General features: G+C 59.5%; 60 protein-coding genes (1 of these 60 cut by a window edge). 48 read left to right on the top strand and 12 right to left on the bottom strand.

The window, feature by feature from the left end; translation table 11 throughout:
• The first annotated feature begins 94 nt into the window (after window positions 1-94).
• The 3 genes from BN1800_RS12005 (at window position 95) to BN1800_RS11995 (ending at window position 2,085) form a co-directional block, all read left to right on the top strand.
• Window positions 95-475: a response regulator gene (locus BN1800_RS12005; RefSeq protein WP_086997756.1), complete on the top strand. Its 381-nt coding sequence runs from the start codon at window positions 95-97 to the stop codon at window positions 473-475.
• A 462-nt stretch (window positions 476-937) separates the two neighbouring features.
• The gene (locus BN1800_RS12000; RefSeq protein WP_027509845.1) at window positions 938-1,633 is read left to right on the top strand and encodes a helix-turn-helix transcriptional regulator; all 696 of its coding nucleotides are present in this window, start codon (window positions 938-940) and stop codon (window positions 1,631-1,633) included.
• Window positions 1,634-1,647: 14 nt separating this feature from the next.
• Complete coding sequence (locus BN1800_RS11995) at window positions 1,648-2,085, top strand: response regulator (protein ID WP_027509846.1); 438 nt, start codon at window positions 1,648-1,650, stop codon at window positions 2,083-2,085.
• A gap of 6 nt (window positions 2,086-2,091) precedes the next feature.
• On the opposite strand, the gene BN1800_RS11990 is transcribed toward BN1800_RS11995, so the two are convergent.
• The 4 genes from BN1800_RS11990 to ybaL all read right to left on the bottom strand — a co-directional run bounded on the left by BN1800_RS11990 (window position 2,092) and on the right by ybaL (window position 7,769).
• Window positions 2,092-2,799, bottom strand: a complete 708-nt coding sequence (locus BN1800_RS11990; protein ID WP_086997732.1) for a sensor histidine kinase — start codon at window positions 2,797-2,799, stop codon at window positions 2,092-2,094.
• A gap of 89 nt (window positions 2,800-2,888) precedes the next feature.
• The gene (gene secD / locus BN1800_RS11985) at window positions 2,889-5,444 is read right to left on the bottom strand and encodes a protein translocase subunit SecD (RefSeq protein ID WP_086997729.1); all 2,556 of its coding nucleotides are present in this window, start codon (window positions 5,442-5,444) and stop codon (window positions 2,889-2,891) included.
• An 87-nt stretch (window positions 5,445-5,531) separates the two neighbouring features.
• The gene (locus tag BN1800_RS11980; RefSeq protein WP_086997727.1) at window positions 5,532-5,951 is read right to left on the bottom strand and encodes a hypothetical protein; all 420 of its coding nucleotides are present in this window, start codon (window positions 5,949-5,951) and stop codon (window positions 5,532-5,534) included.
• A 15-nt stretch (window positions 5,952-5,966) separates the two neighbouring features.
• On the bottom strand, window positions 5,967-7,769 hold the full coding sequence (ybaL, locus tag BN1800_RS11975; protein ID WP_086997724.1) for a YbaL family putative K(+) efflux transporter: 1,803 nt from the start codon (window positions 7,767-7,769) through the stop codon (window positions 5,967-5,969).
• A gap of 34 nt (window positions 7,770-7,803) precedes the next feature.
• Between ybaL and BN1800_RS11970 the strand changes: the two genes are divergently transcribed.
• Complete coding sequence (locus BN1800_RS11970) at window positions 7,804-8,112, top strand: helix-turn-helix domain-containing protein (RefSeq protein ID WP_086997720.1); 309 nt, start codon at window positions 7,804-7,806, stop codon at window positions 8,110-8,112.
• On the opposite strand, the gene BN1800_RS11965 is transcribed toward BN1800_RS11970, so the two are convergent.
• Window positions 8,109-9,536 carry an ArnT family glycosyltransferase gene (locus tag BN1800_RS11965; protein WP_086997717.1) on the bottom strand — a complete coding sequence of 476 codons (1,428 nt, stop codon included), beginning with the start codon at window positions 9,534-9,536 and terminating at the stop codon, window positions 8,109-8,111. The two genes, BN1800_RS11970 and BN1800_RS11965, sit on opposite strands and share 4 nt — an antisense overlap.
• Window positions 9,537-10,178: 642 nt before the next feature.
• Between BN1800_RS11965 and BN1800_RS11960 the strand changes: the two genes are divergently transcribed.
• From BN1800_RS11960 to visR, 13 genes are all read left to right on the top strand, one after another.
• Window positions 10,179-11,810 carry a globin-coupled sensor protein gene (locus BN1800_RS11960; RefSeq protein WP_086997713.1) on the top strand — a complete coding sequence of 544 codons (1,632 nt, stop codon included), beginning with the start codon at window positions 10,179-10,181 and terminating at the stop codon, window positions 11,808-11,810.
• Window positions 11,811-11,873: 63 nt separating this feature from the next.
• Window positions 11,874-12,170, top strand: a complete 297-nt coding sequence (locus BN1800_RS11955) for an STAS domain-containing protein (protein ID WP_086997710.1) — start codon at window positions 11,874-11,876, stop codon at window positions 12,168-12,170.
• Window positions 12,167-12,532 (top strand): chemotaxis response regulator CheY1, encoded by a 366-nt coding sequence (cheY1, locus tag BN1800_RS11950; RefSeq protein WP_003570362.1) that lies wholly within the window; start codon window positions 12,167-12,169, stop codon window positions 12,530-12,532. Before BN1800_RS11955 ends, cheY1 begins: the two co-directional genes overlap by 4 nt.
• Before the next feature lie 16 nt (window positions 12,533-12,548).
• A complete protein-coding gene (locus tag BN1800_RS11945) occupies window positions 12,549-14,837 on the top strand; it encodes a chemotaxis protein CheA (RefSeq protein WP_086997707.1) in 2,289 nt (762 codons plus the stop codon).
• A 3-nt stretch (window positions 14,838-14,840) separates the two neighbouring features.
• Window positions 14,841-15,308, top strand: coding sequence for a chemotaxis protein CheW (locus BN1800_RS11940; protein WP_086997704.1), 468 nt, complete (start codon window positions 14,841-14,843; stop codon window positions 15,306-15,308).
• Entirely contained in the window at window positions 15,305-16,216 is a 912-nt protein-coding gene (gene cheR / locus BN1800_RS11935) for a protein-glutamate O-methyltransferase CheR (protein ID WP_086997700.1), read from the top strand. Before BN1800_RS11940 ends, cheR begins: the two co-directional genes overlap by 4 nt.
• Window positions 16,213-17,256 carry a protein-glutamate O-methylesterase CheB gene (gene cheB, locus BN1800_RS11930; RefSeq protein ID WP_027509858.1) on the top strand — a complete coding sequence of 348 codons (1,044 nt, stop codon included), beginning with the start codon at window positions 16,213-16,215 and terminating at the stop codon, window positions 17,254-17,256. Before cheR ends, cheB begins: the two co-directional genes overlap by 4 nt.
• The gene (locus BN1800_RS11925) at window positions 17,256-17,645 is read left to right on the top strand and encodes a response regulator (protein ID WP_022718672.1); all 390 of its coding nucleotides are present in this window, start codon (window positions 17,256-17,258) and stop codon (window positions 17,643-17,645) included. The genes cheB and BN1800_RS11925 overlap by 1 nt, the downstream gene beginning before the upstream one ends.
• Complete coding sequence (gene cheD / locus BN1800_RS11920; RefSeq protein ID WP_086997698.1) at window positions 17,642-18,196, top strand: chemoreceptor glutamine deamidase CheD; 555 nt, start codon at window positions 17,642-17,644, stop codon at window positions 18,194-18,196. Before BN1800_RS11925 ends, cheD begins: the two co-directional genes overlap by 4 nt.
• 16 nt (window positions 18,197-18,212) lie before the next feature.
• Window positions 18,213-18,602 carry a chemotaxis protein CheT gene (cheT, locus tag BN1800_RS11915; protein ID WP_027509860.1) on the top strand — a complete coding sequence of 130 codons (390 nt, stop codon included), beginning with the start codon at window positions 18,213-18,215 and terminating at the stop codon, window positions 18,600-18,602.
• A 110-nt stretch (window positions 18,603-18,712) separates the two neighbouring features.
• Entirely contained in the window at window positions 18,713-20,404 is a 1,692-nt protein-coding gene (fliF, locus tag BN1800_RS11910; RefSeq protein WP_086997695.1) for a flagellar basal-body MS-ring/collar protein FliF, read from the top strand.
• 582 nt (window positions 20,405-20,986) lie between these two features.
• Window positions 20,987-21,727, top strand: coding sequence for a transcriptional regulator VisN (gene visN / locus BN1800_RS11905; protein ID WP_086997692.1), 741 nt, complete (start codon window positions 20,987-20,989; stop codon window positions 21,725-21,727).
• 9 nt (window positions 21,728-21,736) lie between these two features.
• Entirely contained in the window at window positions 21,737-22,486 is a 750-nt protein-coding gene (gene visR, locus BN1800_RS11900; protein WP_086997689.1) for a transcriptional regulator VisR, read from the top strand.
• Between the two features lie 70 nt (window positions 22,487-22,556).
• Here visR and BN1800_RS11895 read toward each other — a convergent pair whose 3' ends face one another.
• From BN1800_RS11895 to motA, 6 genes are all read right to left on the bottom strand, one after another.
• Complete coding sequence (locus BN1800_RS11895; protein ID WP_027509864.1) at window positions 22,557-22,997, bottom strand: hypothetical protein; 441 nt, start codon at window positions 22,995-22,997, stop codon at window positions 22,557-22,559.
• A gap of 5 nt (window positions 22,998-23,002) precedes the next feature.
• Window positions 23,003-24,082 carry a flagellar biosynthesis protein FlhB gene (flhB, locus tag BN1800_RS11890; protein ID WP_086997686.1) on the bottom strand — a complete coding sequence of 360 codons (1,080 nt, stop codon included), beginning with the start codon at window positions 24,080-24,082 and terminating at the stop codon, window positions 23,003-23,005.
• A gap of 130 nt (window positions 24,083-24,212) precedes the next feature.
• Complete coding sequence (gene fliG / locus BN1800_RS11885) at window positions 24,213-25,253, bottom strand: flagellar motor switch protein FliG (RefSeq protein ID WP_027509866.1); 1,041 nt, start codon at window positions 25,251-25,253, stop codon at window positions 24,213-24,215.
• Window positions 25,254-25,281: 28 nt separating this feature from the next.
• Window positions 25,282-25,854, bottom strand: a complete 573-nt coding sequence (gene fliN, locus BN1800_RS11880; protein WP_027509867.1) for a flagellar motor switch protein FliN — start codon at window positions 25,852-25,854, stop codon at window positions 25,282-25,284.
• Between the two features lie 64 nt (window positions 25,855-25,918).
• Window positions 25,919-26,866 (bottom strand): FliM/FliN family flagellar motor switch protein, encoded by a 948-nt coding sequence (locus tag BN1800_RS11875; RefSeq protein WP_086997683.1) that lies wholly within the window; start codon window positions 26,864-26,866, stop codon window positions 25,919-25,921.
• Window positions 26,867-27,739: a flagellar motor stator protein MotA gene (gene motA, locus BN1800_RS11870; RefSeq protein ID WP_027509869.1), complete on the bottom strand. Its 873-nt coding sequence runs from the start codon at window positions 27,737-27,739 to the stop codon at window positions 26,867-26,869. It lies immediately after the preceding gene.
• Window positions 27,740-27,992: 253 nt separating this feature from the next.
• Here motA and flgF point away from each other — a divergent pair, with 253 nt between their 5' ends.
• The 13 genes from flgF to fliP all read left to right on the top strand — a co-directional run bounded on the left by flgF (window position 27,993) and on the right by fliP (window position 36,963).
• On the top strand, window positions 27,993-28,727 hold the full coding sequence (gene flgF / locus BN1800_RS11865; protein ID WP_027509870.1) for a flagellar basal-body rod protein FlgF: 735 nt from the start codon (window positions 27,993-27,995) through the stop codon (window positions 28,725-28,727).
• Between the two features lie 16 nt (window positions 28,728-28,743).
• Window positions 28,744-30,150 carry a flagellar protein export ATPase FliI gene (gene fliI, locus BN1800_RS11860; RefSeq protein WP_086997680.1) on the top strand — a complete coding sequence of 469 codons (1,407 nt, stop codon included), beginning with the start codon at window positions 28,744-28,746 and terminating at the stop codon, window positions 30,148-30,150.
• 2 nt (window positions 30,151-30,152) lie between these two features.
• Window positions 30,153-30,713: a flagellar protein gene (locus BN1800_RS11855; RefSeq protein WP_086997677.1), complete on the top strand. Its 561-nt coding sequence runs from the start codon at window positions 30,153-30,155 to the stop codon at window positions 30,711-30,713.
• Window positions 30,714-30,872: 159 nt separating this feature from the next.
• The gene (flgB, locus tag BN1800_RS11850; RefSeq protein WP_027509873.1) at window positions 30,873-31,265 is read left to right on the top strand and encodes a flagellar basal body rod protein FlgB; all 393 of its coding nucleotides are present in this window, start codon (window positions 30,873-30,875) and stop codon (window positions 31,263-31,265) included.
• A gap of 4 nt (window positions 31,266-31,269) precedes the next feature.
• Window positions 31,270-31,686 carry a flagellar basal body rod protein FlgC gene (gene flgC / locus BN1800_RS11845; protein WP_027509874.1) on the top strand — a complete coding sequence of 139 codons (417 nt, stop codon included), beginning with the start codon at window positions 31,270-31,272 and terminating at the stop codon, window positions 31,684-31,686.
• Window positions 31,686-32,015, top strand: a complete 330-nt coding sequence (gene fliE / locus BN1800_RS11840; protein WP_086997674.1) for a flagellar hook-basal body complex protein FliE — start codon at window positions 31,686-31,688, stop codon at window positions 32,013-32,015. The genes flgC and fliE overlap by 1 nt, the downstream gene beginning before the upstream one ends.
• Before the next feature lie 20 nt (window positions 32,016-32,035).
• Window positions 32,036-32,824, top strand: a complete 789-nt coding sequence (gene flgG / locus BN1800_RS11835; RefSeq protein WP_086997671.1) for a flagellar basal-body rod protein FlgG — start codon at window positions 32,036-32,038, stop codon at window positions 32,822-32,824.
• A gap of 18 nt (window positions 32,825-32,842) precedes the next feature.
• Complete coding sequence (flgA, locus tag BN1800_RS11830; RefSeq protein WP_027509876.1) at window positions 32,843-33,325, top strand: flagellar basal body P-ring formation chaperone FlgA; 483 nt, start codon at window positions 32,843-32,845, stop codon at window positions 33,323-33,325.
• The gene (locus BN1800_RS11825) at window positions 33,322-34,443 is read left to right on the top strand and encodes a flagellar basal body P-ring protein FlgI (protein WP_027509877.1); all 1,122 of its coding nucleotides are present in this window, start codon (window positions 33,322-33,324) and stop codon (window positions 34,441-34,443) included. Before flgA ends, BN1800_RS11825 begins: the two co-directional genes overlap by 4 nt.
• Window positions 34,440-34,982 carry a MotE family protein gene (locus BN1800_RS11820; RefSeq protein WP_027509878.1) on the top strand — a complete coding sequence of 181 codons (543 nt, stop codon included), beginning with the start codon at window positions 34,440-34,442 and terminating at the stop codon, window positions 34,980-34,982. Before BN1800_RS11825 ends, BN1800_RS11820 begins: the two co-directional genes overlap by 4 nt.
• Window positions 34,979-35,695, top strand: coding sequence for a flagellar basal body L-ring protein FlgH (gene flgH / locus BN1800_RS11815; RefSeq protein ID WP_027509879.1), 717 nt, complete (start codon window positions 34,979-34,981; stop codon window positions 35,693-35,695). Before BN1800_RS11820 ends, flgH begins: the two co-directional genes overlap by 4 nt.
• 12 nt (window positions 35,696-35,707) lie before the next feature.
• Complete coding sequence (locus BN1800_RS11810) at window positions 35,708-36,229, top strand: flagellar basal body-associated FliL family protein (RefSeq protein ID WP_086997667.1); 522 nt, start codon at window positions 35,708-35,710, stop codon at window positions 36,227-36,229.
• The gene (fliP, locus tag BN1800_RS11805) at window positions 36,226-36,963 is read left to right on the top strand and encodes a flagellar type III secretion system pore protein FliP (protein ID WP_027509881.1); all 738 of its coding nucleotides are present in this window, start codon (window positions 36,226-36,228) and stop codon (window positions 36,961-36,963) included. The genes BN1800_RS11810 and fliP overlap by 4 nt, the downstream gene beginning before the upstream one ends.
• Window positions 36,964-37,056: 93 nt before the next feature.
• On the opposite strand, the gene BN1800_RS11800 is transcribed toward fliP, so the two are convergent.
• Complete coding sequence (locus BN1800_RS11800) at window positions 37,057-38,988, bottom strand: O-linked N-acetylglucosamine transferase, SPINDLY family protein (RefSeq protein ID WP_244564482.1); 1,932 nt, start codon at window positions 38,986-38,988, stop codon at window positions 37,057-37,059.
• A gap of 381 nt (window positions 38,989-39,369) precedes the next feature.
• On the opposite strand from BN1800_RS11800, the gene BN1800_RS11795 reads away from it, so the two are divergent.
• The 18 genes from BN1800_RS11795 to flhA form a co-directional block, all read left to right on the top strand.
• Window positions 39,370-40,278, top strand: a complete 909-nt coding sequence (locus BN1800_RS11795) for a flagellin N-terminal helical domain-containing protein (RefSeq protein ID WP_027509883.1) — start codon at window positions 39,370-39,372, stop codon at window positions 40,276-40,278.
• Window positions 40,279-40,564: 286 nt separating this feature from the next.
• Window positions 40,565-41,476, top strand: coding sequence for a flagellin N-terminal helical domain-containing protein (locus BN1800_RS11790; RefSeq protein WP_027509884.1), 912 nt, complete (start codon window positions 40,565-40,567; stop codon window positions 41,474-41,476).
• A 246-nt stretch (window positions 41,477-41,722) separates the two neighbouring features.
• Window positions 41,723-42,628 (top strand): flagellin N-terminal helical domain-containing protein, encoded by a 906-nt coding sequence (locus tag BN1800_RS11785; protein WP_086997664.1) that lies wholly within the window; start codon window positions 41,723-41,725, stop codon window positions 42,626-42,628.
• 300 nt (window positions 42,629-42,928) lie between these two features.
• Window positions 42,929-43,882, top strand: coding sequence for a flagellin N-terminal helical domain-containing protein (locus tag BN1800_RS11780; protein WP_086997661.1), 954 nt, complete (start codon window positions 42,929-42,931; stop codon window positions 43,880-43,882).
• Window positions 43,883-44,074: 192 nt separating this feature from the next.
• Window positions 44,075-44,713 (top strand): hypothetical protein, encoded by a 639-nt coding sequence (locus BN1800_RS11775; protein WP_086997658.1) that lies wholly within the window; start codon window positions 44,075-44,077, stop codon window positions 44,711-44,713.
• A complete protein-coding gene (locus BN1800_RS11770; protein ID WP_086997655.1) occupies window positions 44,710-45,969 on the top strand; it encodes a MotB family protein in 1,260 nt (419 codons plus the stop codon). Before BN1800_RS11775 ends, BN1800_RS11770 begins: the two co-directional genes overlap by 4 nt.
• Window positions 45,970-45,973: 4 nt before the next feature.
• Complete coding sequence (motC, locus tag BN1800_RS11765; RefSeq protein WP_086997652.1) at window positions 45,974-47,278, top strand: chemotaxis protein MotC; 1,305 nt, start codon at window positions 45,974-45,976, stop codon at window positions 47,276-47,278.
• Between the two features lies 1 nt (window position 47,279).
• A complete protein-coding gene (gene fliK / locus BN1800_RS11760) occupies window positions 47,280-48,728 on the top strand; it encodes a flagellar hook-length control protein FliK (RefSeq protein WP_086997649.1) in 1,449 nt (482 codons plus the stop codon).
• Window positions 48,667-49,233, top strand: a complete 567-nt coding sequence (locus BN1800_RS11755) for a transglycosylase SLT domain-containing protein (protein ID WP_425298991.1) — start codon at window positions 48,667-48,669, stop codon at window positions 49,231-49,233. The genes fliK and BN1800_RS11755 overlap by 62 nt, the downstream gene beginning before the upstream one ends.
• Before the next feature lie 281 nt (window positions 49,234-49,514).
• The gene (gene rem / locus BN1800_RS11750; protein ID WP_027509892.1) at window positions 49,515-50,186 is read left to right on the top strand and encodes a transcriptional activator Rem; all 672 of its coding nucleotides are present in this window, start codon (window positions 49,515-49,517) and stop codon (window positions 50,184-50,186) included.
• A 130-nt stretch (window positions 50,187-50,316) separates the two neighbouring features.
• Window positions 50,317-51,618, top strand: a complete 1,302-nt coding sequence (locus tag BN1800_RS11745; protein ID WP_086997646.1) for a flagellar hook protein FlgE — start codon at window positions 50,317-50,319, stop codon at window positions 51,616-51,618.
• A gap of 19 nt (window positions 51,619-51,637) precedes the next feature.
• Window positions 51,638-53,134, top strand: a complete 1,497-nt coding sequence (flgK, locus tag BN1800_RS11740; protein ID WP_086997643.1) for a flagellar hook-associated protein FlgK — start codon at window positions 51,638-51,640, stop codon at window positions 53,132-53,134.
• A gap of 3 nt (window positions 53,135-53,137) precedes the next feature.
• Window positions 53,138-54,184, top strand: coding sequence for a flagellar hook-associated family protein (locus tag BN1800_RS11735; protein WP_086997640.1), 1,047 nt, complete (start codon window positions 53,138-53,140; stop codon window positions 54,182-54,184).
• Between the two features lie 36 nt (window positions 54,185-54,220).
• Entirely contained in the window at window positions 54,221-54,568 is a 348-nt protein-coding gene (gene flaF / locus BN1800_RS11730) for a flagellar biosynthesis regulator FlaF (protein WP_027509896.1), read from the top strand.
• Complete coding sequence (gene flbT / locus BN1800_RS11725; RefSeq protein ID WP_027509897.1) at window positions 54,565-55,014, top strand: flagellar biosynthesis repressor FlbT; 450 nt, start codon at window positions 54,565-54,567, stop codon at window positions 55,012-55,014. Before flaF ends, flbT begins: the two co-directional genes overlap by 4 nt.
• Window positions 55,005-55,430 (top strand): flagellar hook assembly protein FlgD, encoded by a 426-nt coding sequence (gene flgD / locus BN1800_RS11720; protein ID WP_027509898.1) that lies wholly within the window; start codon window positions 55,005-55,007, stop codon window positions 55,428-55,430. The genes flbT and flgD overlap by 10 nt, the downstream gene beginning before the upstream one ends.
• A 74-nt stretch (window positions 55,431-55,504) precedes the next feature.
• Window positions 55,505-55,771: a flagellar biosynthesis protein FliQ gene (gene fliQ / locus BN1800_RS11715; RefSeq protein WP_027509899.1), complete on the top strand. Its 267-nt coding sequence runs from the start codon at window positions 55,505-55,507 to the stop codon at window positions 55,769-55,771.
• 89 nt (window positions 55,772-55,860) lie between these two features.
• Window positions 55,861-56,328, top strand: the 5' portion of a protein-coding gene (gene flhA / locus BN1800_RS11710) for a flagellar biosynthesis protein FlhA (protein ID WP_027509900.1). It continues 1,620 nt past the right edge of the window; the window shows 468 of its 2,088 coding nt (coding positions 1-468); the start codon lies at window positions 55,861-55,863; its stop codon lies off the right edge, out of view.

Below are 56,328 nucleotides of genomic sequence, written 5' to 3'. Positions count from 1 at the left end.
GGCCTGCCGCCGCTATCGATTGCCGCAAAATACGGCTAGTCTGGCAAAAACGCACAATCGAGGAGCATTCCGGGGTCGCCGGATGCAAGCACCGATGCCGGTCATATTTTATATCGATGACAGCAGGGATGATCTTTTCTACCTCGACTACATCCGCAAGAAGGAGCGGATCGCTGTTGATCTTTTCTGTTTTACAACAGCAGAGGCGGCTTTGACCGCCCTGGAGCAGCGATTTGCCAAAAGCGCAGCACTTCCGGACATGCTGATCGCCGATCTTTATATGCCCCTCGACAGCGGTCTCGCACTCGTCGCGCGGCTTCGCATGGAGGCTCGGTTCATCCCGATACGGCTTTGTGTCTGCAGCGGCTCGGATGCGGAGGAAGATCGCGAGCGCGCCCTGGCTGCAGGCGCTGATTCCTTTCTGCAAAAACCTCTCGACTTTGCGGCAATTCTGCGTCCTCGAATGTTGCGCTGAATGCAAAATAGCACGCAAACAGCTGTAAATCCGGCGCCAAGCGCGGCTGGAAACGGCGATTGACAAGGCTGTTTCAGGATTTCAAGATACAACCACTGGGGAAGAGGAGTGATTTGAGCACTGAGAGAGCCGACCTGTCCAGATTCGCCGCCACGAATTCCAGCCAACCCCTAGCTGAGTGGACCTATCAGCTCTCTCGTGCTTACTTCCGGCACTTCTTCCGCTCTTCATGGATGGTGAACAACGGAATTGCGATACCTAGGTAAGAATTACGACTGTCCTGTGTATCACTTGCGGTTGAGAGAATTGATGCCGTTCCGCCTTCAGGATACTGGAAGTCCCCACTCCGTTATCCTTATCAATTGTCTCGCAATTTTTGTAACTTCTTGCATGCGCGACGTATATCCCAAGATTTCGGGATGACGGTGATTTCCGGAGATTCGACATAGGGATTTTGCTGTAATGACCAATGCTGCGGCGGTTCCATTCCATACCGGGCCCGAGCTTAGCCGGGCGATCAATCGCACCGACTTTTTCCGCCTCTTCAAGGCGGCGGCGCAGCACTATCGCTTTGACAATTTCGCGCTTGCGCGCATTTCCGAGGCGAATGCACCTTTCGGCGAGCGTGAAATCGTCATCACCAATATTGCTGAACGCCGGGCCCCGCTTTTCATCCAGATGCTCAAGGAAGCGCTGGGTCCCGTCAAGGCAAAAACCGCGCAGTTTCTGACAACGCCTGTCTACGGCAAGAGCGGGTCGATCGAGGCTGACCTCGTATTCAATGAATTCAACCGCAATACGTTTCTGCTCATTCCTCTCTTCACGCCGGAGGGGCGGCGCTACTGCCTCGTCCTCAGCGGCACGCGGCCGGAGCCCGATCAGGGAGAAGTTGCCGACGTTCTGCTCGATGCCATGCGCATTTTCGACAAGCTTTACGAGGAAATCTTGACGCAAGAGATGTCAGGGCGCCTGACGCAGCGGGAGGCGGAAATCGTCAAATGGACCAGCGAAGGCAAGACTTCAGCGGAGATCGCGATCATTCTCGGATTGTCGGAACATACCGTAAATTCCCATATCACGGCGGCGGTCAGGAAGCTTAATGCCGTGAACCGCGTTCATATGGTGGCGATCGCCCTCAGGAATGGCTTGGTTTCGTGACCGGAGATAACAGCATGAGCACCGCAGCGGGTCCGGAAGACGCCGTCAAAGTCCTGTTCGTGGATGACGAATTCGTCGAATTCAGGTCGCTGAAGAAGAAGATCGGCAGCCTTTCCGAGCCTGCCGTCGATATCGAATATTCGCAGTCGATCGGCGACGCGTTGGAGAAGGTCAAGGGCGAGCGGTTCGACCTCATTCTGCTCGACAACCGGCTGCTGCCGAATGCCGATTTCCGCGAGACGGTGCCGGAGCTTCGCGCCATCGGCTACACGGGGCCGATCGGCGTCGTTTCTACGGATATTTCAGGCGGCTATTTTCAGCAGTTTCCGGATTATGGCGTCGATTTCCGCATCGGCAAGGATGAAATCGACGCGCGGACGCTGCAATACATTATCCGCGAGTACGTAAAGTACAACCTGCCCGACTACTGGAAAGATGACTACACGATCTGATCGCGATCAGGTGGCGGGCAGCCGGATCGTGAAACGGCTTCCCGTTTGGTCCGAATGGCTGAGCGTCAGGTCGCCGCCGAGCGCGGTTAAGAGCTCGCGCGCGGCCGTCAGCCCCAGGCCGGAGCCGGCCACGGCGTCTGGCTGGGGCAGCTTCCAGAAAGGTTCGAATATCCGCTCCTGATGGGCTGGCTCAATGCCTCGCCCGTTGTCGGAAATATGGATCAGCCAATCGCTACCGCTCCTTTCCGCCGCCAGTTCGACATGCAGTGTCGCCGCGCCCCGATAAAGCAGCGCATTGGCGAGGATGTTCTTCAGCGCGGTCGAAAGAAGGGCGGCATCGCTGTTGAGGCTTGGAAGCGTGTGATGGCTGAAGGTCGCGTCATTGGCCCCCACCTCGGCCTTCAATTCAGTCCAGAGACCGTCAACGATCGGGCCGAGTTCCACCGGGGCGGGCGAAACCTGCGGCGTGCCCGCAGCGAAGCTCATCAGTGCCTTGGTGAGGCGCTGCGCGGTCTGGGCTTTCTGAAGGATTGCCGTGAGGCTTTCGCGCTGTTCGCTATCGAGCGTCTCACTGAGTTCGTCCAGCAGGATTTCCGCATACATCGCGATGTGCCGGAGCGGCGATTGGAGGTCGTGCGAAGCGGTCGCCAGAAAACGCCTCATGCGCTCCTCGCTGGCGCTGGTAACAGCAGTTGGCATTGGACCGGATGACATACAACCTCTCACTTCATTGAAGGGAAGATAGAAAGAGGGCGCCGGTTCGGCAACCGGCGCCCTCTGGGAACATGTCTGTCGAAGGTTTCTTAGCCGATTGACTTGCGCGGCTCGGTGGCTTCCGGTGGGATGATCTCCGCCTCGGCGGAGGCCGCCGCGGCCTTGGCGTGGCGGCGGCGCCAGTCACCGAGGAAGAGCAGGATCGGCGCTGCGATGAAAACCGACGAGAGCGCGGCGACCGCAATGCCGAACACCATCGGGATTGCGAAGCTCTCGACCGCGCTGCCGCCCCAGATCGCCATCGGAAGCATGGCGAGGAAGGCGGTGGCGGAGGTGTAGAGGCTTCGGCCGAGCGTTTCGTTGATCGACTTGTCGATGAGCTCGCGAAGCGGCATCGACTTGTAGAGGCGCATGTTTTCACGCATGCGGTCATAGACCACGACCTTGTCGTTCACCGAATAACCGACAAGCGTCAAAAGCGCCGCGATGGCCGTCAGGTTGAAGTCGAGCCCGGTGAGCGCGAAGAAACCAATGGTCTTCGTCACATCGAGGACGAGGGTCGCGATGGCGCCGACCGCAAACGGCCATTCAAAGCGCGCCCAGATATAGACGAGCATCGCCAGGCTTGCGAGAACGACCGAAAGAATGCCGGCGACCGCGAGCTCGCCGCTGACCTTCGGGCCGACGACTTCCGTCCGCTCGATCGTTGCCGACGGATCGACCTTGACGATCTCCGCCTTCAGCTGATTGACGGCGGTCGTCTGCGCTTCCTCGCCGCCCGGCTGGCGCTCGGCGCGGATGAGGATATGATTGCTGTCGCCGAAGGACTGCAGCGCCACTTCGCCGAGGCCGAGTGCATCAAGGTCTTCACGGAAGGAGGCGAGATCGGCGGCCTGTGCCGTCTTCACTTCCAACTGGATGCCGCCGCGGAAGTCGACGCCGTAGTTGAGGCCAGGCGTGACGAACAGCACGACGGAAATGATGGAAAGCGCGGCGGAAAGCGCAAGCCCGAAGAAACGCGCCTTCATGAAGTGGATCTGCGTGCCGTCCGGGACGAGGCTGATCGGAAGCAGTGGCTTGATGTTGATGACCTTCATCTTCCTGCGGCGGGCGATCGCCATCATCGCGACACGGACGATGGAAACGGCAGTGAACATGGAGATCATGATGCCGAGGCCCATGGTGACGGCGAAGCCGCGAACCGGGCCGGAGCCGAACCAGAACAGCAGCACGGTCGCGATCAGCGCCGTCATGTTACTGTCGACGATGGTCGAGTAGGCGCGGCTGAAGCCGGCGTCGATGGCGGCGAAGGCGCCACGGCCCTTCCGGGTCTCTTCACGGATACGCTCGTTGATGAGAACGTTCGCATCCACCGCCAGACCGATGCCGAGGACGACACCGGCAATGCCAGGCAGGGTCAGCGTCGAGCCGATCAGCGTCAGGCCGGCAAAGGTCAAAATCACGTTCAGGAAGAGCGCGACGTTGGCGAGCAGACCCCAGCCGCCGTAGAGGAAGAACATGAAGCCGACGACCAGCGCGAAGCCGATGAGACCGGAGGTCAGGCCCTTCTTGATGGCGTCGCCGCCGAGATCGGCGCCGACAGTGCGCTCCTCGATGACCGTCAGCTTGGCGGGAAGTGCACCGGCGCGCAGCATGGCCGCAAGCGTGGTGGCGCTTTCTGCTGTGAAGCTGCCGGAAATCTGGCCGGAGCCGCCGGTGATCGGTTCGCGGATGACGGGCGCGCTCAATACCTTGCCGTCGAGGACAATGGCGAAGGGATTGCCGACATTCTGCCGGGTAATATCCGCAAAGCGGGTCGCGCCGGCGCTATCGAAGCGGAAGCTGACGATCGGCTCGCGGGTGTTCTGGTCGAAGCCGACGCGGGCATCGGAAAGGCGGTCGCCGGAAATTTCGACGCGGTCTTCCACCGGATAGGTATTGCCCTCATCGTCCTTCATCATGGTGACGCCCGGTGCTGGGGCATTGCTCGGGGCAAGCATGTGGAACGTCATCTTGGCGGTGGAGCCGAGCAACTGGCGCAGGCGGGTCGGATCCTGCGTGCCCGGAAGCTGGACGAGGATACGGTTTCCGCCGACGCGCTGGATCGTCGGTTCGGCGACGCCGACCTGGTCGACGCGCTGGCGGATGACCTCGAGGCTCTGCTCGACGGCCGAGTTTACGTTCTGCGTGATGCCGGCCTCCGAGAAGGTCATCGTGATGTTGTTCGTGCCGCTGGCAGCGATATCGAGATCGGACTGACCGGCGGTGAGGCCGACGCCAACCGGGTTCGCCAGCGCCTGCAGATCGGTGATGGCAGCATCGCGCTGTGTCGGGTCCGTCAGCGTCACGACGATCTGGCTCTGGTTGCGGGCGACCGAGCTGGTTGCAACACCCTTTTCGCGCAGCACGCGCCGGGTATCCTGCAGGAGCGATTGCAGGCGTTCCTTCGTCAGTTCCGATTCATCGACTTCGAGAACCAGGTGAGAGCCGCCGCGAAGGTCGAGACCGAGAGAGACCTGATCATGAGGCAGCCAGGAAGGCACGCGGTCGAGGACGTTTTGCGGCACGACGTTCGGCAATGCCGTGAGAATGCCGAAGAGAATGATCACCGTATAGGTGAGCACCAGCCATGGTGAGGTGCGCATGTCGTTGTATTCCTTGAATATGCATATACCGGCGCGGTGCGCTGGCGGTGTGTCATGTGATGTTGCGGAGGCGCGATGGTCGCGACATCAAGCGGCGGGCGGGGCTCGCGGCTGATTGCCCGGCAGAGCGGCCGGACGAAGAGCAGTATCGACCGGCGGCAGAACCGCAGGCAGGCCCCACTCTGCGAATTCGAGATGCGGCGGCACCGGCAGGGAAACCGGGCCAAAATCGTGAAGCGTCTGTTTCGGCGCAACCTTGCGATCGGCGGCGAGAATGCCGCGAACCGCCTCGCGCGCGGTCAGCTGGAGCGGCTGCGGTTCCTTGCCGGACAGGGTCAGCGCATTATTGTCTGGGGCCGCGGGACCGGGAATGAGATTGCCGCCGATGAGAAGGCCGATATAAGCGGTAATCGCAAGGACGAGCGAAACAGCGATGCGGGCGCTCAAGCGGCGCGCATCGAGTCCTACCCCGTCATTCTTTGCGATCTCGCTCTCAAATCGGCTCAAAAGCGCAAAAACCCGTCATTCTTTCTCGGACGGCGCTGCGGCCGTGCCCGGAATTGTATCAGTCCCATGCCCATCTTCATAGGCCGGACTGTCATGATGCACTTGGGCGAGCCGGTCAACCATCCCCATGGCGATTTCTCGCTCGCCCATGATGACGGTATCGGCGCCGTATTGCTTCAACTCGTCGACCTCGGCATCCGAATGCGCGCGGGCGACGATCAGGATTGCGGGGTTCACACTGCGGCCGTATTCGGCAACGCTGCAGGCTTCGAAGGCATTCGGAATGGCAATCACCAGGCTGCGCGCGCCGGGAAGATTGGCGAGATCGAGCACTTCGCGGGCGGCGGCATTGCCGATTATCGTCTCGACGCCCTGCGTGGCAAGCTCTTCGATCCGCTTTTCGGAATCCTCGATGACCAAGAAAGGCGTGCCCGAAGATTTGAGGTTCTGACCGACGATGCTGCCGACCCGGCCGTAGCCGACGAGGATGGCGTGACCGGAAAGCGACGTCGGCTGGATTTCGTCTTCGGGTTCGGCGAGCTCGATGGGTGCCTCGGCTGCGTCGACCGGAGCCTCCTCCCGCTTTGGACGCTCGAGAAGCGGGCGCATGCGATCGCAGGCGAAAAAGAGCAGCGGATTGAGGATGATCGAAATTATCGCGCCGGCAAGGATGAGGTCGCGGCCCTCTTGCGGCAGCAGGCCAAGATCGACGCCGAGGGCGGCGAGGATGAAGGAGAATTCGCCGATCTGCCCCAGGCTTGCGGAGATTGTCAGGGCTGTGCCGGCCGGCTTTCTAAAGAGCAGCACGATGAGGAAGGCGGCGACGGACTTGCCGATGACAATGATGAAGACGGTTGCCAGGAGCGGCAGCGGCTTTTCGATCAGGATGTTCGGATCGAAGAGCATGCCGACGGAGACGAAGAAGAGAACAGCGAACGCGTCGCGAAGCGGCAGGCTTTCTTGAGCGGCGCGATGGCTGAGCTCACTTTCGGCAAGCACCATGCCGGCAAAGAAGGCGCCAAGCGCCAGCGACACGCCGAAGAGCTTCGCGGCGCCGAAAGCGACGCCGAGCGCGATGGCGAGAACGCCGAGGCGAAAGAGTTCGCGCGAGCCGGTATGGGCGATCCTATGCATCGTCCAGGGAATGAGCTTGCGGCCGAAGACCAGCATGAGGGCGACGAAGAGCGCCACCTTCACCAGCGTCATGCCGATAATGCCGCCGATGCCGAGGTCGAGCCCGAACAGGCGGTTGAGGCCGGCCGAAAGCGGTTCGACCGGCGCGTGCTCACCACCACCGATGCTGGCGGCTGCGGGTATCAGCACGAGCGCGAGGACCATGGCCAAGTCCTCGACGATCAGCCAGCCGACAGCGATCTTGCCTCGCTCGGTTTCCACGAGACGGCGTTCCTGCAGCGCTTTTAGGAGAACGACGGTCGAAGCGACGGAGAGGGCAAGACCAAAGACGAGACTGCCGCCTGTTGGCCAGCCCATCAGCGCGCCGAGGCCCCAGCCGAGGAGGGTTGCAAAGGCGATCTGAACGACGGCGCCCGGCACGGCGATGCCCCGAACCGAAAGCAGGTCCTTGAGCGAGAAGTGAAGGCCGACACCGAACATCAGCAGGATGACGCCGATTTCGGCGAGTTCGGGCGCCAGATCCTGATCTGCGACATAGCCCGGGGTATGCGGCCCGACGAGAATGCCGGCGAGCAGGTAGCCGACGAGCGGCGGCAGCTTCAACCGGTTGGCGATGGCGCCCAGGATAAAGGCCAGCACGAGACCTCCGACGATCGTCGAAATCAAAGGCGTATCGTGCGGCATTGCTCCCTCCCGATCTGGAATTCCCGTTCAAAACATGACATATATGGCGCATGTTGACCAATATGGGTGGTTTGGGATTATGGGTCAAGGCGCAAAGGAAACTATTCTGACACCTGCTTTATGCCGCGCCGCACGAGGGTTGCTCGATTGGACGCAGGCGGACCTTGCCGCGAAGGCGGCGGTCTCCCGCAGCACGATACGCGACTACGAAGGGCAGTACCATGAAATCCATCGCGCCACCGAGGCGCAGCTGCGGCTCGCCTTCGAGGACGGCGGCGTCCGTTTCGTTGAGATCGAAGGGGCGGGGATAGGGCTCTGCCTGCCTCCCGCGCGCAGCATTTAACCCTGCGGTCGCAGGCAGACGGCCGGCACCTTGTAGGCGTTGATCGTCTTGCCGCGGTAGTAACCGTCCGCCGGTTGCCAGCTTTTGACCAACTCAGGCGCAGCGGTCGCACAGGTCAGCTCATTGTGCGTGACGAAGAGGACTTGATCTTGCACATCCGCAGGCAGGGCGAAATTCTGCTCATAGTAATTGGCCGGGAAGCCGGCGGGCGGACGCGAGTAGATCTTGAGCGGCTCGTCTCTCAGCGTATGGAACATGTCGGCGACGAAATCGCGGTTGTCGGTAACGACGGTGCCGACACCAGCCTGCTTGGCGAGCGTGCCGACCTCTCGGCTGATCTCGCTGCGGCCGAGATAGCGCTTCATCGCTTCATTTCCGCCCGGAAGGACAAGCTGATGTGCAAAGATCGCGGCGAGCGGGAACAGGAAGCTTGCGAGGCCGCCGATGATGAGCGAGATGCGCAGGCCCTTCGGCCAGAGCTGCGTGAGGACTGACACAGCAAGAACCGTGCCTGCGACATAGGCCGATACGCCCCAATTCGCCTCGGCCTTCGCGACGAAGGCCTGCAGCGTAATCAGCAGGACGACGGGCATGGAAAGCCAGATGAGAAGTTTTTCCTTCTCGTCGCTCTTGCCTTTGATCATGCGCCACGTCGCCCAAAGCATGGCGAAGAAGACGATCGGCCCGACGACGCCGAACTGGGCGGCGAAGAATTCGAGCGCACCGCCAAAGTTCAGTTGCATCTGGTCCCACTTCGCGATGTCCTCGGTGTGGCGGACGGTTGTCGCGTCGTGGGTGACGTTCCACCAAAGGTTGGGCGAGGCGACGATGAGCGCGGTCGCCACGGAAATGAAGAAGTCGCGCCAGGCAATACGCGCAGCCGGAACAAGAAGCAGCGCGATCAATCCGCCGGGCACGATGAAAAGGATCGCGTATTTCGACAGGAAGGAACACCCGAAGGCAACGCCCATGACAAGTGCGAGCACGACCGAACGCTTCTCGCTCAGGCCGAAATAGGCCCAAAGGCCGATCGTCATGAAGAACAGAAGAACGACATCGGTAGAAAAGAACACGGACGAGAGCGCGACGGCAGGCATCGTGATGTAGATAGCGCCGGTCCAGCCTTCGATCTTAGGACCGGCAACTCGCCTGGCGAACTGCATCAGCAACAGCGCGGTGGCCACGTGCACGAGGGGCCCGCAAAGGCGCACCCAAAAAATGTCGGTGGAGCCCGAAATTTCCGTCATCGCGCGGATGAGCCAGGCGATCATAGGCGGCTTCGAGTAATAGCCGAAGTCGAGATTCTGCGACCAGAACCAGTACTGTGCCTCGTCGACGAAGAAATCCGTCGTGTCGAAATGCAGCATCACGATACGCCACAGAGTGACGGCGAGAATGATGAAAAGGCCTGTCCTGGCAGTCATGAACAACGTCCGCTGAGCTTGAGGCGCCTGCGATACATCAGAGGAAGGGGGCTGCCAACAGGGGCGGCGCAGAACGCCGCACTATGCCGCAGGTTCAGAGCACACGAAGGGTGGTTGCGCCGCGACTGGCTTCGATCCGCTCGAGCAGGGCGACGGCGGCCAGCGTCGCGATTGCGATGAGGCAGGAACCCAGTCCGAGAACAATCATTGCTCTATCCTTAACGACATCATGTCATGTCTAACAGGTGGGATATAACACAGAGCTTGTGCGGGACTTGTAGCGCGCCTGCAACGCCCAGAGACTATTTCGCTGAAGGCGCTCGGAATGCTTGGGAAAGGGCGGATTGTTAAAGCGCCAATTAACCTTCAAGCAAGGAATTAACCATAAACATTGCGATACACGTCGGAATGGGAAGATGTTTGCTCGTTCCCACCAGGCATGACGCCGTCCCGCCGTACCGGCTCGATCCGGTATCCGTCTCTTTTCCGAAACAGATTTGCTGATCGGGATACGTCCGCCCTCCGGTTTGCGCCGGCGGTTACACAGGTCGTTTCCCTGCAGTGCGCTCATCGGATGGAGCACAAAGGTTTTTCACCGGATCGTATCCGGAATGTGGTTGGGGATAGGCATTGGGGCAGGACATGCCATCAGATCAGGCCAAAGGCGCGCAGGCAGGCAGCCTTCGCGATCGCCTGCGCTTTGCCGGTCTCGATGACGCGCAATGCGAGGCAGTGCGCCGTCACCGGCCGATGCTCGAGGCCCGGCTGAAGAGCGGTCTTCGCGACCTGTTCCAGCGCTTCCAGTCCTTTCCGGACGCAGCCCGCAATTTCCAGAACGAGCGCCAACTCGATCGCCTGCATGATCTCCAGTCCTCCCATTGGGACGTGCTGACGGATGCCCGCTTCGACAGCCTCTACGCCGAGCGTGTCAAGGTTCTTGCCGATACCGAAAGCAAGATGGGGGTTGATCCGCGCTGGCATGTTGCTGGCCATGGCGTCATGCTGGAGCACATCATTTCGGGTCTGGCGGGCGAGCTTGCAGGCAAGCCGTTGCTGCCAGGCGCCAAGCGCCGCGCGAAAGAGGTCTCCGAGATGATGACGGCGATTATCCGCCTCGTCATGGTGGATGTCGAAATCGCCGTCTCGCTGCGTTTCAATGCCTTGCGCGCCTCGCAGCAACGCGCGCTTGCCGAGCAGCGCGAAAACGACCGGACGGAGATCACCCGGATTTTCGGTAACGTGGTCGACGGCCTTGCAGCCCGCGACCTGACCGTGCGCGCAGCCACCGATGGCGAAGATACCTACGCTGATATCGCCGGTGGGCTCAACGCGGCACTCGACGGCTTTCAGGCGGAATTTGTCGCAATCAGCGAGCGCGCCACGAAAGCCGAACTTTCCACGCGTTCGCTTGCGGCTGCCTCGCAGAGCTTTTCGGGCCATGCGGCCGGTCATTCCGCGCAGCTCATGACATCAGCAGCAGCGCTCGAAGTGATCGCCGGGGGTGTCCGCGACGGCGCAGCGGAAAGCCGCGCGGCCGAAAAGGCCGCGGCCTCCACCCGTGCCGCCGCCGAAGAGAGCGGTCAGGTTGTCGGCCGTGCTATCAGCGCGATGGCGGATATCGAACAGTCCGCCGAAAAGATCGGCCAGATCATCGGCGCGATCGACGAGATCGCCTTCCAGACGAACCTGCTTGCGTTGAACGCCGGCATCGAGGCTGCACGTGCCGGCGAATCCGGTCGCGGCTTTGCGGTCGTGGCGCAGGAAGTGCGCGCACTCGCCCAGCGTTCTGCCGAAGCCGCCCGCGAAATCAAAACCCTTGTCACGACCACCAAGGCGCAGGTCGATGCCGGCGTACAGATGGTCGGCCGCACGCAGGATTCGATCGGCAGCATCGTGCGGCAGGTAACCGGCATCAATGCTGCGATCGCAACGATTGCAAGCCAGACGGGCGCGCACGCTGCAAGCCTCGATATGGTAACGGCGGACGTCAAGGCGCTTGGCGGGCAGGTTGCCGACAGCGCGGCATCCGCCAACCGCGCGGCCGAAGGTGCCGATCATCTACACACGGTGATCCTCGAACTCGGGCAGACGATCCGCGAATTCCGCAGCGCCCGCGAAAATGGGCGGGTCGAAACGGCGCCGCCTCGCGCTTCCCGCCAACGCAGCATCGAGATCACGGCCCGTCCCGCCACACTGGACGAGGAATACGACAACGAGGATTTCGGGTTTTCGCGTCCGGCTGCGAGTTTCGGAGGCGCCCGAAATGCTTATTGACCTATCGGAATACGACCTCGCCTCATTTTTGCGGGCAAGGGACAACGGGACAAGGAAAAGCTGATGGCAGCAAGGAAGAGTGGGAAGACACTGAATCTGGCGGCGGTGCTTGATCTCAACGAGGCTTCGGCCTTGCGCGACAAGCTCATGTCAGTGCGCGGCGGCGACCTTTCGGTCGATGCATCCGCCGTCGAGCGCCTCGGCGGCCTGTGCGCTCAGGTTCTGATGGCTGCGGCGAAGACCTGGGACCAGGACAAGCATTCGTTCACCTTCACGAAAGTGTCCGATGCATTTCACAAAACCATGCAGCTGGTTGGCGTCGACATCGACCACCTGCTTGCCAAGGAGACCCGGCAATGAAGAAAAAAGTGCTCACCGTGGATGATTCACGGACAATCCGAAACATGCTTCTCGTGACGCTGAACAATGCGGGCTTCGAGACGATTCAGGCCGAAGACGGTGTCGAAGGTCTTGAAGTCCTGGAAGAATCCAACCCGGACGTCATCGTGACCGACATCAACATGCCGCGCCTCGATGGCTTCGGTTTCATCGAAGGTGTCCGCCGCAACGAGAAATACCGGGCGATCCCGATCCTGGTGCTCACGACCGAAAGCGACGCGGAAAAGAAGAACCGTGCCCGCCAAGCCGGAGCCACCGGCTGGATCGTCAAGCCGTTCGACCCTGCCAAGCTGATCGATGCCATTGAGCGCGTAACCGCTTAAACCCAGGATTTTCTCCATGGATATGAACGAAATCAAAGAGATATTTTTCCAGGAATGCGAGGAGCAGCTCGCCGAACTGGAATCCGGTCTCATGAAAATGAATGATGGCGATCGCGATCCGGAAACCATCAATGCGGTGTTCCGTGCCGTCCATTCGATCAAGGGCGGCGCCGGCGCCTTCGGTCTGGACGATCTCGTCGCTTTCGCCCATGTGTTCGAGACCACACTTGATTGCGTTCGTTCCAATAAGCTTGAGCCCACACAGGATGTCCTGAAGGTCATGCTGAAATCGGCCGACGTGCTGGCGGACCTCACCAATGCCGCCCGCGACGGCGGCAGCGTCGACGAAAGCCGCAGCCGCGGTCTGGTGAAGGAACTGGAAGCGCTGGCGAATGGAGAGCTGCTGTCTCCGTCCGCAGCCGCTGAAGCGCCGGCATCGAAACCTGCCGCAAAGGCGGCTCCGGCGCTTTCCCCAGCAGTGGAGGCGCCCAAGACGGCCGACGACAGCGGTTTCCAGCCGATACCCTTTTCCTTCGATGATTTCGGCGGTGAGGACGAGGCCGGCTCCGGTCTTCCTGTCTATGAAATCACCTTCAAGCCGCGCTCCGACCTCTATTCTAAGGGCAACGATGCCACGCTTCTGCTGCGCGATCTCTCGCGCCTCGGTGAAATGAGCAGTTACTGCAACATGGACGATCTGCCGGGTCTCGACGATCTTGATGCGGAGGCTGCTTATCTTAGCTGGAACATCACGCTGATGACGGACAAGGGCGAGGACGCCATTCGCACCGTGTTCGAATTCGCCGAATGGGATTGCGATCTGACGGTCGAGGCTGTCGAAGCCGAGTCCGCCGCATCGTCCAACGACGAACTGCCGATGATCCCGGTTCCCTTCGACCTTTCGATCTTAGATGAGGGTGCCGCCGAGCTTCCCGCCCATCAGCCGACGTCGGATGCGGCTACTGCCGTCGCTGCCGCAGAGACGGCCTCGAACGTAACCCAGATGGCGGCCGCGGCCGCCCGCGTCGAAAAGAGGGAATCTGCTGCGGCTGCTGCAGCAAGTGCCGCTGCTGCCCAGAACAATGCCGCAGCAGGCGCAGGTCAGACGATCCGCGTCGATCTCGATCGCGTTGACCGCCTGATCAACCTCGTCGGCGAGCTGGTCATCAACCAGGCGATGCTGTCGCAGAGCGTCATCGAAAACGACACGACCGGCACCTCGTCCATTAATATGGGCCTCGAAGAGCTGCAGCAGCTCACCCGCGAGATCCAGGATTCGGTGATGGCGATCCGCGCGCAGCCGGTAAAGCCGGTCTTCCAGCGCATGTCGCGCATCGTTCGCGAAATCGCCGACATGACGGGCAAGACCATCCGCCTGATTACAGAAGGTGAAAACACCGAAGTCGACAAGACTGTCATCGACAAACTGGCAGAACCGCTAACGCACATGATCCGCAATGCCGTCGACCACGGCATCGAAACACCGGAAAAGCGTGCCGCAGCCGGCAAGAATACCGAAGGCACGGTTCGCCTGACGGCAAAACACCGTTCCGGCCGCATCCTGATCGAGCTGGCCGACGACGGCGCCGGCATCAATCGCGAGAAGGTGCGCCAGAAGGCGATCGACAACGACCTGATCCCCGCCGACACAAACCTTTCGGACGAGGAGATCGACAACCTGATCTTCCTGCCCGGCTTCTCGACGGCCGATAAGATCTCCGACATTTCGGGCCGCGGCGTCGGCATGGACGTCGTCAAGCGCTCGATCCAGGCCCTTGGCGGGCGCATCAACATCACGTCCAAGCCAGGCCAAGGCTCCGTCTTCACGATGAGTCTGCCGCTGACGCTCGCCGTCCTCGACGGCATGGTGGTCACGGTTGCCGGCCAGACGCTTGTCGTTCCGCTGACAGCCATCGTCGAGACACTGCAGCCGGAAGCAGCTGCGATCCACTCATTCGGTGCGAACCACCGCCTGATCTCGATCCGCAACTCGTTCTGCCCGCTGGTCGATGTCGGCCGCATCCTGAACTTCCGCGCCACGCAGGCAAATCCGGTCGAAGGGGTCGCACTGCTGGTGGAATCCGAAGGTGGCGGCCAGCGCGCGCTTATGGTCGACGCGATCCAGGGTCAGCGGCAGGTCGTTATCAAGAGCCTGGAGGCGAACTACACGCATGTGCCGGGCATCGCCGCGGCAACCATCCTCGGTGACGGGCGCGTGGCGCTCATCCTCGATGTCGATGCCGTTGTCGGCGCCTCGCGCGGCCAGGCCCTGAAGCCTGAAATGTCGTTGGCAGCAGTGGGATAAGCCATGTCGTACGCCGTGAAAAATCTGAGCCAGGGGGATCGCGAACTCATCGCGTTCCGCATCGGCGACCAGGAATTTTGCGTAAACATCATGTCGGTTCGCGAAATTCGCGGCTGGACGCCGGCAACGGCCATGCCGCATTCGCCAGGCTACATGAAGGGCGTCATCAACCTGCGCGGCGCGGTGCTGCCGATCATCGATCTTTCGGCGCGGCTCGGCATGAAGCCCGCCGAGCCGTCGGTACGCCACGTCATCATTGTCGCGCAGGTCCGGCGGAAGGTCGTCGGTCTGCTCGTCGACGCGGTCTCGGACATCCTCACCGTGACCGACGACAATATTCAACCGACGCCGGAAATCTCTTCCGACACAGAACGCCAGTTCGCCCGCGGCATTCTTGCAATCGAAAAACGGATGATCTGCCTGGTCGAACTGGAAGCCCTCTTCCCCGATACGGAAAGCGAAGCTGCATGAATGCGTTGAGTGCAAAAGATCTCAGGCAGGGGAACCCGGACGAGGTTCTGGCGAGCGGCGAATATCCGCTGACGCGCCGCGACCTTACGGAAATCGCTGCGATGATCTACTCAGATGCGGGGATCTTCCTGAACGAGACCAAGGCTTCACTGGTTTATTCGCGTCTTTCCAAGCATATCCGCAATCTCGGCCTTTCGGGCTTCCGCGAATACTGTTCGCTGGTCTCCTCACCCGCCGGTGCGGCGCCGCGCCGCGAAATGCTTTCGCATCTGACCACCAATTTCACGCGCTTCTTCCGCGAGAACCACCATTTCGAGCACTTGCGTGACCATGTGCTGCCGGAGCTTCTGAACCGTGCCAAGATGGGCGGGCGTGTCCGTATCTGGTCGGCCGCATCTTCCGACGGGCAGGAGCCCTATTCGATTGCGCTGACCGTGCTTTCGATGATGCCGAATGTCGCCGACTACGATTTCAAGATCCTGGCAACCGATATCGACCCAAAGATACTCAATCTCGCTCGCGCCGGATCCTACGACGAGACGGCTCTCGAAACCGTGTCGCCGGCCATGCGCAAGCAGTGGTTCATGGAAGTCAACGTGGATGGCCGCCGTAAATTCCAGGTCGATGACCGCGTCAAGCGCCTGATCACCTACAACGAGCTGAACCTGATGGCGCAGTGGCCCTTCAAGGGCAAGTTCGACATCATCTTTTGCCGCAACGTCGTCATCTATTTCGACGAACCGACGCAGATGAAGATCTGGACGCGCTTTGCCGAACTGCTGCCTGAAGGCGGACATCTTTACATCGGCCATTCCGAGCGCGTATCCGGCGAAGCAAAGCACGTCTTCGACAATATCGGCGTCACGACGTATCGCCACACGACGAAGGGACTGGGGAGAAAGGGATGAGCGCACCGGCAAGAGTTCTCGTCGTTGACGACTCCCCGACGATGCGCGGGCTGATAAGCGCCGTCTTGAGTTCCGATCCGGAGGTCAGCGTCATCGGCCAGGCGGGCGATGCACTGGAAGCGCGCGAGGCAATCAAGAAGCTCAATCCCGATGTCGTCACGCTCGACATCGAGATGCCGAACATGAACGGCCTGGAATTCCTCGAGAAGATCATGCGGCTTCGCCCTATGCCGGTCATCATGGTCTCCACCATGACGCACCGCGGCGCGGAAGCAACCCTGGCTGCGCTCGAAATCGGCGCCTTCGATTGCGTCGGGAAGCCTGCCCCCGGCGAGCTGCGCCCGTTCGGCGACCTCGCCGAGAAGGTCAAGGCTGCCGCGCGCACGCAACGCCAGTTCGTGCAGCCGGCTGCAACTCCGGTTCCGCCGGTATCGGTCGCCGATTTCCGGGTCGGCCGCAAGATCGTTGCGATCGGTTCGTCGACGGGCGGCGTCGAAGCACTGATCGCGGTGCTTCAGAAGTTTCCGGCGAACTGCCCGCCGACGGTCATTACCCAGCATATGCCGCCGACCTTCACGAAAAGCTTTGCTGAGCGCCTTAACCGCCTCTGTGCTCCGGTCGTCGAAGAGGCGACGGATGGCGCACGTTTAGAGATTGGTAAGATTTATCTGGCACCAGGCGGAGAACGTCATTTGCAGGTCGCAAATGCGTCGGCTCCCTGTTGCCGTCTCGTCGAGCGCGATCCGGTGAACGGACATCGCCCCTCGGTCGACGTTCTCTTCGATTCCGTTGCCGAACTTGCCGGACGCAATGCGGTCGGCGTGATCCTGACAGGCATGGGCCGCGATGGCGCGGCTGGTCTCTTGAAGATGCGCCATGCAGGCGCGCGCACTCTCGGACAGAACGAAAAGACCTGCGTGGTCTACGGAATGCCGCGAGTGGCCTATGAACTCGGTGCCGTTGAGCAGCAGCTGCCACTGAATGCCATCGGCGAAGAAATACTGAAAATGACAGCCGCCCGAAAGGAAGGGACAGAATAATGTCGATTGCGGAGAAAATCAAAGTTCTGATCGTCGACGATCAGGTCACGAGCCGGTTGCTGCTCAGCGATGCGCTGACCCAGCTCGGCTTCAAGCAGATCACGGCTGCCGGCGACGGCGAGCAGGGCATGAAGATCATGGCCCAGCAGCCGCATCACCTGGTGATCTCGGACTTCAACATGCCAAAGATGGATGGTCTAGGCCTGCTGCAGGCCGTGCGCACCAATCCGGCAACCAAGAAGGCCGCCTTCATCATCCTGACGGCGCAGGGCGATCGCGCTCTCGTGCAGAAGGCTGCCCAGCTCGGCGCCAACAACGTGCTTGCGAAGCCCTTCACCATCGAAAAGATGAAAGCGGCTATCGAAGCCGTGTTTGGAGCGCTGAAATGAATGTCGAGGCAGCAGCCCGCCGCGTTCATATCATTCAAGGCGAATGGAAGGTCTTGAATGATCCGGGCGCGGTTCTGACGACCATTCTTGGCTCGTGTGTGGCTGCCTGTCTGCGCGATCCCGTGGCCGGTGTGGGCGGAATGAACCACTTCCTGCTGCCAGGCACGGGCAATACGCCGATGAGCGGCGGGGACGCCACACGCTATGGCGTTCATCTGATGGAATTGCTGATCAACGGCCTTCTGAAGCAGGGCGCGCGCCGCGACCGCCTGGAGGCAAAGATTTTCGGCGGGGCGAAGACGATCTCGACATTCTCCAATGTCGGCGAGCAGAACGCCGCCTTCGCCATGCAGTTCCTGAGGGACGAAGGCATCCCGGTCGTCAGCTCCAGCACCGGCGGCGAACATGGCCGCAAGCTCGAATACTGGCCGGTTTCAGGCCGCGCGCGCCAGTACCCGCTGACGGGCGCCGAAACGCAGAAAACGGTGGCTCTCGAACAGCGTCCCGTCACGCCGCAGAAGCCGGTCGAAACAAGTATCGAATTTTTCTGATGACAAGGATTTTTCTATGACTTTCAGTGGACCGATCGAGCCGCCTTCGCCGGTCGAGGCGCTTCCGGATATCCTCATGCGCATCGTTTCCGAACTGCATGATGTCGCTTACCTCATCGAACGCATCGAGCCGCAGCTTCTCGAAATCGGCGGCGCCGATGTCCTGAATTCGCCGGACAGCATGAAAATCATGCAGGGCATCGATCTTGCCGTCCAGAAAGCCCGTGGTCTGGCTGAATTCATCGACACGATCACAGGTGAAATTCCGCAAAGCTGGGCTGTTGACGTCGCAACCGCGCTCAGTCTCGTCAAGCTTGCCGAGATGCAGAAAGCGCTCGGCGGCGCCACGCGCCACGGCCATTCCCAGCCGCTCAGCAAGGCGGCCGGCGACTTCGATTTCTTCTGATTTTTCAGTTTCCCAGCCTGCTCTGACGAAACGCTCGCACAAGTTTCGCCGTCTATCAAGGAATGAGGCAATAAGCCTGTTTTGTCTTTGACGGATCGTGCGAGAACAGAATGAATCTGTTAAATCAATTAGTTCAGCTCACTAGGAACTTAGGTTCGCTGGGGCGAACCCGCTTGTTGGCACTCGCTGGTGTTGGCGTTTTTTCCATCGCAATCATTTTGGCTGCAGCCTTTTTCGTCAACAAGCCGGCGCAGGAAACGCTCTATGTCGGCCTTGATACTCCTGACCTCAATCAAATCAGCATGGCTCTTGCGGAGGCCAATATCGGCTTCCAGGTCGGTTCCGACGGTTCGAGCATTACGGTGCCCGCCGGCATGACGGGCAAGGCCCGCCTGCTGCTTGCCGAGCGCGGGCTGCCGAACAGCGCCAACGCAGGCTACGAATTGTTCGACAATGTCGGCTCGCTCGGCCTTACCTCGTTCATGCAGGAAGTCACGCGCGTCCGTGCGCTCGAGGGTGAAGTAGGCCGCACCATTCAGTCCATCTCCGGCATCACCGCCGCACGCGTCCATATCGTCATGCCGGAGGTCGGAAACTTCCGCAAGGCGGAGCAGAAGCCGACAGCCTCCGTCATGATCCGGGCGAGTGCTGCGGCGGGCCGAAGTGCAGCCACCTCGATCCGCCACCTCGTCGCCTCGGCCGTGCCGGGGCTTGACGTCGATGACGTGACGATTCTCGATTCCGCCGGCCAGCTGCTGGCCTCCGGCGACGAGGCGAGCAACAGCTCGCTGAACCGCTCGCTAAACATCGTCCAGAACGTCCAGCAGGAAGTCGAATCGAATATCGACAAGGCGCTGGCGCCCTTCCTCGGCATGGACAATTTCCGCTCCAGCGTGACGGCCGATCTCAACACGGACGCGCAGCAGATCCAGGAGACGGTCTACGATCCGGAATCGAAGGTGGAGCGGTCCGTGCGCACCACCAAGGAAGCCTCCCAGTCGCAGCAGAAGCAGTCCGACAACGCGACGACCGTCGAGCAGAACGTTCCGCAGGCCGCACCCGAGCAGGGCGGAAGCAACAATCCGGAATCACAAGACAAGTCGGACAAGAAGGAAGAGCAGACCAACTACGAGATCAACAGCAAGACCACTGCCACGACCCGTAGCAGCTACAAGATCGAGAAGCTTTCGATCGCCGTTGTCGTCAACAAGGGCCGTGTTGCCCAGATGGTTGGCGAACCTGCCGATCAGGCAAAGATCGACGCCTATCTCGCCGAGATGAACAAGATCGTGACGTCTGCAGCCGGGATCAGTGCCGATCGAGGCGACGTCGTCACGGTCACGGCGATGGATTTCCTCGAGAACCAGCTTCTCGAAGATGCCGCCGGCGGCGTTCGCATCCTCGACATGCTGAGCCGCAACCTGGCCGGCATCATCAACTCGCTTGCCTTCCTGGGCGTCGCCTTCGTGGTAGTCTGGATGGGCGTGCGGCCTCTGGTGCGCAGCATCAGCGGTGGCGGCGTGGGCGCAATCGGCGACACGTCTGCCGAAAGCGTAGGCCTGGAACTGCCGGATTTCGCACCGGCCGGAGGAACGGCTGCCGGCGGCGCGCTCATGGACGGCTTCGGCTCGGACTTCGGCTTCGACAGCACGGAGGATCTGCTCAGCCTGGGCGACGACGACGGAAACTTCAACCGCCGCGTCAAGGAAGGCCCGGAACGGAAGCTCGCGCGAATGGTCGAGATCAACGAGGAGCGCGCCGCGAAAATCCTCAGGAAATGGGCCGTGGACAACGCCGCTTAAACGAAAGGCCGGGAGACCGGCCTTTTTTAATGTCCACCGTCAGCGTGATCACGGATTTGTTATCAGCAGGCACCCGAGCGGGACATATTTTGCACAAGATTGAAAAGGTGCTTGATTGTTGCCGGATCAGGCGAGAGCGAACGTTTCACTTTTATAAATCAGAAGAAATCACTTGGCAGGAAGATTGTTTAAGGTCGAAAGTTTTATTTCATAAATACATAGTCATATGTGACCTGCAGTATCGGCGGATTTGTTCGTGATATTCAAATTAGAATTAGCTGCATTTAAAGTATGTATGAATTGCGTCAAAGAATTGCTCATATTGATGACTCGCCTATAACGAGTGTTGTGTTGCGAGACTGAGAGAATCACCATAGGTTCAAGACTATCTAATCAAGCGATGTCTGAGCGCGAATCACGCGCACGGAAAGCGGCAAGAGTAAATCCCAAGAACTCGGATATGGTAGTTTCTGACGTCTGACTTACCCTTGGGTGATTCGTCTAGTCATTGCGGCAGGCCGCGTAGGTCCTGCGCAACAATGCCTTGCAGAGACGGGCACTCAGCCGCGCGGGACGCTGCCTATGGATATGCACACACTGCTTAAGGGCGAAAATCAGGCCGCGAATTTCGTCGGTCTCCAGGCTATCAGCCTTTGCTCCCGCGAGGAGCTCATTGGGCAACTTAGCGAAATTGCCGACAGCGGCAGGTTGCAGGCGGCACTTCGCACGCTGACGGATTACGTTGGGGCGTCGCATTACCTGCTGGCGCGCTCCGATCTCATTCAGGAAGCCGGCCTCGATTCTATCGTATCCTCGGACTGGCCGTTCGACCTCGTGAAGGATCTGGCGGCGGCATTGACCAACAGCTATGCGCGCACGACCGAGCTGGAAAAATGCATGCAGCTCTTCCAGCCGCATTTTGCACTCCTCCCCGACAATACCCATGTGCCGGATGGCGCCAGCCGCCAGTATTGTTCCTTGACGTTCAATGTCGGTCGCTCGCGGCTATCGTTGATGTTTCTCTTCGATGACGGGTTTATCCTGTCGCCGGAACGGCTGAGGGACGTCGGGCTTCTTGCAGGCTATCTCGCGAGCTCCCTCCAGTGCGCCGGCACCCGGGTGGACCGCGATTTCGAGCTGACGGAGCGGGAGCTCGAATGTCTCTTCTGGATCGCCGAAGGCAAAACCAGCGATGAGATCGCGATGATCCTGGGCATCTCCCGCAATACGATCAACAACTACATTACGAGCGTCATGCGAAAGACAGCGACTAAGACTCGCTCCGAGGCGATAGCGTTTGCGGTGAGAAATAATCTCGTCTGAGGGGAATTTATGGGGCATTCGTCAAGCAGGGCGATGGGTAGTACCGAACACATCCGCAGCATACGTGTGAACAGGGTAAGCAGCCGCTCCGATCTCTTCCCGCGGCTGGTCGCGATGCAGAAGCTGGCGGACGCCCAGAATTTCGCGGTCTACCGGATGAGCGGCTCGGGCCTACCTGCGAAGCAGCGTCTGGTCTGCGAATTGGAAAACTGGGGGCTGTCGGCTGCGGTGGCCTCCAGCAAGGCACTTGTGGATGCCTATGGCGATGCGCTGCTGGACCACATCGAAAAATCCCTTTTGCCCTTGTCGTGGGCCGGCGGCCATGATCGCACCGCGCCCGGCTCGACCGATTTCGCGCCGTTCATGACGCGACTGAAGGACGGTATTCTGCCATTTTCAGGCCTCGCTTTTCCTGTGCGGCTCGGTACGGCAGGAAACGGGTTCGTCATCTTCATGGGCGATTACCTCGATCCCGGCAGCGACATGATCGTGGAGCTTCATGGCCGCAGCTGCCAGGTCATGATGGATCTGCTCTCGATGGATGAGCGCCGCGTAGCGGCGGCGGAAACACTGAGCGAGCGCGAGATTGCCTGCCTGCAGCTTGCGGGCGACGGGCGCATCAGCGAAGAGATTGCCGACAAGCTCGGACTTTCAGTCCATACCGTGAATGCTTACCTCGGCTCGGCGACGATCAAGCTGGATTCGGTCAACCGCATCCAGGCGATCGCCAAGGCGATCCGCCTCGGCTACATCAGCTGAAGGGGCCAATTGCCAAACCCGGCGCGGATAAACCGGCCGGGTTCTTCCAAGCCTGAAACTGAAGTATCGATCAGCCCGCAAGCGCCTGAAGCGGCCGGGTATTGTACCGGCTTTCACGCAGGCTGCGTTCGAGGAAGGCCGTGTTCACGTCCGGATCGGCAGACGGATCCTGGAAGGCGATATGGTTGATCTCGATACCGGCATGCTGCTCCGCCATCGTGAGCTGCGCATAGACCGTCACGCCGCGTGGCTTGATCTCGAGATCGAGGACGACCTCGGGCTTGCCGCCCCATTCCAGCGTGTAACTGCCCCCAAGGCCGAAATTGACGGTGCCGGGATGAAAGAACAGCTCTGCAGCCGACGCAACCAGATCGGCGATGCTGCCGTAATACTCGAAGCGCAGCAGCGAAATGAGATCCGAAGCGTCGAGAAGCCGAAGCTCGGTCGCAACCGGGCTGATGGCTTCGGCAAGAATTCTTTCACGCTGAGAAGAGTAGGGGCATTTCTTCATTCGGCTTATCTTACCCGTTTGTTCCTGGCGTCGGCAGCATAAACCCGGTGAATGAGCTCTGCCACGGCCTTGTAGAATACTGACGGGATGACACTATCGATCGAGACTTGCGCAAACATGGAGCGGGCAAGAGGCGGATCCTCGAAAACAGGAATCCCATTCTTTTCGGCTATCTCTCTGATTTTCAACGCAATAAGGTCCTGACCCTTGGCCAGAACCACCGGCGCATCGTTTTCCTCGCGCACATAACGCAGCGCCACGGCATAGTGCGTCGGGTTGGCGATGACGAGCGTGGCGCGTTCGACATTGGCAATCATGCGGCGGCGGGCACGGTCCCGCATCAGCGAGCGCTGGCGGCCCTTCACGAACGGGTCGCCCTGCGCCTGCTTGTTTTCTTCCTTCACTTCGTGCCGCGTCATCTTGAGTTCGGTGAACCAGTGATGTCGCGACCAGAAGAAGTCCGCGATCGCAACGACGGCCGTTGCGAAAAGTACGACCAGCACGATCTTGCGCATGATCGTCATCGTCCGCGCGAAGAAGGTTTGTGGGTCGGAGAACATCGCATCGATCGCGTTGAAGTATTCGCTCTTCAGCACGAAGAACATGATCACTCCGACGATCAGGATCTTGAAGAGCGATTTGCCGAATTCGATCAAGCCGGGCACGCTGAAGATGCGCGCAAAGCCCTTGGCCGGCGAAAGGCGCGACAGCTGCGGACGGATGCGTTCGAGAACTGGAGTAGGAAGATTTTGGCTTATGGAGGCTACGACGCCGAAGATCATGAACAGCAGCATGGCAGGGGTGAGAAGCACGGCGCTCACCCAGCCGAGATGCACGAAGAGTGACATCGCGTCCGGCCCGGTCTCGATCTTCCACTGGTCCGGCTGTTCGAAGATGTCACGAAGCGATTCGCTGACGCGGCTGATGCCATCGGGCAGATAGAAGGTCAGATAGATAAAGGTCGCAAGAACGGTGGCGAAGATCGGCACTTCGCGTGAGAAGGGCGTATTACCTTTCTCGGCCGCGTCGGCCTGCTTTTTCGCCGTCGGGGCTTCTGTTTTGCTGTCCTTGTCCTCATCAGCCAAGTTCGCGGCCCTCCATCAATGGAAAGGGCCGCAGCAAGGCGCGGCCCGTTCCGAAAAGCGTAGTCTTGCGGTACATCGTGATCAACGCCGGGAACGGTTTCTCGCCGGGTTGTCAACAGAAGCAGGAAGCTTAGGCTGCTGCCGGCGCTCCGCTCTCCGCCTCCTTGAGCTGGATCTGGCCGGAGTTTGCCAGGCGAATCGCTTCTTGGGCGACGGCACGCCGGGCAATGGCGATCTCGCGCGGATTGATGCCGGCAGTGCCGCTCTGCAGGTCCGATTCGATCATGCGGCGCTGGCGCGGGCTGATCGAGGAGAGAACTGCCTCGCGGATTTCGGCCGACGCGCCGCGCAAAGCCATGGTGAGAACGTCGGCGGAGATATCGTTGAGCAGCATGACGCGGCTGCGTTGCGGCATGTAGAGAATGTCGTCGAAGAGGAAGATCTTCGGGCGAACCTTGTTGACGGATTCGCGGCTGATCGACTCCAGCGAGGTGAGCAACGTGTCGACCTGCGGCTTGTCCATCTCGTTCATGAGTTCGGCAACCTTGTTCGATCCGATCGAGTTCTTCTCGGCTTCGACTTCGGCCAGCAGCGTCACCACCTGCTTCTCGATGATTTGAGCGGCTTTGGGGCTGACGGATTTCAGGTTGACGGTGCGGTTCATGATGTCCGCGCGGCGGCTGTCCGGAAGCTGCATCAGCACCTTGGCGCCGAAGGAAGACGGCATCATCGAAAGAATATAGGCAACGGTCTGCGGATGTTCGCGCAGCAGGAACTTGCCGATGAAGGCCGGATCCCCCTCGCCGAGACGGTCCCAGATGGAGGTTTCGTATGCTTGGAATGCTGTGCGGCGGCCGAGAAGGCTGTCTACCTCGTCCGGCGTCAGGCCCTCTTCGAGAATGCTCTCGATTGCCTTGGCATTGTCCATCAGGCCGGCGCCTTCGGTGAAGAGGTCTTCGAATTCGGCCACTAGGCCAAGCAGCTCGTCCGGCGGAATGGCTCGCAGAGCCTGAGCGGAAGATATGATCGTCTGCAACTCGGCCTGGGTGAAATATTTCAACAGCCGGCCTGCGACTCCCTTCCCCATAGCGAGGAGTACAGCCGCCGCTTTTTCAGCCTGGGTCAACGGTTTCCCGGCAAGTGCGCCGCCGAAATCGTCAAAGTCCATCATGGTCTAACCTCTCCGCCCCTAACCGGGGTCAGGCTTTTTTGGTGCTCAGAACTTCTATCAGTTTAACCCCAAAGCGGGTGTCGTCATTCTCCAGGACGGTGATTTCGCCACGTGCGATCTTGCGGCCGTTCACCATGATCTCAACCGGCTCGCCAATCTTCTTGTCGAGGGCGATGGTGGCGCCTTCGTTGAGATTCATCAGGCCGGAAACCTGCATGCGGCTGCTGCCGAGCATGATCTGGACGTCGATCGGAATGTCCATGATCAGTTCGAAGTTCGAAGAAAGCGCGCTGCCAAGCGGTGCCGGTTCGACGATCGCCGCGGAGAAACCGGTGTCGCCGAAATCCGAAGAGCCGCCAAAGTCGCCGTTGCCGAAGGGTGTCTCGGCTGTGCTGTCACTGCCGAAGTCGCCGAAAGCCGACAGATCGGTACCGGTTCCGGCGCCGAAAACATCGGCTTCTTCGCCCAACTCTGGAACTTCGCCGTCTGAATCCTGCTTCAGAACCCCGCGGAGATCATCGATCGCCTGATCGAGGTCAGCTTCGTTGCCTGGAAGCTCCAGTGACAGATCGTCGTTCTGCTGTGTTTTCTTCGTAGCCATGAAATCACTATTCCAGTTGAAACTTGCCTCAAACTGCCGTTGCAGCGAAAGGGACGGGAACCGATTAATTCATTAAATGACGGATGAGCTCGTCATCGGAGCTGATCGTATCTTTGATCCGGACGGTGTAATTTTCGCCGGAACGCCCGAACTCGCACACATACAATTCCTTGCTGTTGGCACTGACCTCAACGCGGACGTCGCCGGTGTCGCGGAAGGGGATGACGTCGCCCGGTGCGAGCTTGGAGATCGTGCGCAACGTCAGGTCCTGAAGGCGGATTTTCGCGTCGAGCGTCACATGCGACCGGTGGACCTGTTCGCTGAGCTGTTCGGTCCATGCCTCAGACTTGGCGGACTGGGTCTTCGCCTTCGGCGCCGAAATCTGCGTCTTCAGCAGCGGCGCCTGGGGCACGATCACCGAGAATTCGGATGTGATGCCCGAAAGCGTGATCGTCATGTTGATCGCCGAGGCGAATTCGTCCGGCGTGTCTTTGGAGGGCCGGGCACGCGAATCCAGCGCATGCGGGGGCTCAAGGCTGGGCTCGAAACCGCCCGGTGGATTGACCGCGGAGCGGAAGACATTGGCGATCTTCTCGAAAACCATGACCGCAAGTTCAAGTTCGATGACCGAGAGCAACCTGTCGGCCGGCTGTTCGATCGTATCGGACGCAGCTCCAAGCAGGTTTTCCATCAGTGTGATAACGAAGCTGTTGCCGCAGGCAAAGGTGATATTCTGCGACCAGTTGCGCAGCGTCGCATCGACAAGGGTCACATTGGTGCCGAGGTCGGCGATCAGGTCGTTCTTGTAGCTGGAACTGCAGCCAAGATAGGCGACGGCAATGTCTAGCCCGGTTTCGCTCTTGAAAATATCCGGCAGGAATTCGCCATAGACCTCCGACAGTGAAACGCAGAGCTTTTCTATGGTCGCCCGGTCGCCGAGGCGCCCGGTCAGCTTCGCAAGGAGGACCGGGTCCATCGCCGGCCTTTGAGGGGAAAGGTTGCTCATGGTCACTTAGGCCGCCTTGTTCTCGCCACCCGGGTTCATCATTTCCTGTTCGACCGCGTCGATCGATGGACGCTCGTAAGCCGAGATCGTCTTGCGGCCGTATTCGAGAGCCACCTGCGGAACGGAGCCGTTCATGTAGGCAAGCAGTGTCTGCTTCACGATCACGTAGAGGCGATGCTGCTTTGTGCGCACGACCTTGATCTGCGAAACCAGCGGCGCGCAGACCGAATAAGACAGAATGATGCCGAGGAACGTGCCGACGAGGGCCGAACCGATGAGGTGGCCGAGGACTTCCGGCGAATCGTTAATATGCGCCATGGCCTTGATGACGCCGAGGACGGCCGCGACGATGCCGATCGCCGGGAAGGAGTCGCCCATAATCGAGATGGCGTGATAAGGCTTCATCTTGTCGTGCAGGATCGTGTTGATCTCTTCGTCCATCAGTGCCTCAATCTCATGCGAGCGGGCATTGCCGATGATGATCAGACGGACGTAGTCGCAGATGAATGCCGTCAGTTCCTTGTTCTTCAGGATCGTCGGAGCTGACAGGAAGATCGAAGATTCCGCCGGATTGTCGATATGTGCTTCGATCTCATTGCGCGATTTGGTGCGCAGGTCGCGCATCAGCGAATAGAGAACGCCGAGCGTATCCAGATAGTTGCGCTCCTTCGGAACGGAGTGCTTGAACGCCTCGGCGAGCGCCTTGCCGGAATCCTTCACGACCTTCATGGGATTCGCCATGATAAAGCCGCCGAGACCGGCGCCGCCGATGATGACGAACTCGAAAGGTTGAAACAGAGCCTCGATCTCTCCCCCCATCGCCATGAAGCTGCCGATAATACAGCCGACCGTGATCACCAATCCGATAATGATATTCATCGTCAGTCCAAACCTGAACGTTGTTTTCAGCCCAAGGGATAGGGTTGCTGGCTTGCGTGAGGCTGATGGCTAGGCGCTTGCGGCTTGCATTTTGCATGCCAGTTTCGCGCAAGGATTTGCCGTCAGATTGAGGGTGACGAATGGGCCGATCCGCCCGTTTCTGAGATGCCGCCTCAGCGAAAACCGTGGTCGAACAAACGACAGGGACCCCGGTTTTCGTTCCGTTCATCGCCAATACCAGGAGCTTATTCAGATGCAATCCGGTCTTTATGTTTCCTTGTCATCCCAGATGGCACTCGAAAAGCGCCTGACGACGATCGCGGACAACATGGCGAACGTGAACACGACCGGATTTCGCGGGACGGAAGTCAAGTTCAATCAGTTGCTTAGCGACACGGACAACAAGCTGAACGCGAAGGTTGCCTTCGTCTCACAGGGCAACGACTATCTCTCCGGAGACAGCGGCGAACTGCAGCACACCGGCAACATGCTGGATTTTGCGATCAAGGGCGATGCCTGGTTCGCTCTGGATACGCCGGCGGGCCAGGTTCTGACCAAGGATGGCCGCTTCACCATGAAGGACACAGGCGAGCTTGTGTCGATCCGCGGATACCCGGTCCTTGACGCCGGCGGTGCCCCGATCCAGCTGAACACGGCGGGCGGCGAACCCAGGGTCGGCAATGACGGCATGATCTATCAAGGCGGCCGGCAGGTCGCGTCGCTCGGTCTCTTTGAAGCCGATATCGACAAGGGCTACCTCCGCTATGAGAACAGCGGCGTCATGACCACGGAAACACCGCGGGCCGTGACCGACCGGTTCAATATCGGCGTCGAGCAGGGTTATCTCGAAAACTCCAACGTCAACGCCATGCGCGAAATCACCCAGCTGATAGAAGTCAACCGCGCGTTCGAAAGCATCGCCTCGCTGACGACCGACAGTGAAAACTCCTTCAACGAGGCGATCAAGACGCTAGGCGGCAGCCGCTAAGCGGAAGGATTGACGGATGAGTAAGACAACGCTGACCGACGACGAGCTTTCGCCGAAGCTGGGGCACCTGGCCGGCCTCGTCAGCCGCTATGCTAAGCCGGAATTTGCGGTCGCGCATGGTGGCCATGTGCAGACCATTGCCGCTGGCCACTATACGGTGAGCGGCCTTTCCCGGCAGGTCCGTCTCGGCGAGTTTGTCGCCCACAAGTCGGCGACTGGCATCCACCTCGGCGAGGTCGTCCGCGTAGAACCGGAACTGGCCTATGTCTGCCCGATCGAGCCGGGCGAACCGATCGGCATCCACGATACGGTCATCCGCAAAGGGGCCTTTCGCATATCGCCGGCCGAAAGTTGGTGCGGCCGCACGATCAATTCGCTCTGCGAACCGATCGATGGCCTTGGCCCGATCGTCGATGGCCTCGATCGCCGTTCAATCTCCAATACCGCGCCGCCTTCGATGACCCGCAAACGCGTCGAGAAGGGCTTCCGGACGGGCGTCCGCGCCATCGACATTTTTTCTCCGCTTTGCCACGGCCAGCGCCTCGGCATCTTCGCAGGCTCGGGCGTCGGCAAATCGACGCTTCTCTCGATGCTTGCAATGGCCGATACCTTCGACAAGGTAGTGATTGCGCTCGTCGGCGAACGCGGCCGCGAGGTGCGCGAATTCATCGAGGATACGCTCGGCGAGAACATGAAGAAATCGATCGCCGTGGTCGCGACCAGCGACGAAAGCCCGATGCTGCGCAAGATGGCGCCGTTGACGGCGGTCACGATCGCCGAACATTTCCGCGACCAGGGCGACAACGTACTGCTGATCGTTGATAGCGTCACGCGCTTTGCCCATGCGATCCGCGAGGTAGCGACCGCATCCGGTGAGCCGCCGATCGCCCGCGGTTACCCTGCATCGGTTTTCACCGAGCTGCCGCGGCTGCTAGAGCGCGCCGGTCCCGGCCCGGAAGGCACGGGAACGATCACCGCGATCATCTCGATCCTCGTCGATGGCGACAATCACAACGACCCGATCGCCGACTCGACGCGCGGCATTCTCGATGGCCATATCGTCCTGCAGCGAAGCCTTGCGGAAGAAGGCCGTTACCCGCCGATCGACCCCTTGGCGTCCATTTCGCGCCTTGCCCGCAAGGCCTGGACGCCGGATCAGGAAAAGCTCGTCTCGCGCCTGAAGGCGCTGATCCATCGCTTCGAGGAAACGCGCGACCTGCGTCTCATCGGCGGCTACCGGCCGGGCGCTGATCCGGATTTGGACATGGCGGTCAAGCAGGTACCAATTATTTACGATGTTTTGAAACAGTCTCCGGGAGATCGCGCGTCGGTCGATGCCTTTGCTGACCTGGCGGCTGCTCTCAAGACCGCTGCCGGAATTCCGAACCAGCCGGCAACGATCCCGACGAGACCCAGAGGTTAGCTTTGACGAAATTCGAAGACGATGATGAGCGCATCGCTCCCTTGAAGCCACGGGAAAAGCGGCAAGCGCTGATGCTCGACCGCGTGTTGACTGTGGTAGGGCTCACGCTTGCAGGTGCTGCGGCGTTTTTCCCTTGGTACGTCTTCTTCAACGAGGACAAGTTCGGCATTGACGTCGCGCAGAGCGATCGGAGCCGTGACCTGCCGGACTGGCCGGCGCGCAATGTTTTCAGTGTCTCGCCGCTTGCCATGGTCAACAAGAACGAGGTCGAGAACAAGCCAGAGCTTCCCTTTGACCCGCTGACGACCGCGACGGTTTCGAATGTCGGCAAGGAGAGCGACAGGGGTGCCATGGTGCCCGAAGACCAGCCGTTCCCTGCCGTTTCCGGCTTCAAGCTCCTGCACGTTGCAAACGGCCGAGCCTTGATCGAGGATTCTTCGGGCATGTATGTCGTGCGCGTCGGATCGATCCTTCCGGACGAAAGCCACCTCGCCACGCTGGAAGAGCGCGACGGCAAATGGGTGATCGTGACTTCCAGGGGCCAAATCTACCAGAACAAGTGATCGCCGCAGCGATCCTGCTGGAGGCTCCGCGCGAAGGCGACGGGCCTCTTTCCTTTTTGGTACGGCCAATAAAGCTGACCGCAGCGAAGCCTGAATTCTCCGTAAGTCTGACGCAAGATTACCGCCGTAGGGTCCTCTCAGTAAACACGGAGAGTTCCCATGCAACCGATTCAACTTTTCGACTTGGCCTCGCGGCAGGCGGAATGGCTGACGATCCGTCAGGAGGTTGTGGCCGGCAACATTGCGAATGCTAACACGCCGAAATTTCGTGCCAAGGACGTGACGCCCTTCGAGGCCGTTCTCGACAAGGCCGATATCACGATGGCCCGCACCAACCCGGTGCATTTCAGCGGCAACGATTTCAGCACCAGCGGCGACATCGACGTCAAGGAAGCGGCTCTCGACCAGGAGATCGGCGTTCAGGAATCCGGCAACACCGTCGGTCTGGCCGAGGAACTGTCCAAGAGTGGCGAAATCAAGCGTCAGTATGAGCTGAATACCTCGCTGGTCGGCTCCTTTCATCGAATGATGTTGATGACCGTAAGGAAGTAATGCCGTGGATCCTTTGACAGCAGCCATGAAGATCGCAGGTTCCGGACTCGAAGCGCAGTCGACGCGTTTGCGCATCGTCTCTGAAAACATCGCAAACGCCCGCTCGACCGGTGATACGCCCGGCGCCGATCCCTATCGCCGCAAGACGATCACGTTCGGCGAAGAAGTTGATCGCGCAGGCGGCGTGACGACGGTGGGCGTCAAGAAGCTCGGCGTCGACGAGGCCGATTTCACCACCGAATACGATCCGAGCAACCCCGCCGCCGACGAGCGCGGCGTCGTCAAGCTCCCGAACGTCAACATGCTGGTCGAGATGGCGGACATGCGCGAAGCCAACCGTTCCTATGACGCTAACCTGCAGACCATCAAGCAGACCCGCGACCTGATCTCCTCCACGATCGATCTTCTGAAGAGCCAATAATGATCAATAACGTACAGAACGTCAGTTCTCTCTCTCTCACGCGCGGCATCGGCAGCGTTGCGACCGAGAATTCCTCCACGGCTTCTTCGGCAGCCGAAAGCGCCAAGAACGACCAGAGCTTCGCCGCCATTCTCGGCAACATGGCAACTCAGGCCGTTGACACCATGAAGGGCGCCGAAAGCATGTCCTTCGCCGGCATCAAGGGCACGGCGACGACCCGCGAAGTGGTCGATTCCATGCTGCAGGCCGAACAGACGCTTCAAACCGCAATAGCAATCCGTGACAAGGTCGTGTCGGCCTTTCTCGAAGTCACCAAGATGCAGATGTAACTGGATTTAAGGACGAACCGATGAGAGCGCTCGCCATTGCGGCAACCGGCATGGATGCCCAGCAGACCAACCTCGAAGTGATCGCGAACAACATCGCGAACATCAATACGACGGGCTTCAAGCGCGCACGCGCCGAGTTCACCGACCTTCTCTACCAGACCGAACGCGCCAAGGGCGTGGCAAACCGCGCCAATCAGGCGATCGTTCCGGAAGGCGCCAATATCGGTCTCGGCGTGCAAACATCGGCAATCCGCAACCTGCACATCCAGGGTGAACTCAGCCAGACCGGCAACGACCTCGACGTCGCGCTGATCGGCAAGGGTTTCTTCCAGATCGAGGCTCCAGACGGCACGACGCTCTATACGCGTGCCGGCGCCTTCAACAAGAACGATCAGGGCCAGCTCGTAACCGTCGATGGTTACGAAGTCGTGCCCGGCATCACCATTCCGACCGGCTCGACCGAACTGACGATCAGCCGCTCCGGTGAAGTCACCGCCAAGCTCCCGGGCCAGACGGATCCGACAACGCTCGGCCAGCTGACGATTGCGAGTTTCGTCAACGAGGCCGGCCTTCAGCCGCTCGGCGACAACCTCTTTCAGCAGACGCCCGCCTCCGGCGACCCGGTCGTCGGCACGCCGGACGAAGAGGGCTTCGCATACATGAAGCAGGGCTACTTGGAATCCTCGAACGTCGATCCGGTGAAGGAAATTACCGAACTGATATCGGCCCAGCGGGCCTATGAGATGAATTCCAAGGTCATCACCACTGCCGACGAAATGGCCTCCATCGTCAGCAAGAACCTGAAGTAAACGAGGAAAGGGCCGAACATGATGTTTCGCCGGGCGAGAAATATCGTCGCTTTGACGGCATTGGCCGCGGTTGCTGCTGCAGGCATTTTCATCCCCGGCGCGGCGAGCGCCGGCACGGGCTATGCGGTCGTGCCGACGGCTATCATCTATCCCGGGGAAACGATCAGCGGCGGCCAGCTTCAGGAAGTCGAAGTGACCAACCCGAACCTTGCGGGCGGCTACGCGAAATCCATCGAGGAAGTTCGCGGCATGATCTCGAAGCGCACGCTGCTGCCCGGCCGGACCATCTCCATCTCGGCGTTGCGTGAGCCCTACACGGTGACGCGCGGTTCGCAGATCCGCCTCGTCTTCAACATCGGCAACATGACCATCTCCGCAGCGGGCTCTCCGCTAGAGGATGGCTCGACAGGTCAGGTCATCCGCGCTCGTAACATGGATTCGGGCGTCATCGTCAGCGGCACAGTGCTTGCCAACGGCACCATACACGTGGCGGCAAAATGAAGATTGTCTCTCGCATTCTCACCGCGCTCGCGGCCCTTTCCATGTGCATGGCGCATGTGACGCCGGCGTTTGCGCTGACTTCGCGCATCAAGGACATCGCCTCACTGCAGGCCGGACGCGACAACCAGCTCATCGGCTACGGTCTCATCGTCGGTCTCCAGGGAACGGGCGACGGCTTCCGCGCATCGCCATTCACGGAACAGTCGATGCGCGCCATGCTGCAGAACCTCGGCATTTCGACGCAAGGCGGCGAGTCCAACGCGAAGAATACGGCAGCTGTCATGGTCACGGCGAACCTTCCGCCTTTCGCCAGCCCCGGCAGCCGCATCGACGTCAGCGTCAGTTCGCTGGGCGATGCGACTTCGCTGCGCGGCGGCACACTCATCATGACGTCGCTGTCGGGCGCCGACGGCCAGATTTACGCGGTCGCGCAAGGCTCCGTCGTCGTGTCCGGCTTTCAGGCCCAGGGCCAGGCAGCAACCCTGACTGAGGGCGTCACGACCGCCGGCCGCGTTCCGGGCGGTGCAATAATCGAGCGCGAGCTTCCCTCGCACTTCAAGGATTCTGTCAATCTCGTGCTGCAGCTTCGCAATCCGGACTTCTCGACGGCCGTGCGCATTGCCGATGTGGTGAACGGCTATGCCGCTGCCCGCTTCGGCGGTCCGCTCGCCGAGGCGAGGGACGCGCAGGAAGTCGTCGTCCAGAAGCCGCGCGTGGCGGACCTGACGCGATTGATGGCCGATATCGAAAACCTCGTCGTCGAGACCGATACGCCGGCGAAGGTCGTGGTCAACGAACGCACGGGCACGATCGTCATCGGAGCGGATGTCCGCATCTCGCCGGTTGCGGTGAGCTACGGAACGCTAACTGTTCAGGTCACCGAGCTGCCGCAGATCATCCAGCCGGAACCCTTCTCGCGCGGCGTCACTGCCGTTCAGCCGCAGACCGATATCGCCGCACAGCAGAACGGCGGGCGCGTCGCGATCCTCGACGGTCCCGACCTCAGGACTCTGGTTGCAGGTCTCAACAACATTGGCGTCAAACCGGATGGTATCATCGCGATCTTGCAGGGCATTAAGTCCGCTGGCGCGCTGCAGGCGGAGCTCGTACTGCAATGATCGGCTCGAAGTTCGACATGAATATCTCTGATCTGCTGCGGCGGTTCTCGCTACCGTTTGCCGCAGTCGTCCTTCTCTCCATCCCTAGCGCTTTCGCCCAGGAAGCGGCAAGGCCAGCCGGAGACCTGACGTCGGAAGAGGAAATCAGGCAATTCTGCACCAACATCGCCGATCCGGCGCGCGACCAGCGCTATTTGCTGCAGAAGCAGGAACTCGAGAAGCTGCGCGCCGATATCGACTCCCGCATGGCGGAGATGGACAAGCGCAAGGCCGAATATCAGGACTGGCTGAAGCGCCGCAACGACTTCGTCAAGCAGGCCGAGGCCGGTCTCATCGATATCTACAAGAACATGAAGCCGGATGCGGCGGCGCTGCAGCTTCAGGAAGTCAAGATCGAGGTCGCAGCAGCGGTGATCATGCGGCTCGGCTCGCGTCAATCGAGCGTGATCCTGAACGAGATGGACCCGCTGAAAGCGGCAGTCATCGCCAATATCATCGCCAGCGCGTCCGATCCCAATACGTCGAAGGATCCCTCATGAACAAGCGTTTCCCGGCTGCCATTGCCGCCGTTGCCCTTCTTGCAGGCTGCCAGTCGCCGCAGGCTGTGAGGGAGATCGGCCGGGCACCCGCCATGAGTCCGATCGGCAGCGGCCTTGCCTATGGCCAGACACCCCAGATGGCACTTTATCCGAAACAGCCGCGCCAAGTAGCGCAAGGCTATTCGCTGTGGAGCGATTCCCAAGCGGCCCTCTTCAAGGATGCGCGCGCGCTCAACGTCGGCGATATCCTAACGGTCAATATCCAGATCAACGACAAGGCGACGTTCGACAACGAAACCAATCGCAGCCGCCAGAATTCGAGCGGCCTCAATTGGGACGTAGACGCAAACATCTTGGGCTGGAATCCGAATTCCCAGACGGACATAACCTATGGCTCAGACACCAGCACCGATGGCAAGGGCAAGATCGAACGCTCGGAAAAGCTGACGCTTCTCGTCGCCGCCGTGGTCACAGGCATCCTCGAAAACGGCAACCTCGTCATCAGCGGCTCGCAGGAAGTCCGCGTGAACCAGGAAATCCGCATCCTCAACGTCGCCGGTATCGTGCGCCCGCAGGACGTCGATTCCGACAATCAGATCTCTTACGAGAAGATCGCCGAAGCGCGCATCTCCTACGGCGGCCGCGGTCGTCTGATGGAAGTGCAGCAGCCGCCGCGCGGCCAGCAGGCCATCGATCTCTTCTCGCCGCTCTAGGGCCGGACGACAATGGCAGACGCAGAAGAAACCGAAGGCAAGCCGAAAACGAAATCCGCCATGCTGATCACGGGGGCAGGCTTGCTCGCGCTCACCGTTCTTGGTGCCGGCGGCGGCTGGTTCGTCGGCACCATGATTGCGCCGAACGTCAAGAGCGCCGAGCAGGCCGAGGCGGCGGCAGAAACGGTTTCGGCGGGCGGCGAAGAGAAGCCGGAAGGAGAGGGCGGGCTGCCGCACATCTCCACCGAGGCGAACAACGTCGTTCAGCTCGAGCCGATCACGTCGAACCTCGCCTATCCCTCGGAAAACTGGATCCGCCTCGAAGTGGCGCTGCTTTTCAACGGCCCGCCGGATGTGAAGGTGGCCGAAGATATTCACCAGGATATCCTGGCTTACATCCGCACCGTTTCCCTTCAGCAGATCGAAGGGCCGCGCGGCTTTCAATATCTCAAGGATGACATACAGGAACGTGTTGACCTGCGCTCGCAAGGACGAGTATCGAAGGTCATGTTCAGGACCTTTGTCATCGAATGATTCGATTCATAATTTTCTTCGTTGCCATGACGGCGGCGCCGGAATTGGCGGTTGCCCAGCAGCTGCCGACGGATCTTTTGAACATACCTGTCGATGGCTCCGTCGCGGCCTGGATCATCCGCACCTTCGGCCTTCTGACTGTCCTTTCGATCGCTCCCGGCATCCTGATCATGGTGACGAGCTTCCCGCGCTTCGTCATCGCCTTTTCAATCCTGCGCACGGGCATGGGGCTTTCGTCGACACCTTCCAACATGATCCTGCTTTCGCTGGCGCTGTTCATGACCTTCTACGTCATGTCGCCGACCTTCGATCAGGCCTGGCAGAACGGCGTGCAGCCGCTGCTTGCCAACCAGATCCAGGAACAGGAAGCCGTGCAGCGCATCGCCGAGCCCTTCCGCACCTTCATGGCTGCCAACACGCGCGACAAGGATCTGGCGCTCTTCGTCGACCTCGCGCGCGAGCGCGGCCAGACCGTCCAGACCGGTGCTCAGATCGACTACCGCGTTCTCATTCCGGCTTTCATGATTTCGGAGATTCGGCGCGGGTTTGAGATCGGCTTCCTGATCGTTCTGCCGTTTCTCGTCATCGACCTGATCGTTGCGACGATCACCATGGCGATGGGCATGATGATGCTGCCGCCGACCTCGATCTCGCTGCCGTTCAAGATCCTGTTCTTCGTGCTGATCGATGGCTGGAACCTCTTGGTCGGCAGTCTGGTGCGATCCTTCAGCTGATCTTCGCTAACGAAAAATTCCGATCGGGCGACATTGCCGCGATGAAAAACCGCCGGGCGCGCACCCGGCGGTTTCCTTCATCTTATGCGGCCGTTATTCCGCCGAGTAAAACGGCTCTGCACGCGGCGGCAAAGCCGGCACGTCGATGTGATCGGGATCAAGGCCGTTCCTGGCACGCTCAGCCATCATCTCGTAGGCCGTCTCCAGGTGATCGCAGAAGCGTTCGGCGTCGAAAAGCGGCATGATCGGGCCGTTGGCTTTCAGGCGCGCCTTGTACTCGGCGATCTTTTCAGGATTTTGGGCCAGCTCGACGGCCATGTCTTCATAAGCCTTCAGGTCCTCGGCCACCAGTTCGGGCAGGCCGATCGCCTGCAGCAGGCTCTCGCTGACGCGCGACGCGAAGTTCGTGCCCTTGACTGTCAGGACAGGCAGACCACCCCAGAGCTGCTCCGACGTGGTCGTGTGGCCGTTGACCGGGAATGTGTCGATGCCGATATCGGCCGCCTGCTGGCGCGTGATATGCTCTTCGTAGGTGACGCGCGGGCAGAAGATGATGCGCTTCGGCGATATGCCGGCCTCCTGGAACCTCTTCGAGAGATTTGCATGGTTCCGCGCCCCGTTTGACATGATCCAAAGGACGCTGTTCGGCGCGCGCTTCAGGATATTGCACCAGATGTCGATCGTCTCGGCGATGATTTTCCGGTTGCCGTTGAACGAAGCAAAGATGAAGGCATCTTCCGGCAGGCCGAGATCGTCCCGCGTGACCGGCTTCGGTTTCGGACGGTTCGTCGGGTCATTCGGCTGGTAGCTTTCCGGCATCCGGCAGAACTTCTCGTGGTAATACGGCTTTGCGGCATCCGGAAGGACGAAGCGGTCGCCGATGACGTAGTCGAGATCGATGTTGAGCGTGCTGCCCGGAAAACCGAGCCAGGCGACTTGAACAGGCGCCAGCGGCAGATTGAAAGACGACGCCCGGCTGCCAGCGGTGTGGCCCTTCAGGTCCACCATGATATCGATGTTGTGCTCGCGAACGATGGCAGCGATTGCTTCATTGGAAAGGCCGTACACATCGACGACCTTTCCCCAACGGCTGCGGTCGGTCGTGTTCTTCGTGAGATGCTCCGGCTCGGTGTGGCAGAACAGGGTGATTTCGAAGCGACCCGTGTCGTGCAGTTCGAGGATGCGCTGCAGGAGCTTCATCGTCGCATGGTGATCCCAGAAGTCCGAGGACATGTAGCCGACGCGGATCTTGTCGGTCCAAGCATGCGGCATCTTCCGTCGCATGGCGACGCGTTCCGGATTGAGGGGCGTCGTACCGATCGTGGCAAACCGGTTCAGGCTCTCGTCGCCATTCCAGTGAAGATGGTAGAACGGGTTGTCCTTGCGAAGCACGTCGAGATCGCCTTTGGCGATGCGCTCGGTGATCGGGCCGCTATGCTTCTCGGTTTCGTCGAAATCGTTGAACTCGCGCAAGAAGACTAGATAGAGAAAGCGGAAAGCGATATTGCCGGGGTACCGCTTGAAAAGATTGCGCGCGAGCATCTGGTTGGTCTGGTCATGCAGATCGTCAGTCAGAAGCAGGGCGGCGAGCCTGGCGTGGTCCGGATTGGCGCTTTCCGACAGCACTCTCTTGAACGGCTTCACGATGTCGCGCTGCTGGCGGTTCAGGTAGATCGAGGTCAGGATATAGGCGAGTTCCGCGTCATCCTGCGCCTTCGAAAGATTGCGCATGCCGATCAGCAATGCGTCGTCTTCGTTCCCGCTCTCGAAATGCAGACGTGCAGCCTGCTTCTGGTATTCGTATGCATTCGGGCTGTCGTATTGAGCAGCGAGCGCATAGGATCTTGCCGCGTCCGCCTTGAAGCCCAACTGTAGAAGGTTCTTCGCAAGCAGCGCGTAGGTCTTGGCGTCCTGTTGCCTGTCGATGAGCTGGTTCAGTGTGACAAGCGATTGGGTGTAGCGGCCCATCTGGTAGTCTTTGGAGGCTGCCGAAAACGAAACTTTGCTGTTCAAAACCAACTCCATGCGGAAATGTCCGTTTGAATGTCGCCATTCAGGGTCGCGCGGGGGCCACGGCGCCGCAAAGACGCAATTATCCCAACCCTGGTTATCGCATAATGCCGGGCGAAGCTTGCTTGAAACAGGTGGCCAGTGAATGCGCGCTATGAAATGCTTTTAGCCTGAGATTACAGATATTTACCGCGCATTAACTACGCCTGCTGCCCGCGTTCGGGCACTGCTTCGTTTTTAAGAAGTTGGCAAGCATTGCCTGCGAGATTGCTCCCCGACATGACGGGTTTGGGCCAAGAATACAGGGCACCGAGGGGCATGAAGCTGGTCCGTCATCGCCGGTAAGCAGTCCGGTAATGTCCTCCTTTTGTATCTAGTTTTCCAGGGGACAGACTTATGACAAGTATTAATACGAACAACTCTGCCATGGCAGCTCTCCAGACGCTGCGTAACGTCAACAAGGGCCTGAACCAGACTCAGAACCACGTTTCGACGGGTCTGCGCGTTGGCGCGGCTTCCGACAACGCTGCTTACTGGTCGATCGCAACGACCATGCGTTCCGACAACAAGGCGCTTTCGGCTGTTTCGGACGCTCTCGGTATGGGTGCTGCCAAGGTTGACACCGCCTATACCGCGATGGACAGCGCCATCGACGTTGTTTCCGAAATCAAGGCCAAGTTGGTTGCCGCGACCGAAAACGGCGTCGACAAGGCGAAGGTCCAGGAAGAAATCGGCCAGCTGCAGGCGCAGTTGATGAGCATCGCTCAGTCGGCTTCCTTCAATGGCGAAAACTGGGTTGCCGGCGCAGACAACACCACGAAGAGCGTTGTTTCGTCCTTCGTTCGCGATGGTTCGAATGGCGTGTCCGTCAAGACCACCGACTATATCCTGGACAACGCCTCGCTGGGCAACGTCCTGTTCGGCATGAGCGGCGGTACGATCGAAACCTCCACCGGTATCCTCGGTACCTCGAGCGGTGCAACTGGTTCCGTCTACTCGATGGACATCACCAACTTCACGCTGGGCCAGATCTCGACGGCTCTGTCCAACGTCGAATCCGCACTGAAGGCGATGACTTCGGCTGGTGCCGAGCTCGGCTCGCTCTCCACCCGCATTGAGCTGCAGGACGATTTCGTATCGGCTCTGAGCGACTCGATCGACTCCGGTATCGGCCGTCTTGTCGATGCCGACATGGAAGAAGAATCTTCCAAGCTCAGCGCCCTGCAGACGCAGCAGCAGCTGGCGATCCAGTCTCTCTCGATCGCCAACTCCTCTTCGCAGAACATCCTGTCGCTCTTCCGCTAAGAGCGGTCGAACCGACAAGTACGGGTTTCTCGGCCGGGTTATTCCCGGCCGAGAAATTGTTTTAAGAACAGGTTAACAAAACTGCATTTAACGTTCAGATTTCATTAACTAAATTTCCTATTTGACTTCAGCATTCCTTAACCATCTTGCTGTTTTCTAGGCCCCATCGAAACGGCGAGTTAACCTTCATAGAAATGGTTAACAGGCATGATGCTGATCGCGGTGGGCCGGCTAAAAATTCCGGAATGTCCCTTCCTTGTTTTTCCTGCCAAAGGGGCAAATAGACATGACGAGTATCGTTACCAACAATGCTGCAATGGCAGCTCTCCAGACTCTCCGTGGCATTAACCAGGGTCTCGGCGAAACCCAGAACCACGTTTCGTCTGGCCTGCGCGTCGGCAAGGCTGCTGACAACGCTGCTTACTGGTCGATCGCAACGACCATGCGTTCCGACAACAAGGCGCTTTCGGCCGTTTCCGATGCTCTCGGCCTCGGTGCTGCCAAGGTCGACACTGCCTATGCCGCGATGGATAGCGCCATCGACGTCGTTTCCGAAATCAAGGCCAAGCTGGTTGCCGCGACCGAAAACGGCGTCGACAAGGCCAAGGTCCAGGAAGAAATCGATCAGCTTCAGGAACAGCTGATGAGCATTGCTCAGTCGGCTTCCTTCTCCGGTGAAAACTGGGTTGCCGGCGCAGACAACACCACGAAGAGCGTTGTTTCGTCCTTCGTTCGCGATGGTTCGAATGGCGTGTCCGTCAAGACCACCGAATATATCCTGGACAATGCCTCGCTGGGCAACGTCCTGTTCGGTATGAGCGGTGGCACGATCGAAACCTCCACCGGCATCCTCGGTACTTCGACGGGCGCAACCGGTTCCGTCTACTCGATGGACATCACCAACTTCACGCTGGGCCAGCTTTCGACGGCTCTGTCCAACGTCGAATCCGCACTGAAGGCGATGACTTCGGCTGGCGCCGAGCTCGGCTCGATCTCCACCCGCATTGAACTACAGGACGATTTCGTATCGGCTCTGAGCGACTCGATCGACTCCGGTATCGGCCGTCTCGTCGATGCCGACATGGAAGAAGAATCTTCCAAGCTCAGCGCCCTGCAGACGCAGCAGCAGCTGGCGATCCAGTCTCTCTCGATCGCCAACTCCTCTTCGCAGAACATCCTGTCGCTCTTCCGCGGCTAATAGGTCGACGAAAAATCGCCTGCCGGCGCTGCCGGCGGGCCACAATCAGGAAGCCGCGCTCCGTCGAAGCGCGGCTTTTTCTGTTGGCGTTAACCATTTGTTAACCATTTTGGCATCTTCTGCGCTCAACGAGACGGCGGGTTAACCAATATTGATTTTCGGTTAACAGGCATGAAAGCTGACCGCCGCTCCCGGTAGTCCGGAATGTCCCTTCCTGAATGTGTGCCAACAAGGGGCAATCATTTTATGACCAGCATTTTGACCAACGTCGCGGCAATGGCCGCTCTCCAGACGCTGCGCGGCATCAACGACAGCCTGGAAGAAACTCAAAATCATGTTTCATCTGGTTATCGCGTAGAAAAGGCAGCCGATAATGCTGCCTATTGGTCGATCGCAACGACCATGCGCTCCGACAACAAGGCGCTTTCGGCTGTCTCCGACGCTCTCGGGCTTGGTGCCGCCAAGGTCGATACCGCCTATTCCGCCATGGACAGTGCCGTCGACGTTGTGACCGAAATCAAGGCCAAGCTGGTTGCTGCGACCGAAAAGGGCGTCGACAGAACGAAAATCCAGGAAGAGATCAAGCAGCTGCAGGCGCAGCTCCTCAGCATTGCGCAGTCCGCATCCTTCTCCGGCGAAAACTGGGTCGCAGGCAGCGAGACCAAAAGCGTTGTCTCCTCGTTCGTCCGCGATGGCAACGGAAACACATCCGTTACGACCACCGATTATAAGCTCGACTCCTCGTCGACCGGCAACGTTCTGTTCGGGATGAGCGCCGGCGCGATCGAAACCTCGACGGGTATCATCGGTTCCTCGAACGGCACCATCGGTTCCATCTACTCGATGGACATTACATCCTTCGGAACGAATGGAATTTCCTTGGCGCTCACGGCGGTTGAACTCGGCCTTGAGGCGATGACAAGAGCAGCTTCCCAGCTTGGCTCGATTTCGACGCGCATCCAGCTGCAGGAAGGCTTCGTCTCGGCTCTGAGCGATTCGATCGATTCAGGCGTCGGCCGTCTCGTTGATGCGAACATGGAAGAAGAGTCCAGCAAGCTAACCGCGCTGCAGACACAGCAGCAGCTTGCGATCCAGTCGCTGTCGATTGCGAATTCCAGCGCGCAGAATATTTTGTCGCTCTTCCAAAATTAAGCTTCTGATTGAAGCTACAACCATTCATGCGGCGATCCACAGCCGCAGCGACAGACAGCAAATCGCGCCGCTTTGGCGCGATTTCGGTTTTGGAAATCAAGAGCTTGCGTCAAGCTTGCCAACGCGTTCGGCGAGCGCTTTCAACCTCTTGCCGTCAAGGTGAATGTCGGGTTAACTTCATTGTAGAGTTGATTTGCTTGCGACACACCGGCCTGGAGGGACCAGCCGGCGGCATGAAGCCAGTTAAGTCGCTGCCGGCAATCCGGCCTGTCCCATTCATTTCGTTTCAGGGATTTATCGATGGCCTACACGATCACAGACGTAGGCGCGTTGAACGTGCTCACTGTTCTTCGCGGCGTTAGCAAGGAAGCCGACACCGTTCAGCGGCAGGTATCATCGGAGCTGCGCGTCCAGACGGCGGCGGACAATGCATCCTCTTGGGCTTCCGCAACGACCTTGCGGTCAGACGAGAATGCGTTGAAGACGATCGGCGATGCGCTCGGTCTCGGTGCCGCGAAGGTCGATACCGCCTATACGGCAATGACATCGCTGATCGATGTGGTTTCCGAGATCCGCAAGACCGTCGTATCAGCGACCGACCCGGCCAACGATCGCGACAAGCTCAGCGTCACGATGGAGCAGTACAAGACGCAATTGGAAAGCGCCGTAAACTCCGTCAACTTTTCCGGCGAGAACTGGCTCCTGAACCGGGACGCGACGGCGCCGGTGCAGCGATCGGTCATCGGCGGCTTCGTCCGGGGCTCGAACGGTGAAGTTTACCCGCAGAATATTACCTACCCGGCGGCCAATACGATCATGATCGACACGAACGATGCCAGCCGCGGTCTCCTGACGAAATCGATCAATGCCGATCCGGATGCCGTACCGGCCCGCAACTACTATCTGCTCGATGCAGGCTCGACGACACCGGCGACCGGCATTGAAATATCGATTTCCGCGAGTTCGACGTCGCAGGACTTGCAGGACATGCTGACGGTATTGGACAATATCCTCTCCAGCCTCAATACGGACGCCGCAGGTCTCGGCACGATGAATGCGCGTATCGAAGACCGGCAGGATTTCGTCGCCACGCTCTCGAAATCGCTGAAGACCAGTATCGGCGCCCTTGTCGATACCGATATGGACGAAGCGTCGATCCGCCTGTCTGCAGCTCAAACGGCACGTGACATGGCAACTGAAGCACTTTCGATCATGAATACGTCCGCGAGCAAGGTCCTGATCCTGCTCGAGTAGTGTCACCTGAACGGCAGGCGAAAAGCCTGCCATTCATCCTCGCGCAAGTTTGGCTTTCTAGTCTGAACAAGAGACGCTGCGACCTGTGCCGAGGGCTGAAGAATGCCTTCGTGTTCGTTGCCGGCGTGAGGATTTGGTTCGTGCAAGCGGGGCGCGCATGTCGGAATTGGTTGCAGATGCCGGGTGGTTTTGATGAGCGCTATGCTTTCCCGGTATTTGAAGGACTTCGGTGAGACGAAACCTGCCGCGCCGCCGGTCGACAAGGACAGTTTCGCAGATGACGTCTTCGGCGGCTTGCCGGACATCCCGGAAAAACCTCCGGTCGATCTCGAAGCCGAGCGCCGCGTGGCCTATGGCGAGGGCTATGCCGTGGCAACAGTCGAGCTGACGGAAAAATACGAGCTGGAGGCTCAGACAGTCGCTCTTGTGCACCAGCGCGAGATCGAAGAGCTGACGGCAAGACACGAAGAAGAGACGGCAGCTGTGATTGCGCGCCGTCTCGATGAGATCGCCGCCGAGGTCGCAAATCTCGTGAGCGCGGCGACCGCAAAGGCGGTTGCGCCGGTGCTGACGGAAGCGCTCGCGGCTCAGGCAGTCTCAAGTCTTGCGACCTTGTTGCGCGAAGCGATTTCGGAAGGCGCGGCAGGCTCAATGACGGTCAAAGGGCCGGTGCGGCTCTTCGAATTACTGAAGGCCGAAATGGGTGAAAGGCCGGATTTGTTGCGTCATCAGGAGAGCGATGATGTCGATCTTGCCGTTGAAGTTGGTGATTCCGTTCTGGTCACGCGCATTTCCGCCTGGTCTGCCAGCCTGAAGAAAGTTCTTGAATGAGCGAAAGCGAAAACCACCACCACGGCAGGAACGAAGTCATCATCGTCAAGCGGCACGGCGGCGGCGATCATGACGGCGCACATGGCGGTGCGTGGAAAATCGCCTATGCCGACTTCATGACAGCGATGATGGCGTTCTTCCTCGTCATGTGGCTGGTCAACGCGGCGAACGAGGAAACCAAGGCCTCGGTCGCCACCTATTTCAATCCGATCAAACTCGCCGATGAAAAGCCCACCGAAAAGGGCTTGAAGAAACCTGTCGATCAGGCCGATGGCCAGGAGAAGCAGGACAAGTCGAAGGAGAAGGAGGACGAACCTACCAAGGGTGCGTCCGCAGCAAATGGCGACGATCAGACATCGACCTCGGGCGACCAGACGAATTACTCCGAAGCAGATTTCTTCGAGAATCCCTATTCGGTCCTTGCTGAAATCGCCCAGGAAGTCGGCCAGCAGGCAAATGTCAGCGCGAAAGGCGAGGGCGGAGCGAGCGATTCCGGCCCTGCAACCGGTGCGGATGGTGGCCAAGCATATCGCGATCCGTTCGATCCGGACTTCTGGACGAAGCAGGTCGAGGTCACACAAACGGACAAGGCCGAACAGGCCGCAGCCGGCGAGGCCGACCCAGAGAAGAAACCCGATGCGACCGAACTGGCCAAGGCGGAGGCTATGAAGCCCGCGACCTCGAATCAGCCGTCCGCCACCGCCGGCGAACCGCAAGACAAGCCGGACGCAGCCGACGAACGGAAACCCGGCGACCCGTCGCCGGCCGATGTGCAGAAGCTTGGCGATGAACAGAAGCAGGCCGAGGAACTGCAGCAGCAGATCGCCAAGCAGATCAGCGGCGTTGCGGGCAAGCTTGCAGAGGGCTTGACCGTTACGGCAGCCGAAGGCGGGCTGCTCGTCAGCATCGCTGATCAGAGCGACAGCTCCATGTTCAACATCGGGTCCGCCGTTCCGCGCAAGGAAATGGTGCTGGTGATGGAGAAGATCGGCGAAATCCTGAAGAGCCGTCAGGGCGCAGTCGTGATCCGTGGGCATACGGACGGCCGTCAATACAAGGGCGCCGACAACGAGAACTGGAGTCTCTCGATGGATCGCGCGCAGGCAGCCTATTACATGCTCGTTCGCGGCGGAGTGGACGAGAAGCGCGTCTCCCAGGTTTCCGGCTTCGCCGATCGCAGGCTGAAGCTTCCCGACGATCCGTTCAACGCCGCCAACCGCCGTATCGAAATCCTGGTTCAGGCAGATCAAGGATAGTCTCATGGCGCGCCCGCAGCACCGGCATCTTCTCCTGGCTCTCGGACTGGCGATCGCTTCGCCGGCCGTCGCTGCGGGTGAGGAGCAGGAGAGCCTGGCACCGCACAAGATGCTGCGCTCGCTGCAGTTCGTGCAGGATTCGGTCGCCCTTGGCGACCATTCGGCGGCGGAGATGCAGCGCTTCATGCTCGGTACGATCGACCAGCGCCTGCGTTCTGCCGACGCCTCGATCTTCGATGATGACCGCAATGTCGATGCGGCCCTCGTCTATGCCATGAGCGGCGGCAATCCAGCGACGCTCGAATATCTCATCGCCCGGGATGTGAACGGCTATTTCGATAGTCGCGTAACCGATGTCCTGCGCAAATACCTGAGCGGCAAGGGTCTGCTCGTCGCAAAGACGTTGGTTGATACTGCCAACGAATATCGCGACAAGAAAATCGGCCCCTATCTCGCTCTTGTCGGCGGCAATGTCATGGTGGCGCGGAGTCCTGACGAAGCATTGAAGCTCTACGACCAGGCTCGGCTTTCCGCGCCGGGTACCATCGTCGAGGAAGCAGCCCTCCGCCGCTCGGTGGCGATTTGCGTAGAGGCTGGCCTCGTCGACAAGGGGCTTGCCTATTCGCAGCGCTTTGTGCGGCGCTTCCTCCATTCGCCTTATGCAAGCCAGTTCGCTGATCTCTTCGTCAAGCTGATCGTCGACCATAACCAGGTGAAGACGGAGGATGTCGTCAGCATCCTCTCCTTCATGGACGAGCCACGGCGGCGCGAGGTCTATCTTCGCATTGCACGCGCCGCCGGCATTGCCGGCAAGGCGGAGCTTGCCAGGACGGCGGCCGCATATGCGCAATCGCTTGCCGGTGATGCGAACAATGCGTTTGGCGCGCTCGCAGATTTTTACGGCAACATGGCGTCTGTCTCCACGCCTGACGTGGACGCTGCCGCAAAGAGCATCAGCAGCGTTGCCGACAGCGAGCTCTCCCCGCGCGACCGCGCGCTACGCGCTGCGGCCAAATCAATTGCGGAACAGGTGTTGCAGCCGCCGGATCCGGCAAGCTTGACGCAAGCCTCCGGATCTAAACCTTCTAATGAAGAAATCACTTCTGAACAGGCCGCCGCTTCTGCGGTAGGCGGATCGCAACCCGCACAGATTGCGGCGCCCTCCGAGCCTGTTGACGATGGGGCGGCGCCGGCGCTGATGCCGGACGGCGCGAAGCAGGAGGCTGACCCGTCATTCAAATCCTTTGTGACGACGAGCCGTTCGAAACTCGATGAAATCGACGGTCTCTTGAGCCAAGAGAGCAATTGAAATGATCGATATCAACGTTTTGAGCGGAGCGGCCGCAGCGGAAGCGCCGCAGCCTGCTAGAGGCAATGGCCACGCAGCAACGGACGACGACGCCGGCAAGGGTGGTTTCTCGGACGTGCTATCCAAGGCGGGAAGCAATTCTCAAAAAAACACCGGCGACGAGACCGCAAAGACATCCACGGCCGAAGCCCCCCAGGCAGCCGGCGATGAAAGCGCCGCCGATATCGTCGCTCTTAACCTGAGAGAGCGTGCCCGCAGCAAACCGATGATCGCATTCAGTGACGCATCTTTGAAGCAACAGGCCGCGGTGCAGCAACCGCAGACGATTGCGACTGCCACGGGCAAATCCGACAACGAACAGGTAAAGGGCCGCGTCGATACGGCTTCGGTGAAGTTCCGCGCCAAGGGCGATACCGGCAAGGTCGTGGAAGACGCGAAAGCGCAGGCTGCAAAGGGCGCCAAGCCGGAGAAAGCTTTGGAGAGTACGGCCGGAGACGATGAAGACTCGCTCTCGGACACGACCTCTGCCGCCGATGCGCTTGGGCTTCTGAACAAGGATACCTCCGTTGCCGCACTCCCTGCGGCACTCCTGTCGGCGGTCCATGTGAATGCGAAGGACGATAGCGCTGGCAAGGAGAAGGGTGGTGTCAACCTCCATGGCCGTGACACCGGTATCGCGCCCGCGGCCGATGCCCTGGCAGCGATCAGCGCCGGCAAGGACGACGCGCAGATGCCGGCCGTTGATGGCGCAGCCAATCTCGACGGCAAGACGTTCCGTCTGAGCCGCGCCGACGGCCGCGGCGAGTCCATGGACATCCATATCGGTGCTGATCAGGAAGCGCCCGCCGGCAAGGCGAAGACCGATATCGAAAACGTCACGGTTCTCGATTCACGCCGTTATATCGGCCTCGCGCAGAATTCCGCATCCGTGACTGCTTCAATCCTCGGTGACAGCGAGTGGACGCGCGCAATGCAGCCGGGCTCCGCGCTCTCGAATGCCGCCGAATGGACGAGCACTGGCAAGGTGGTTAACACCCTCAAGATCCAGATGACGCCGATCGACCTCGGCCTCGTGACGGCAACGATGCGCCTTTCCGGCGATGCCCTGAACGTCGATCTGAAGGTCGAAACCGGTGCGGCTTATAGGCAGCTCAAGGAGGACCATGGCAAGATCGTCGAGGCGCTCCGCAGCCAGGGCTATGCCATCGACAACGTCACCATCAGCATGGCGCCGGTCGAAAAGCCGGATGCGGGCAACCAGGCAAATGCGCAAGAGCAGTCTTCCCAGCAGCAATCTCTGCAGCAGGGGCAGGGCGGTGAAGCACGCGAGCGCCACACTCAGACGGCACAGCGCGGCAATGGAGGCTTCAGCGATGCAGGGGGGACCGATGTTGAAGATATCGCTTCTGGCGCCATTGGCGGCAGTACTCCTGGCGGCGTTTACCTCTGAGGCGGGCGCCTCCAACGGAGCCTGCGAAAACGAAATCCAATCCGCTGCCGCCAAATACGGCATACCGGAAGGCATTCTCTATTCCGTGGGCCTGACGGAGACCGGACGCAAGGGGTCGCTCTATCCTTTTGCGCTCAATATAGAAGGCAAGGCAGTCTTTCCGCCGTCCGAGCAGGACGCCATGATGCAGTTCTATTCGGCGCGCAAAAGCGGAGCCAAGCTCATCGACATCGGCTGCATGCAGATCAACCATTACTTTCATGGAGAGAATTTCAGCTCGGCGGAAGCCATGTTCGACCCGCACCGCAATGTCGAATATGCGGCGAAGTTCCTCCGTAATCTTCATGACCGGCATGAAACCTGGACGATGGCGGTAGCACGATACCACGCCGGACCGAACAACGACCCTGCGCAGAAGCGGTATGTCTGCCGCGTGATTGCCAATCTGGTCGCCACTGGCTATGGCAAGTGGACTCCCAATGCGAGTAACTTCTGCCGGAACTGATGCAATCAAAAATAGTAAACCGTGAACAAAACGGAATCGTGCCATAATGTGGCAGGAATTGGCCGAAAATTGGATGCACAAGGACTAATTTACCGCCTGTTAACTTTTTCACGAAATTTTTGTGTGCATAACCGGCAAGGCATACTACATATAGATCAAATCGGGACCCAATTCTTAATCAACTATTAATTCCTGCCATTAAGTTCCAGCAGCTTGTCCCAGATTCGTGCGATTCGTACCCATAGATCATCGAGGTGCCACACTGATTCGGAGGCGGACGAATGATCGTAGTGGTTGATGAGCGTGAGCTCGTGAAAGATGGTTACACATCATTATTTGGCCGGGAGGGCATTCCCTCAACCGGCTTTGATCCAGGCGAATTTGGCGAGTGGGTGCAAACGGCGGCGGATTCCGATATAGCGGCCGTCGAAGCTTTCCTGATCGGCCAAGGTCAGCAAATGTTTGAGCTGCCGCGGGCGATAAGGGATCGCTCCCAGGCGCCGGTGATCGCGGTCAGCGACCAGCATTCGCTCGAAAACACCCTTGCACTTTTTGATTGCGGCGTCGACGACGTTGTCCGCAAGCCGGTCCACCCCCGCGAAATCCTGGCGCGCGCTGCTGCTATCCGCCGCCGCCTGAAGGCGATTTCGACCCACACCGATATCGGCGCGATCCGCGTCTTTTCGGACGGCCGCGATCCGGAAATCAACGGCGAAGTCTTTGCACTTCCCCGCCGCGAACGCCGCATTTTGGAATACCTGATCGCCAATCGCGGCCGCCGCGTCACCAAGACCCAGATATTCAATGCCATCTACGGCATCTTCGACGAGGAAGTCGAAGAAAACGTCGTTGAAAGCCATATCTCCAAGCTGCGCAAGAAGCTGCGCAAGAAGCTCAGCGTCGACCCGATCGATTCGAAGCGCTTCCTTGGCTACTGCATCGACTGGAACTGATTTTTCAGCGGCGGGCCCGGCTCGCGGACACGTGCCTTTCAATATTTCGATCCGGCAGCTCCGCTACAGACAGCTTCACGCAAGGCCCGCCAAATACTCTCCAAGCTATCAAGGAAAACGGGGTTTTCAGATGAGCATTTTTGGCAGCATGAAGACGGCAGTGTCCGGCATGAATGCACAGGCAAACCGCCTGAGCACCGTTGCCGACAACATCGCGAACGCAAACACCACGGGCTACAAGGCCGTCTCGACGGCTTTCTCCTCCCTCGTCCTGCCGTCCACGGCAGGCAACTACAATTCCGGTGGTGTGCAGACGTCCGTCCGTCAGGCTGTTTCCGATCAGGGCGACATCTCTTACACGACTTCGGGTTATGACCTCGCCATCTCCGGCGACGGCTTCTTCATCGTGGAAGGCGCCGACGGCACGCCGGTCCTGACCCGCGCCGGCGACTTCACGAAGGACGACGAAGGCAACCTCGTCAACTCGGCAGGCTACACGCTGATGGGTTATCCTTACGGTTCGTCCGCCCCGGCTGTCGTCGTCAACGGCTTCGACGGCCTCGTTCCGATCAATGTCCTTGGTGACCAGAAGCTGGAAGCCGTTCCCACGGCGAATGGGACGTGGACAGGCAATCTCAAGCCAGGTTCGCCGATTCTCACGGCTCCAGCAACCGCACCGAGCGCAAACCTCGCAACGGCCACGTCCGATACGCAGAAATACTCGATCGTCACCTATGACAAGCTCGGCAGCAAGGTGATGTATGACATCTACTTCACGAAGGTTCCGCTTGCGGCCGGCGCGCCGGCTGGCTCCACCTATGAATGGGAAATGGCCGTATTCCGCAATGCCGACAAGGCCGCGACTGGTACGAGCTCCTTCCCATACTCTTCTGCTGCGGTTGACGTAAAGCGCGTGTTTTTCAACAGCTCGGGGCAGATGGTGACGGATGCAACGCATACCACGGCGACGGACATCGTCGATCCGGTGACGGGTCTCACGATCAATATGAGCCTCGATCTTTCCCAGGTCGGCGACACCTTCTCCGGCACTGGCAACGTGGATGGACAGGGCGCGAATTCTCCGATCGACATTACGATCGACGCTGATGGCGTGGTCTATTCCAAGTATGACGATGGCAGCACCAAGCCGATCTTCCAAATTCCACTCGCGACGGTTCCAAGCCCCGATCTGCTGACGCTGATGTCCGGCAACGTCTATTCTGCGAACGGCAGGTCCGGCGTCACCGTCACCGGCTTCCCGCAGACAAGCGGCTTCGGCAAGATTCAGTCGGGCGCTCTCGAAGGCTCGAACGTCGATATGGCTGGCGAGTTGACGGAAATGATCGAGTCGCAGCGCAGCTATACGGCAAACTCGAAAGTGTTCCAGACGGGTTCGGACTTGATGGACGTTCTCGTCAACCTCAAGAGATAAGTAAGGTAACGGCTAAGCCATGTCGCTCATTTCCGCACTTAATACGGCACAGAGCATATTCAACAATACGGGCGCTCAGAGCAGCGTCGTATCGAACAATATCGCCAATGCCGGCAACAAGGATTATGTGCGTCGGCAGGCGATGCTCACCACCTCGTTGAACGGCGCGCAGGTGGTCAAGATCAACCGCGCGCAGGAGGACGCTCTCCTGCGGCAGTATCTGAAGAGCAATTCTCAGGACAGTGCGCAGCAGACCCTTCTGAATGGTCTCGAAGACATCAAGTCGGTCATCGGCGGCAACGCATACGAGACCGCACCCTCCACCTATCTGACTGCCTTCCGCGACAAGCTTAGTGCATTCAGAGCCGCGCCGAACAGCACGATTGCGGCCCAGGGGGCGATCACGGCAGCACAGGACGTCGTGAACTCGCTCAACAACGCAACCAGCGCCGTCCAGCAGGTGCGGACGAATGCAGACAAATCGATTGCGAATTCCGTCGAGGAGCTGAATGAGCTGCTGGCGCAATTCGAGACCGCGAACAACGCCGTCAAGTCCGCCACGTCCTCCGGTGCCGATCCGTCGCAAGCGCTCGATCAGCGCGATGCCTTGCTCAAGCAGATTTCGGGGATTGTGGGCGTCACCACTGTTACGCGCGATAACAATGACATGGTGCTCTACACCTCAGACGGGGTGACGCTTTTCGAGACCATTCCGCGCACGGTGACGTTCAAGCCGACCCAGAGCTACGGCGCCTCCACCGACGGCAACGGCGTTTACATCGATGGCGTGGCGCTCGGCAAGGGTTCTGGCGGCACGACGTCGGCGCAGGGCAGTCTCCAGGCGCTTCTCCAGCTTCGCGACGAGGTCGCACCGACATTCCAATCCCAGCTCGACGAAATCGCCAAAGGCCTCGTCGCCCTGTTTTCGGAAACGAACACGACTGCAACCAGCACGCAGCCCGGTCTCTTTACCTGGACCTTGCCGAGCGGTGCTACCGGCGGAACGCCGACGACGGCCACGATCATCGACGGCATTGCCGGTTCCATCTCGGTCAATCCGGCGGTGGTGACCTCTCTGGGCGGCGATCCGATGAAGCTGCGTGACGGTTCGATCAACGGCGCCGCCTTCAATCAGAATACCGCCGCTAACGGCGGCTACACCGCGCAGCTCGACAAGCTCTACACGGCCATGGGCGCCAAGATGGATTTCGATCCAGGCACCGGCGTCATCGGCTTCAACTCGGCAACGGGCATCGATTCGAACGTTAGCATCATGGATTTCTCGTCGAACTCGATCGGCTGGTTCGAACAGTACCGCAGCGACGCAAGCGGCGCTGCGGAGAACACCGCGGCAGCGTATTCCCGGTCCGACGAAGCCTATTCCAACGAGACCGGCGTCAACCTGGACGAGGAACTGACGCTGCTTCTCGACATCGAGCAATCCTACAAGGCGGCGACGAAGATTCTGAACGCCGTCGATGAAATGTTGAAGTCATTGCTGGATATAGCGAGTTAAGCCATGAAGAGCTCTTTTATTTCTAGTTCAGCCATTCAGAACGCCATGCGATTGACGATCCGCCAGTCGCAGAACCAGATGGTCAAGGCGTCGATCGAAGCGACGACGAAGACCTACGCCGATATCGGCGTATCGCTCGGCATCGACGCCGCCAAGAGCGTGAACTATTCGCGCGAACTTGATCGTATCTCTTCGTTCAAGGACAGCAACTCGACGGTCAATCTTCGTCTTGAAATGTCCCAGAGCGGGTTGGCCGATATGCAGAAGGCCAGCGACGCTCTGGTCAAGAACCTGACAGCGCTCAAGGGAAGCCAGGCCTCGACTGCCATCACCGTGACCCTCCAGTCCTCGGCAGCGGCACTTTCGCAGCTGATGGACTCCGGGAACATGATCACCAACGGCGAATACCTGTTTTCCGGCATCAATACGGATGTCCCGCCGCTGACGGATCGCAGCGCGACCGTCGAGGCGCAGATCGTCACCGATTTGAACTCCTATGCAACCGGGCTGGGCAAGCCGGTCAGCGCGCTGTCGGCGGCTGAAATCAATATCTTCATGACCAACACCGTGGAGCCGATGTTCAGCGCTGCCGCGTGGACGAATCCGACCACCGGCTGGTCCAAGGCTTCCGACCAGAACATGACGAGCCGGATCAGCAACTCGGAAGTCATCACCTCGTCCACGAACGCCAATTCCGACGGCATGCGCTACCTTGCAATGGCGACAGTCATGACGAATGCGCTGATCGACCAGGGTCTTTCCACTGACGCCATGGACGCGGTTTCCTCACGCGCCATCGGCTATGCCGCACAGGCAACCTCGGGCCTCGTATCGCAACAGAGCCAGCTCGGCCTGTCGCAGGAGCGTGTCGAGAAAGCGAACGACGCTCTCGATGCTCAGGCTGCCATCATCAACAACAAGGTTGTGGACCTCCAGGGTGTCGATCCGGCGGAAGCTTCGACCCTCGTCAAGACTTTGGAAACGCAGCTGGAAACGGCTTACACGATCGTCTCGAAAATACAGCAGCTGAGTCTCGTGAACTACCTTTGATGATCAAAGGCGCGCAATACAAAGAAGGATGCATGAATGTATCAATTCTCTTATGCCGAGGTCATGCAAGACTCGGTGACCGACGCGAAAGAGCGGGAGCGGCAAGTTCTCGACCGGTCAATCGAATTGCTCTCGCTGGCGCGCGACAAGGAAAAGTACAGCCGGGAATCCGTTGAGGCACTGTTCTACACCCGGCGTGTTTGGGTGAGTTTTGTCGAGGATCTCAAGCACCCCGACAATCAGCTCGAGATCGAGCTGCGGGCCAACCTGATTTCGATCGCAATCTGGATTTTGAAGGAATGCGACAAGATCAGGCGACGTCAGTCAAGTAACTACCAAGGCATTATCGACGTTACCACCATCATCAGGGATGGACTTAAATGAAAAGTACACTTCGCATTTCGCTTAAAGCCGGAGAGAGGATCTTCATCAACGGCGCGGTCCTGCGCGTTGACCGCAAGGTCGCGCTGGAGTTCCTGAATGATGTGACATTTCTTCTTGAAAATCATGTTCTTCAGCCGGAAGACGCCACGACGCCGCTGCGCCAGCTCTATTTCATCGCGCAGATGATCCTGATCAATCCGGAAGGCAAGGAGCAGTCGACGACGATGTTCCGCAAGTCGATCACCATGCTGCTGACCTGCTTCAAGAACGAGGAGGTTCTCGCCGAACTGAAGCGCATCGATGGCCTCGTCTCGACGGGCCGCGCATTCGATGCCCTGAAGGCCATCCGCGCGCTCTACACAATCGAGGACGGTATCCTGAACAACCAGGAAATGCACCCGGCGATGGTCGAGCAGATCCGCAAGGAGATCGCACCATGGCGGTAGATGGCGTCTCCAACGTCGGCACGACATCGACCACGACGACTGCACAGCAGAAGGCGACGCTCAACTACGACAACTTCCTGCAGCTGCTCATCGCACAGATGAAGAACCAGGATCCGACGGATCCGATGGACGCCGGCGAACAGATGTCCCAGCTCGCGAGCTTCTCGCAGGTCGAGCAGACGATCCAGACCAACACGAAACTGGACACGCTGCTCGCAAGCTCCAGCCTCACCCAGGCAGGCAGCTATATCGGCAAGTACATGGAAAGCGCCGACGGCACCGTCAAAGGCACCGTCGCCTCGGTCAAGGTGTATTCCGACGGAATTATCGCGACGACGACGGACGGGAAGAGTATTCTCATACAAGCGGGAATCACTCTCGCGGATAAAGCGCCGGCGACAGACACGTCGTCTTGAACTGACTTGCAATAAACATAATAACGGTCCGTCTTCTGCGGGGCGGACCGGAGGCGATATGAGGTTGCCTGACAATGAATGAAGCCGATGCACTCGACCTTTTCCAGGCGGCGATCTGGACCGTTCTGATCTCAGCCGGTCCCGCCGTCGCGGCGGCAATGATCGTCGGCCTCGTCATCGCGCTGATCCAGGCGCTGACGCAGATTCAGGAAGCGACGCTCACTTTCGTTCCGAAGATTGTCGCCGTTCTCATTACCGTCGGCATATCCGCTCCGTTCGTGGGCTCCCAGATCTCCATTTTCACCGACATGGTCTTCTCGCGCATCCAGTCCGGCTTCTGAACCACCTTCGCGCAAGCTTCGCTGGTTAATCCTCGATCCGTACTGGGCAGGGCTGTACCTGCCTCCTCTCATGAAGAGACGGAATCGAAATGGCGCAACCACCCGCACTACCCCTTCCGAAATCTGCTCCAAGCTTACGCGATGTCGGTTTTGCCCTCGGCATCATGGTCATCATCTGCGTACTCTTCCTGCCGATTCCGCCATTTCTGATCGACCTGGGGCTAGCATTTTCGATCGCGTTTTCCGTTCTGATCCTGATGGTTGCGCTTTGGATCCAGAAGCCTCTCGAATTCTCGTCCTTTCCGACCATCCTGCTGATCGCGACCATGACGCGGCTGTCGCTGAACATTGCGACGACGCGCGTGATCCTTTCGCATGGCAATGAGGGACATGATGCCGCCGGCGGCGTGATCGCGGGCTTTGCAAGCCTGGTGATGTCCGGTGACTTCGTGATCGGTCTGATCGTCTTCCTGATCCTGATCACCATCAATTTCATCGTCATCACCAAGGGTGCAACGCGTATTGCTGAAGTCGGCGCGCGCTTCACCTTGGACGCC

Origin of the sequence: Rhizobium sullae (genome assembly GCF_900169785.1) — a bacterium.
GTDB classification, from domain to species: domain Bacteria; phylum Pseudomonadota; class Alphaproteobacteria; order Rhizobiales; family Rhizobiaceae; genus Rhizobium; species Rhizobium sullae.
Note: the sequence above shows the minus strand (reverse complement) of the source record. Positions and strands in the feature narration are given on the sequence as shown.

Coding starts and splice junctions, on each gene's coding strand:
- BN1800_RS11780 (WP_086997661.1), top strand. CDS start 42,929: ATGGCCTACACGATCACAGACGTAGGCGCGTTGAACGTGCTCACTGTT.
- fliF (WP_086997695.1), top strand. CDS start 18,713: ATGAATCTGTTAAATCAATTAGTTCAGCTCACTAGGAACTTAGGTTCG.
- fliQ (WP_027509899.1), top strand. CDS start 55,505: ATGAATGAAGCCGATGCACTCGACCTTTTCCAGGCGGCGATCTGGACC.
- BN1800_RS11745 (WP_086997646.1), top strand. CDS start 50,317: ATGAGCATTTTTGGCAGCATGAAGACGGCAGTGTCCGGCATGAATGCA.
- BN1800_RS12000 (WP_027509845.1), top strand. CDS start 938: ATGACCAATGCTGCGGCGGTTCCATTCCATACCGGGCCCGAGCTTAGC.
- BN1800_RS11820 (WP_027509878.1), top strand. CDS start 34,440: ATGATCGGCTCGAAGTTCGACATGAATATCTCTGATCTGCTGCGGCGG.
- BN1800_RS11785 (WP_086997664.1), top strand. CDS start 41,723: ATGACCAGCATTTTGACCAACGTCGCGGCAATGGCCGCTCTCCAGACG.
- flaF (WP_027509896.1), top strand. CDS start 54,221: ATGTATCAATTCTCTTATGCCGAGGTCATGCAAGACTCGGTGACCGAC.
- flgB (WP_027509873.1), top strand. CDS start 30,873: ATGCAACCGATTCAACTTTTCGACTTGGCCTCGCGGCAGGCGGAATGG.
- BN1800_RS11970 (WP_086997720.1), top strand. CDS start 7,804: ATGACATATATGGCGCATGTTGACCAATATGGGTGGTTTGGGATTATG.
- fliK (WP_086997649.1), top strand. CDS start 47,280: ATGATCGATATCAACGTTTTGAGCGGAGCGGCCGCAGCGGAAGCGCCG.
- BN1800_RS11755 (WP_425298991.1), top strand. CDS start 48,667: ATGTTGAAGATATCGCTTCTGGCGCCATTGGCGGCAGTACTCCTGGCG.
- fliP (WP_027509881.1), top strand. CDS start 36,226: ATGATTCGATTCATAATTTTCTTCGTTGCCATGACGGCGGCGCCGGAA.
- visR (WP_086997689.1), top strand. CDS start 21,737: ATGGGGCATTCGTCAAGCAGGGCGATGGGTAGTACCGAACACATCCGC.
- BN1800_RS11790 (WP_027509884.1), top strand. CDS start 40,565: ATGACGAGTATCGTTACCAACAATGCTGCAATGGCAGCTCTCCAGACT.
- BN1800_RS11945 (WP_086997707.1), top strand. CDS start 12,549: ATGGATATGAACGAAATCAAAGAGATATTTTTCCAGGAATGCGAGGAG.
- motA (WP_027509869.1), bottom strand. CDS start 27,739: ATGAATATCATTATCGGATTGGTGATCACGGTCGGCTGTATTATCGGC.
- rem (WP_027509892.1), top strand. CDS start 49,515: ATGATCGTAGTGGTTGATGAGCGTGAGCTCGTGAAAGATGGTTACACA.
- BN1800_RS11955 (WP_086997710.1), top strand. CDS start 11,874: ATGGCAGCAAGGAAGAGTGGGAAGACACTGAATCTGGCGGCGGTGCTT.
- BN1800_RS11965 (WP_086997717.1), bottom strand. CDS start 9,536: ATGACTGCCAGGACAGGCCTTTTCATCATTCTCGCCGTCACTCTGTGG.
- BN1800_RS11895 (WP_027509864.1), bottom strand. CDS start 22,997: ATGAAGAAATGCCCCTACTCTTCTCAGCGTGAAAGAATTCTTGCCGAA.
- BN1800_RS11940 (WP_086997704.1), top strand. CDS start 14,841: ATGTCGTACGCCGTGAAAAATCTGAGCCAGGGGGATCGCGAACTCATC.
- fliN (WP_027509867.1), bottom strand. CDS start 25,854: ATGGCTACGAAGAAAACACAGCAGAACGACGATCTGTCACTGGAGCTT.
- BN1800_RS11810 (WP_086997667.1), top strand. CDS start 35,708: ATGGCAGACGCAGAAGAAACCGAAGGCAAGCCGAAAACGAAATCCGCC.
- fliG (WP_027509866.1), bottom strand. CDS start 25,253: ATGATGGACTTTGACGATTTCGGCGGCGCACTTGCCGGGAAACCGTTG.
- ybaL (WP_086997724.1), bottom strand. CDS start 7,769: ATGCCGCACGATACGCCTTTGATTTCGACGATCGTCGGAGGTCTCGTG.
- BN1800_RS11775 (WP_086997658.1), top strand. CDS start 44,075: ATGAGCGCTATGCTTTCCCGGTATTTGAAGGACTTCGGTGAGACGAAA.
- BN1800_RS11925 (WP_022718672.1), top strand. CDS start 17,256: ATGTCGATTGCGGAGAAAATCAAAGTTCTGATCGTCGACGATCAGGTC.
- BN1800_RS11770 (WP_086997655.1), top strand. CDS start 44,710: ATGAGCGAAAGCGAAAACCACCACCACGGCAGGAACGAAGTCATCATC.
- cheT (WP_027509860.1), top strand. CDS start 18,213: ATGACTTTCAGTGGACCGATCGAGCCGCCTTCGCCGGTCGAGGCGCTT.
- flgH (WP_027509879.1), top strand. CDS start 34,979: ATGAACAAGCGTTTCCCGGCTGCCATTGCCGCCGTTGCCCTTCTTGCA.
- secD (WP_086997729.1), bottom strand. CDS start 5,444: ATGCGCACCTCACCATGGCTGGTGCTCACCTATACGGTGATCATTCTC.
- BN1800_RS11990 (WP_086997732.1), bottom strand. CDS start 2,799: ATGTCATCCGGTCCAATGCCAACTGCTGTTACCAGCGCCAGCGAGGAG.
- flgA (WP_027509876.1), top strand. CDS start 32,843: ATGATGTTTCGCCGGGCGAGAAATATCGTCGCTTTGACGGCATTGGCC.
- BN1800_RS12005 (WP_086997756.1), top strand. CDS start 95: ATGCCGGTCATATTTTATATCGATGACAGCAGGGATGATCTTTTCTAC.
- flgK (WP_086997643.1), top strand. CDS start 51,638: ATGTCGCTCATTTCCGCACTTAATACGGCACAGAGCATATTCAACAAT.
- cheR (WP_086997700.1), top strand. CDS start 15,305: ATGAATGCGTTGAGTGCAAAAGATCTCAGGCAGGGGAACCCGGACGAG.
- fliI (WP_086997680.1), top strand. CDS start 28,744: ATGAGTAAGACAACGCTGACCGACGACGAGCTTTCGCCGAAGCTGGGG.
- BN1800_RS11960 (WP_086997713.1), top strand. CDS start 10,179: ATGCCATCAGATCAGGCCAAAGGCGCGCAGGCAGGCAGCCTTCGCGAT.
- BN1800_RS11795 (WP_027509883.1), top strand. CDS start 39,370: ATGACAAGTATTAATACGAACAACTCTGCCATGGCAGCTCTCCAGACG.
- cheD (WP_086997698.1), top strand. CDS start 17,642: ATGAATGTCGAGGCAGCAGCCCGCCGCGTTCATATCATTCAAGGCGAA.
- flgF (WP_027509870.1), top strand. CDS start 27,993: ATGCAATCCGGTCTTTATGTTTCCTTGTCATCCCAGATGGCACTCGAA.
- fliE (WP_086997674.1), top strand. CDS start 31,686: ATGATCAATAACGTACAGAACGTCAGTTCTCTCTCTCTCACGCGCGGC.
- flbT (WP_027509897.1), top strand. CDS start 54,565: ATGAAAAGTACACTTCGCATTTCGCTTAAAGCCGGAGAGAGGATCTTC.
- BN1800_RS11800 (WP_244564482.1), bottom strand. CDS start 38,988: ATGGAGTTGGTTTTGAACAGCAAAGTTTCGTTTTCGGCAGCCTCCAAA.
- BN1800_RS11995 (WP_027509846.1), top strand. CDS start 1,648: ATGAGCACCGCAGCGGGTCCGGAAGACGCCGTCAAAGTCCTGTTCGTG.
- flgG (WP_086997671.1), top strand. CDS start 32,036: ATGAGAGCGCTCGCCATTGCGGCAACCGGCATGGATGCCCAGCAGACC.
- motC (WP_086997652.1), top strand. CDS start 45,974: ATGGCGCGCCCGCAGCACCGGCATCTTCTCCTGGCTCTCGGACTGGCG.
- flgD (WP_027509898.1), top strand. CDS start 55,005: ATGGCGGTAGATGGCGTCTCCAACGTCGGCACGACATCGACCACGACG.
- BN1800_RS11735 (WP_086997640.1), top strand. CDS start 53,138: ATGAAGAGCTCTTTTATTTCTAGTTCAGCCATTCAGAACGCCATGCGA.
- cheY1 (WP_003570362.1), top strand. CDS start 12,167: ATGAAGAAAAAAGTGCTCACCGTGGATGATTCACGGACAATCCGAAAC.
- visN (WP_086997692.1), top strand. CDS start 20,987: ATGGATATGCACACACTGCTTAAGGGCGAAAATCAGGCCGCGAATTTC.
- cheB (WP_027509858.1), top strand. CDS start 16,213: ATGAGCGCACCGGCAAGAGTTCTCGTCGTTGACGACTCCCCGACGATG.
- BN1800_RS11825 (WP_027509877.1), top strand. CDS start 33,322: ATGAAGATTGTCTCTCGCATTCTCACCGCGCTCGCGGCCCTTTCCATG.